This is a genomic window from Acinetobacter sp. YH12027, from assembly GCF_013420085.1.
Taxonomy (GTDB): domain Bacteria; phylum Pseudomonadota; class Gammaproteobacteria; order Pseudomonadales; family Moraxellaceae; genus Acinetobacter; species Acinetobacter amyesii.
The window spans coordinates 1-56,782 of the sequence record NZ_VOYW01000022.1; the positions used below are offsets into that span (position 1 = coordinate 1).

Sequence of the window (56,782 nt, forward strand, 5' to 3'; positions counted from 1 at the left end):
GAATAATTCAAGTGAATTTGTTTGAAAGAAGAACTTTAAAAGCTTTATTTTCACCCGATAAAATACCCATAAAACAAGAGGAAGCTCAAATGAGCTTCCTCTTGTGAAAAATTGTGGGACAGCAGTGTGAAGCGCATCCCTTTTTTTGTGCTTATTTGAGCGAAACTAATGCGAAGAATTGAAAATTAATAATTCTATTGATACGACTCGATTTGCACGTCGGATATTTTCCTGACATGCTGTAGCCATCCAAAATGAGTTAAAACTATATGCGAATCAGTATTGTGGGTGCAGGTCGTGTTGCACACCATTTGCTCAATGTACTTCATCCACAACATCACATTGTGCAAGTTTATGCGCGAAATCTTGATAAGGCAGAAAAACTTGCAGCAACTGTAGGTGCAGAAGCTATTCATAACCCAGCTAAGTTGAATGCTGAGATTGATCTTTTGATCATTGCGGTGAGCGACCAGTCGATTGCAACCGTTATTCAGCAAGTTACAGCCTATCTGCCACAGGTTTTGATCGTGCATACTTCAGGTAGCACCAATATCACGGTACTGACCCAGCAGCATTTGCGAGCAGGGGTGTTTTATCCTTTACAAACCTTTAGTTTAGATCGAGATGTGGACTGGACGTCTACACCGATCTTTGTAGAAGCCGCGGATTCTACAGATTTGAGGACACTAACAGATTTAGCAAACAGCATGAGTCAAAGGGTTTATCAATATGATTCGGCACAACGTTTAAGTCTGCATCTTGCTGCGGTGTTCGCATGTAATTTTAGTAATTATTGTTATGACATGGCAAAGCAGGTTGTCGATGCAAAATACGTCGATTTTAGCTTGCTTTATCCATTGATTTTAGAGACAGCCAATAAAGCGACTCAGGCTGAACCGCGTAACATGCAAACAGGCCCTGCAATGCGTGGGGATCAAAATATCATGCAGATACACGCCAATATGCTTGGGCAAGCGGATCAAGTCGATCTGAAAGCGGTCTATGAAATGCTGAGTCAGCAGATTTTTGAGCATCATCAGAAATAAACAATCTATAAAGAACAATGAATATTTATTAGCATAGAAATACATGTCAATCAGGATGTTACATGGCAAAAGATTTTAATAACCCGCAAGTGGTCGAAAGTTATGATGCGCATATTCGAAAATTAATTCCCGGCTATGAACTTGTCCATCAACAGATTCAGGCGGTGTTGAATTGCTATGTCACTGAAGATGCCCATGTACTGATCATTGGATGTGGGACGGGCTATGAACTGGGGTATCTCATGGCCTTGAATCCAACATGGTCATTTACCGTTACAGAATTGTCTGAAAATATGCTGAATCAAACACGGCAACGAGTTGAAGCCGCTGGACAGTTGCATCGCGTCAATTTTGTTTTGGGCAGTCATACCACTTTTGAGCAGATGAGTTGTTTTGATGCAGTTCTGAGTATTTTGGTGACGCATTTCATTCCGTTGTCAGAGAAAACGAATTTTTTAACAAAAGCTTTTGAATTGCTTAAACCGCAGGGCATTTTTTTAAGTTTTGACTTGATGCAAACTCATTCGAATTTTGAGCAGCGTGTCCTGCCTGAATTTTGCCAAATGCAAGGTTTATCTGCTGCGCAAGCGACAAAAATGATGCAGCGTTTAGAGGATGACTTTGAACTGATTAGTCAGCAGCACTATCAAAGCTTACTGAGGGAAATAGGTTTTGATCAAATCTATTGTTTCAGTCAAATCTTTAGCTATGCGGCTTACTGTGCTTTTAAAACATCGATTAATTAAAAAATAATAGAGTCCAAGATTGGGCGTATCAAGTTCATCGATCATTTGGACAGATATTGTTGCTACCTTGCATGAGTGAAGCATGAAACAAAATTTCGATCATCAGTTTCATCCTTCTTGCACGGTATCGCGCTCACTATTTTAAAAAAGAAACTTTTCAGTCAGGGTTAAATCCCTTATTGTGCATTTATAAAAAGAATCAATTGGATGAAAATAATGTCAAAAAATGGAATTTGATTACATTGTGATTGGTGGCGGAAGTGCGGGGTGCGTACTGGCTGCACGCCTCAGTGAAGATCCGAATATATCTGTGTGCTTGCTAGAAGCAGGTGGGCAAGGTGATCAGTGGACGGTCAATATTCCAGCTGCATGCGTGGTGAGCTTGCCGACCAAGATCAATAATTGGGGCTTTGAAACTGTGCCTCAAGCGGGCTTGAATGGTCGTAAAGGCTATCAACCACGTGGAAAATGCCTTGGTGGTTCATCCAGTATTAATGCCATGATTTATATTCGTGGACATAAAAATGACTATGATCAATGGGCGGCACAGGGCAATACTGGCTGGTCATACGACGAGGTCTTGCCATATTTTATTCGCTCGGAAAATAACAACCGAATACACAATGAATTTCACGGTAATGACGGCCCTCTTTCCGTCACAGATGTACAAAGCGATAATATTTTCCATCAACGCTATACCGAAGCGGCTCGTGCACAAGGTCATAAAGTCCTTGATGATTTTAATGGCGCAGAACAAGAAGGCTTAGGGGTTTATCAAGTTACGCATATCAATGGAGAGCGTTGTAGTGTAGCGCGTGCTTATTTGTTTCCGCATTTAAACCGACCAAATTTAACTGTATTGACCAAAGCCACAACACATAAAATCATTATAGAAGATAAAGTGGCCACAGGTGTTGAAGTCCAACATGCAGGGTAAATGAAACACTTAAAAGCCAGACGAGAGGTCTTGCTCAGTGCCGGAGCGATGCAATCACCGCAGATTTTAATGTTGTCTGGAGTAGGCGATCAGGCCGAGCTCCAAGCGCATGGCATTGAAGTGAAACACCATTTACCGGGTGTAGGAAAGAACTTCCACGACCATCCCGATTTCATTTTTGGTTATAAAGTCAAAGAATACCAAGGCACATTTGGCATGTCTTTACCCGGCTCAATTGATATGTTCAAGCAGTCGCTATCGTAAGGAACGAAGGGGTATGATTGCTTCAAATTTTGCAGAATGTGGCGGTTTTCTAAAGTCTTCACCCGATTTAGCTATACCAAATTTGCAATTACACTTTGTCGTGGCGTTAGTAGATGACCATGCACGAAAATTTCATGCAAGTCATGGTTTGTCGTGTCATGTATGTCTGCTCAATCCAAGAAGTCGCGGCACGATCAAACTAAGTGGTTCCAGTGTCAATGATCCATTATTGATTGATCCAAACTTTTTAGGGGATGAACAGGATTTAGAAGATTTGGTACAAGGTTTTAAGTTGACGCAGCAATTGATGATGTCGCCGTCTTTATCGAGTCATTATCAGCAAGATTTATTTACCTCACTGGTCAAAACAGATGATGATATACGTGCAATCTTACGTCAGCGTGTGGATACGGTTTATCACCCTGTCGGTAGTTGTAAGATGGGTGTGGATGAGATGTCTGTGGTTGACCCCGAATTGAAAGTCTACGGGATTCAATACCTTCGTGTCGTCGATGCATCTATCATGCCTTCTGTGGTGAATGGAAATACCAACGCGCCGACAGTGATGATTGCTGAAAAAGCCGTGGATATGATTCGACAAAGTCAGCTCCAAGCGCAAGTAGCTTAATGGTTATTCGTTTTATATGATTTGATACAACACAGAAAAATCTTAGATCAAAAACAGCAATAAAAAACCACCGCTAACGGTGGTTTTTTGCTTTATTCCAAAGTTAGTTTACTTTTTTGAAGATGAAGTCATTAATTTTATGGCCTGCTTCAATTCCGCGACGTTCAAACTTAGTTTGCGGACGCCAGTCTGGACGAGGGTAGCTATTGCCTTTACCTGCAAGGTTTTCAAGACGTGGACGTTCTTCAAGTACTTCGATCATCCATTCAGCATACGGTTCCCAGTCAGTCGCTGAGTGGAATGTACCGCCGATTTCTAATTTTTCTTCAACCAATGGCATACGGTCATGAGATACAAAACGACGTTTGAAATGACGTTTCTTCTGCCATGGATCTGGGAAGTATAATTGCACAGTGTTAATACTGTTATCTGGCATTTCACGTAGCACTTGGATGGCATCAGCATCCAATACTCGAAGGTTAGTTAACCCTGCAAGACCTGCTTCATAAACACATTGAGCGATACCCGGAACATGCACTTCAATGCCGACAAAGTTTCGCTCTGGATTTGCTTTTGCCATTAGCACCAAAGAGCGACCCATACCAAAACCGATCTCTACAGTTAATGGGCGTTCAGGGTGTTCAAAATGCTGACGCAAATCACCAACGGGGTATTCCAAAATTAGATGACCATATTGTTCCAGCGCAGTACGTTGCGAAGTATTAAGTGGCGCAGAGCGGCGCATAAACGTCACGATTTCACGGTGTTCGTTTAGGTTATCCAGATCTACAGCGTGCTGGTCTAATTGATCGTTCGACATAACTTTGGCAAATGTAAAAAATTCGAATGCGGTATTTTAAGTCCTGAGATGCACAAGTCAAATTTTTTACCGTGAATATATCCTCTTTTTGCTCAATCTCACCGACGGAAGCCGTGCCGAGGATTTGCCATGTACAGTGAATTACTCAGCTCAAAAGCGATGAAATAACATTAAGCTAGGCGATTTTATCGCCAATATCTTCACGATCAGCACCATCAAGCTTAAACGGCAAAATGGCCTCAAGCACGGTACAACCCGGCTGTGACTGTATTTTAAATTCGCCACCGATACGATGGATTCGCGTTTGCATACTGTGTAGGCCGACATGTAGTCCTTGTTCAACTTCGTCAGGGTTGAAGCCGATACCGTTATCTTCAATACGTAAGATCAGTTGAGTCTCTGTTTCGCACAAACTGAGTTGAACTTTGCTTGCCTGACTGTGCTTTAAAATATTGGTTAGGGTTTCTTCAGCGACACGAGTCAAATTGAGACATTGGGTCGCAGTGGGTGAGTGAATCCATTCTGCAGCAAATTTCCAGCTTGAGCTCATGTCTAATTCTTCAAAGAGCTGTACAAAGCGATGGCGAATCGGCGCCGCCCATTCGATCGGGGTGTCTGGAACTTTCGTCCCTATACTTGAACCTGAATCGATGACTTGTCTTAAATCATTACGGAATAGTTTAAGCATCGACATGATTTGTGGTTTTTCAATTTTGTCATTTTGTTCTAACAATAAAATTGAACGGACAATTGATCCGCCTAAACCATCATGTAAGTCATGAGATAAATGAATTCGTTCTTGAAGTCGTGCATTTTCAAGCGCGAGTTGATGTTGTTGACCAAGTGAGGTAGCGAGTTTCAGTTCAGCTCGTTGTACATTTTCAGTTAAGGTCTTATTAAAACGCTCAATTTGACGGGTGTGTCGAGCTAAACGCAAAGCCAGTACGCCGCCCAAAACGAGGGTGGTTAGTGGGCCAGTATATGGTGAGAGCGCATGGCCTTCCATGGTCATCATAAAGTGCGCATCATGTACCGCAATTGGTAAATAAATCAGATACAGCGTTGCAAGCAAATAGGTTTCAGCCATTTTGGCTTTATACGCCAAGTACGGATAGCTAATACATTTGGCCACAAAGACCAAAACAAAGAAGCTAAAACAAATTTGGATGACGGTCTTTAAATAAGCCTCTGGTGCAAAACCGATACAGAGTGCTGCGATAGTGGCAAGGCTTAATAACAGCTTTTGAATTTTCGGGAAAGGATGGTTTGCAAAATACCACGCACCAATACAGCCAAAAACCGTATAAAAACAGAAAATGATATTTTGTAGGCGGTCGACCTGTACGGTGGTTAGAAATGAAATTGGCCCATTAAAAATAATACACAGGCTATAAAATACCCAAGCCATGCCTGTGATGGTTAACCATAAGTAAGCTCTTTCATTACGATTGGCGAGCCATGCTAAAAAAAAGAACACAGCCACGACGAAATTAATCATCGTATTGAGTTCGACTAATTGTCGTTGTTCGAGTAACCAAATTTTAAAGGTGTCATAGACTTGCTGGTATTCCCCAATTTGAACTGAACTGAGTCCTGATTTTTGGGTCACCGAACCATACACTTGCACCCAAATGGTATTTACACCTTGCTTTAAACTCGAGCTAGGCAAGTTCAATAGTCTAGGTTGATGTTGGCTTCGTGAAAAATGTTCTGCTGAAATATAGTCTTGCCAAAGTAGGGCATCGTTGATGTAAACCCGCCCACTTTGGGTAATGCCTTGTATGGCGATAGCAATGGGTTGATTTAACTGATGGAGGTCACAGTTCAACTTAAATTGGATTTTGTACCAAGCGATACCATGATAATCCGGCCAACGTTTATTCCATGTGTCTGGAAGTTTTTGCAGATTTTGCCAACCTGTATGTGGTCGCTCTTGCTCGACAGCACTTTTAGCTGTGGCAATATGGGTGATTTCAACTGGACAACGACTGCTTGAGATCTGAGGGGTGGAATTGGCAAAAGTGGGTATAGCGATACAACATAGCAGGCAAAATAGACTCGCTAAGGCCAGCAGCCGATTTGCTTGAATGCAGTGTCGTGACCAAAACCATACCATCAAAATTCCCCCAATTTTGTGTATCCATAATTTAAAAAAATAAATAGAAAGTCACATCAAATCTTTGTTTTATTGTTGATAGTTATAATTTTATGAGATGAATTATACAGTTAAATCGAATGAATGGTGAATTTTTCTCTTTTCTATAGGCTTAGTATTTTATGTAATGTCATTACACATCAGAGCTTTGATCATTGAGACCCTTTGCTATATACATCCTGTGCAGGGTCTCAATAGGTCACACTTTATTGAAAATTGATTTGATTCAAAGTGAATATTTCAAAAATCCATTAGTCACTGACACGGTCAAGTAAAGTGCTACTTGCTTCATTTAAGCCAAAAACCTCTACTTGAATCTGTTGTGATTCAAATTTTTGTACGACATTCTTCAAAATATTAACGGAAGTAATATCCCAAATATGGGCATGACTCAGATCAATTCGCACTTGACTAACCCTCTCCTGAAAATTAAAAAATTGATAAAAACTCTCAGAGCTACTAAAGAAAATTTGCCCATAGACCGTGTAACTACGAATATTGTCTTTAAGTTCAGATGTGACTTTTACCGAGCTTTCCAGTTGATTGATAATAAACAACGCAGAGAGGAGCACGCCAACCAATACGCCAAGGGCTAAATTATGTGTTGCAAGCACCACGATCACCACAGCAATCATCACGACATTAAAAGAGATCGGATGCTTTGAAAATTGCTTGACTGAATTCCATTGGAAAGTGGTGAACGATACCATGACCATAATCGCGACTAAGGCCGCCATTGGGACATAGGCCAACCAGTCTTTTAAGAACACCACTAAGCACAACAAAAATACACCTGCAACTAAAGTGGAGAGGCGAGTTCGCGCACCAGAGCTGACATTAATAATCGACTGCCCAATCATGGCGCAACCTGCCATGCCGCCCATAAAACCACTGACTATATTGGCAATCCCTTGACCACGACATTCCTGATGACGATCTCCTTCAGTTCCAGTGACTTCATTGATCACTGTCGTGGTCATCATGGTTTCTAATAGGCCAACTGTTGCTAGGGTGATGGAATAGGGAAAAATAATTGTGAGGGTTTCAAGATTAAAAGGAATTGCAGGAATCAAGAAAATAGGTAAAGTCTCTGGAAATTTGCCCAAATCACTTACAGTACGCAGGTCAGCACCCAAAAATAATGCCAAGCTACTGAGGACAATAATGCAAATCAGCGGTGATGGAATGGCTTTGCCAATTTTCGGTAGATATGGAAACAGATAAATAATCGCAAGCCCTAAAAGCATAAAGATATAGCCCAAACTATCCATCTTTGATATTTCAGGAAGCTGCGCGACAAAAATCAAAATCGCGAGTGCATTTAAAAAACCATACACCACTGACTGCGAGACGAAGCGCATAAGTTTTGCTACTTTAAAATAGCCAGCAATGATCTGAATCACACCAGTTAAAACCGTGGCAGCCAAAAGGTATTGCAAACCATGATCTTTGACCAACGTGATCATAAGTAAGGCCATTGCACCCGTAGCAGCTGAAATCATTGCTGTACGACCACCAAAAAAGGCAATGGTGACGGCGATACAAAACGAAGCGTACAAACCAACCTGCGGATCAACCCCAGCAATGGCTGAAAAGGCGATCGATTCTGGAATTAGCGCCAGTCCAACCACCAAGCCTGCAAGCACATCGGTACGAATATTGGAAAACCATTGTTCTTTTTTAAGTTGTAACACGGTAACTTTTCATCAAATCTTAAACGCGGCTATGTTAAAACAACTGAGTATAAAAATGCATAACAGATTGACTTGAAATCTTCTTGATTATGGACAATAGTCAATGAGTATATGTGTTTCAGCATTTACGCTTTTTTGCAATTTACAGGTTTGATCACTTGAAAGTTTGACAGAAGAGATTTAAAACATTGAATAGTACATAACAAGGATCAGATATGAAGCTTTATTATTCTCCAGGTGCATGTTCATTAGCATCACATATAATTTTAAATGAAATTAATGTCGATTTTGATTTGGTCCGTGTTGACCTAAAAAACCATAAAACAGAAAAAGGGGTGGATTATTACGAGATCAACCCAAAAGGTTATGTACCTGCATTAGAAATCAACCCAGGTTTGATCCTGACCGAGAACGTGGCCATTTTACCGTTCCTTGCACAACATGATCCTAAACAAGACTTAATTCCTCCATCAGGTTTAGGTCGTGCCAAAGTTTTAGAATGGCTTGGCTATTTGAACTCAGAATTACATGATGCTTATGCCGTATTCTTTGGTGCTCCACTAGATGCAGACGCTAAAGAAAAAGCTTATGCAGAAATTGATCGTTTATTGACATATATCGATAAAGCGATTGGTGAATCGGATAACGACTACTTGGTCGATGATAACTTCGGCCCAGCGGATGCCTATCTCTTTGTACTGACAAATTGGTCAAATGGCATCGGACATGATTTAACGCCATATAAAAATATCATTGCATTACGAAACAAAGTTGCAGAGCGCCAATCAGTTCAAATTGCGATGCGTGATGAAGGATTGATTCCTTAAGTTGTGTATTCAAATTGAATTAAAAAAACCGCCGAAATTGGCGGTTTTTTATTGCTCAGGTTTAGCTTAATACTCGAACTGTGTATAGAAATCATCAAAGTTAATATTTTTAAGCGTCAGTTGCTGTGGTGCTTTGAAGGTTGACCATTTGGTCTGAGTTTTGGCATCTTCAAACATATTGCCGCCTACAATTTCCTTACGTTTTAAGGTCGAAAAATTATAGCTTTTCGATGTTTCTTCACCAGAAGCTCGGTGAAAGCTATTGTAGTCAAAACCAATCAGGTCAAAGCGTTGATTTTGCCAACGGAAGGTATAACTATGTCGGGGCCATTCCCAGCCACCACAAGCCATAAAATAACTAAAATGAACGAGTAAATTGCCTTTACTGATTTGGATGTCTTCTGCTTCAGCAAGTGGATCAAGTAAGCATGAATTCGGTTGCTGAGCGACAGGGATGCTGTTGTTTTCAACGATACGTTGATATCCCTTTGCGGTTTTAAAAAACACGATGAGTTGTCGTGGATGGTTGTGAACGACTTTGCCATCGTCATCATAGGTCGCCACATCGACTTTTTGTTTTTCCACGATCATCGCAATATCTGGCTTTTGATCTTTGTTTAGGTCGCCAGTCGTAGCCATCAAAATGTTCCAACCTTGCGGTGCAAGTGATTTGGCTGTGCTGGGCACTTGGGCAGACAGCCAACTAGATGCGACACAAAGACTCAAAGTACAAAATATATGGGATATTTTCATTGTTATCAGGTTTTCAAAATCAAAAAAAGGACTCAATAGAGTCCTCTTTTATACCGTGAATGAATTCTTATTTAAAGAAGTATCCAGTTTCAGGTGAACTGGCATTTGCCATGCGTTTACGCGGCATACGTCCTGCTAGGAATGCTTCACGGCCTGCTTCAACTGCTTTTTTCATCGCTGAAGCCATCAGAACAGGGTTTTGTGCAGCTGCAATTGCTGTATTCATTAATACGCCATCACAGCCCAATTCCATCGCTATCGCTGCATCACTTGCTGTACCTACACCGGCATCGACCAAAACAGGTACTTTGGCGTTGTCTTTAATGATCGAAATGGTGTGTGGGTTGAGAATACCTAAACCTGAACCAATAAGACTACCTAAAGGCATAATGGCTACACAGCCCATGCTTTCGAGTTCTTGTGCCACAATTGGGTCATCTGAGGTATAAACCATGATTTCAAAGCCATCGTCAATCAATGTACGTGCAGCTTTTAAAGTCTCGGTAATATTTGGATATAAGGTTTTCTCATCGCCTAAAACCTCAAGTTTAACCAGATTGTGACCATCTAATAGTTCACGCGCCAACATGCAAGTACGGACCGCACTGTTCGCATCGAAACAACCTGCTGTATTTGGCAAAATCGTATATTTCTCAGGTGGAACCACTGAAAGCAAGTTTGGTTGGTCTGGATGTTGACCAATATTCACACGGCGAATGGCAACGGTCACAATTTCAGCACTACTGGCTTGAATGGCCTGGTCAGTTTCCGTTAAGTCCTTGTACTTACCTGTACCAACTAAAAGTCGTGAATTAAATGTACGTGAACCAATGATTAGGGGTGTATCTTCCATGGGAGCTCCATTTTAGCCGCCACCTACGGCATGAATAATTTCAATATGATCTTGCTCAGTAATTGGGGTTTGTTCCAATTTACTTTTCGAGATGATCATTTCATTTTTTTCAACAGCGAAGCGTTTGCCTTCCAGTTGTAATTGTTGAACCAATTGCAAGAGGTTGACACATTCGGTTTGTGTAGCTTCGCCGTTTAAATAGATTTGCATTTGCGGATTCCGTTCTTGCTGCCTTACCTATTGAATAAGGCCAAAATCTGTTGTTAATTATTTTGCGTATTTAAATGCATTCCAGGCCAATATGAGCCATCCAGCAATCATTAACGCTCCACCAATTGGAGTAATGGCACCGAGACCACGTGGTAAGCCAAGAGCCATTACATATAAAGAACCACAGAAGAAGAAAATACCAATTTGTATAAGCAGGAAACTGGCTTTTATTGGAAGTTGGGGAATGACTTTAGATAAGATCGCGAGGGCAAGTAAGCCTAGTGCATGATAAAAGAAATAGTCCGTTGCAGTTTGCCACCAAGCCAATTGGGCTTCAGTCGCGCGCGCTTTTAATCCGTGTGCACCAAAGGCACCAAGCATCACAGCAAAAGCTAAGTTAAGTGCGGAAATGGCAATCCACATGTGCATTCACCTTAACAAAATTTGCGCATAACCATAGCATATTTAGTACCTTGGGTTAAAGCAAAAATGCCCAAAGTTTTTGTGTTGCAGTTTGTCATTCGACAATATTCAGGCATAAAAAAAAGAGCATCGAAATGCTCTTTTTTAGTATGACTGGGAAAAGCCTTCAACTTAGTTTGAAGACATTGCGACTTTAATTTTTTCCATCGCATTTTTTTCCAACTGACGAATACGTTCAGCAGATACATTATATTCTGCCGCCAATTCATGCAGCGTCGACTTTTCGTCATCTAACCAGCGACGTTGTAAGATGTTACGCGAACGGTCATCCAACTGATCCATGGCTTCATGTAAAGCTGAAGTGCTTTGTTCTTCGTAATCTTCATCTTCCGCTAAACGCGCAGGGTCGTAACGGTTATCTTCGAGATAAAGGGCAGGAGCGACATGGGTCGAACCTTCATCGTCGTCATCACCTTGAGCTTCAAACGCAGCATCATAAGCGGTTAAACGGCCTTCCATTTCCAAGACTTGTTCGGGTGTTACATTCAAGTCATTGGCAATCGACTGTGCTTCAGCCAAAGTTAATTTTTTAGATGACTTTTTTAAGCTACGTAAATTAAAGAATAATTTACGCTGCGCTTTAGTGGTCGCAATTTTGACAATACGCCAGTTACGAATCACATATTCATGAATTTCTGCTTTAATCCAATGCACAGCAAAAGATACAAGACGTACGCCCATGTTTGGGTCAAAACGTTTTACCGCTTTCATTAAGCCCAAGTTGCCTTCTTGAATCAGGTCACCTTGTGGCAAGCCGTAGCCTGCATAGCTACGTGCGATATGCACAACAAAACGAAGATGCGACATCACCAGCATTTTAGCTGCGTCTAAATCTTGGTCGTAATAATAACGCTCGGCCAGCTCTTTTTCTTGTTCGGCCGATAAAATTGGAATCTGATTAACAGTACTAATATAAGCACCAAGATTCACCCCAGGTGCCGATAATGACAGGGGCATCAATTGATTGCTGCTGTCACTCATGTTTTCTCCTTGAGAACTAAAAATGGGTAAGCCCAATAACTAAGATTCATCTTAATCCAATATTTCCGTAAATTATGGAAAATTGGGTATAGAAATGTAAACTTTTATTCAATTATGAAGCAATTTAGTTTAACTGAATCTTTTTAAGATTCAATTAAGTAATGAAACTCAGAATCTGAAATTTTGCGCATTTCACAGTTTAACTGATGTATTTGACAGTATCGTGATACATCTTGTTGGCTGTGCGGATCCGATGACATTAACAATAAAGATTGGTCTGGACTTTTCTTTAAAGCTTTTTTCAGCATCAATAGTGGCATCGGGCAGGGTTTACCCATTGCATCTACAGTTAAAAGCGAATTTTGGCTGTCACTCACGAAGCAGATCCAACATGTTTACATTTCAATGGAAATATTAGCAAATACAGTGCCAAATCCCAACCTAAAATAGGCAAAAATCCTCTGTGATTTATAACTCAAACGATGTGAAAAAATAAGAATATTCAAAAGGAAAATAGATCAAAAAAATCTATTATTTGCGGTAAACCCGTGTTAAGCTCGTTGCGTTATTAAGATTTTTGTTGTCTGTGAAGCCTCTTAACTCTTGATATATTTGGATGTAACCGGGATTTTGTTGATAGTTTTACAGAATGATTACAAGCTTAGAAATAAAAATATTTTTTAACCTTGTTTGGTCTGCTGTTTGCAACACCGGGTGGTCCTTCTTTTTTAAATACGATAAGGATTAACTTATGACAGCTCGTGAACAAGGCGTTGTTAAATGGTTCAACGACACTAAAGGCTTTGGCTTTATTCAACGTAACGGCGGCGACGACGTATTCGTTCATTTCCGCGCAATTATGGGCGAAGGCCACCGTTCACTTCGTGACGGCCAACGCGTAGAATTCAGCGTTGTTAAAGGTCAAAAAGGCTTCCAAGCTGAAGAAGTACAACCTTTAGACTAATCGTCTAAATGTACTCAGAAACGCTCCAATGTAAATTGGGGCGTTTTTTGTTTATAATGCTTCAGCAATTTTGTGATTATTCATTTAGGGCACATCTATATGTCATCAGGTTTTGAAACCTTAAATTTACATCCGAACCTTAAAAAAGCCATTGATGCTTTGGGTTTTAAGGATATGACGCCTATTCAGCAAAAGGTTTTAAAATTTACATTGGCTGGACATGACGCTATTGGCCGTGCTCAAACTGGTACTGGGAAGACTGCGGCTTTCTTGGTCAGTGTGATCAATGACTTGTTGAATAATCCAATTAAAGAACAACGCTTCCGCGGTGAACCGCGTGCATTGATTCTTGCACCAACGCGCGAACTTGCTTTGCAAATTGAAAGTGATGCAAAAGAATTAGTGAAATACACTGATCTCAATGTCATGACTTTGCTTGGTGGGGTAGATTTTGATAAGCAAAAAAATCTATTAAATCGTAATTTTGTCGACATTATGGTGGCGACACCGGGTCGCTTGATTGACTTTGTGGAACAAAAAGAAGTTTGGCTCGATCAAATTGAATTCTTAGTGATTGATGAAGCTGACCGTCTTTTAGATATGGGCTTTATTCCTTCAGTGAAACGTATTGTGCGTTTTTCACCACGGAAAGAACAACGCCAAACGCTAATGTTCTCTGCGACGTTTAGTTATGACGTGCTCAATCTTGCGCAGCAATGGTTATTTGAGCCCGTTACAGTCGAAATTGAGCCTGAAAAGAAAACCAATGCCGATGTTGAGCAACGTGTCTACATGGTGGCGAAGTCTGATAAATATAAATTATTGGAAGACATCTTACGTGATGAACCAATTGAAAAGGTCATGATCTTTGCCAACCGTCGTGATCAAGTGCGTAAACTTTATGATCATCTCAAAAAAGACGGTTATAAAGTGGTGATGTTGTCAGGTGAAATCGCTCAAGATAAGCGTTTGAAAATGCTTGATCAGTTTAAAAATGGTCAACATAACATCATGATTGCAACAGACGTTGCAGGTCGTGGTATCCATGTCGATGGCGTTTCTCATGTCGTGAACTTTACACTTCCTGAACAGTCTGATGATTATGTACACCGTATCGGTCGTACAGGTCGTGCAGGAACACGTGGTGTCAGTATTAGTTTCTTGTCTGAAGATGATGCTTTTTCACTACCTGAAATTGAAAAAGCTATTGGTCAAAAATTACCTTTAACCCGTTTAGACGGTTATTGCTAATTTTTGCTTCTAAAAAAGCCTGCAGATTTGCAGGCTTTTTTATTTCATGTCGACTATTTCATAACGACAATTTCATTTTGAGTTAATGACAAAACTAAATCACAAACTAACGTTTTAGTTTGCACGGCAACTAAAGGTTAGTACAGTTTGGTAATCATCATCTTTGCTGATGCTGCCGCTATTTCCTGTAATGGTGCCAAGTACGCCAGCCGCCGCCTGAATCATTTGACCTGTCTTTTCATCGACCACGCCTTTTAATACACCGTTGTATTCTTGCTTTTCATCTACCACGACAGGGGTCGCATTTTTACCACAGGTACTATTTGCAGCTGCAATTGCATTATTTTTTGCCGCTAAACTGGTTTTACCTACGGCGGTCACTTCATATTGATTATTTGGTTTTTGAATCGCTAAAGATTTTGTTGGCGTAGATGTACATGCAGCTAAAAGCACAGTTGCGCTTAGCGTGCTAACAATGGCAACAGTTTTGTTGAATTTTTTCATGCGGTGCCCCGAGTTAGAAATAATTTGATTTATTTGAACATAAAATTTCTTATAGAACAGGGAACTGCTGTACAAGTTATGCGGTTTTTTTATAGTAAATCTGTGAATAAAGCTGACTTAACAAATAAGCACCGAGTCTGACGTAAACATTCTAGAGTAAGTTATTGAGAATATGCTAATCTTGAGCAAACGTTTTAAAGTACAGTGTATAGATGTCAATTCTAAAATCAGCAGTTGATACAGTTCATCAAAATATTCATCAGCGTCAGTCGATTGGTCATTTAATTGAACCTGCGCCGAATGCTGAGCAATTGGAAAATGCGTTTCAAGCCGCTTTAACGGCGCCAGATCATCATCGTCTTAAGCCTACGCGTTTCGTGATTATTCCTGAAACTGAACGTGAAGCATTTGGTGAGTTGCTTTCACATGCTTTAGCCGATACTGGACAAACAGAAGAAGCGCAGTTGGAACGTGTGAAACACCATCCATTTCGTGCGCCACTCTTGGTTTTGGCTTTAACTCAATTACAAGATCATCCCAAAGTTCCGCATTTCGAACAAATTTTAAGTTCAGGCGCAGCAGTACAAAACTTTTTGCTCTCTTTACAAGCACAGGGCTTTTCAACCATGTGGCGTAGTGGGGCGGTGGTTGAATCTAAATTGTTTAAACAAGCCTTAGGCTTAACGGAAAACGATTTGATTTCAGGCATTATTTATATCGGTACAGCAGTGAAAGCAATTCCACCGCGTGCTGAAATACAGTCTGCTGACTTTGTAAGCCATTGGCATAAAGCAAACCAATAAAAGTGAAAAATAGGTCGATTGAACAAGATCGATCAGTAAAGAAATTAGGATAAAAGAACAATGTCAGAACTTGATTTTGCAAGTCTTGTTAGCCCTGTGTCAGTTGATCAAAAAACTGCACTGCGTGTTACGGTGCTGGGTGGTGGGAGTTTTGGTACTGCGATGGCTAATACTGCAGTACGTAATGGCTGTGACACCATGATATGGATTCGTGATGAGGCGGTGGCTGCGGATATCAATGCAACACATATTAATAAACGTTACTTGCCAGATTTTCAATTAGAAGCAGGTTTGCTCGCTGTTTCAGATTTAGAAAAAGCAGTATGTAATCGTGACATTATTTTGGTGGCCATTCCGAGCCATTCTTTCCGTAGTGTTTTACAGCAGATCAAACCTTTTATCACGTCACAAGCAGTGGTGTCTTTAACCAAAGGTATTGAAGCCAATACCTTTAGCTTTATGAGCGATATTATTCGTGAAGAACTTCCTGAAGTCCCTTATGGTGTGCTTTCAGGGCCAAACTTGGCGAAGGAAATTGTTGCAGGACAACCAGCAGGAACAGTGATCGCAAGCCAATCTGAGCTGGTTCGTTATGCAGTTCAACAAGCGCTACACAGTGCGTTGTTCCGTGTATTTGCCAGTGATGATGTGCATGGCGTGGAATTGGGCGGTGCTCTGAAAAATATCTATGCAGTCGCGATGGGTCTAGCTGCGGCTTATGGTGTCGGTGAAAATACCAAGAGTATGATTTTGACACGTGCTTTGGCAGAAATGAGCCGTTTTGCAGTGAAATTAGGCGCAAACCCATTAACATTCCTAGGTTTATCTGGTGTCGGTGATTTATTTGCAACTTGTAGTAGTCCGCTCAGCCGTAATTACCAAGTCGGCTTTGCACTCGGTAGTGGTAAAAGCTTAGAGCAAGCCACCAAAGAACTGGGACAAACTGCGGAAGGGATTAATACCATTGTGCAAGTACGCGCACGCTCTGAAGAGCTCGGTGTATATATGCCAATTACCAGTGCCTTGTACGAAGTGATTTTTGAAGGTGCACCGGCACTGAATATTGCATTGTCACTGATGAAAAATGGCCATCGTAGTGATGTTGAATTTGTCTTGCCACATCAGCAAGTTTAAGTTTGCTGATTAATATGCAATACACATAGCTTTGTCATACTGGCTGTATATAATGTGCGGAATAGAATAAGGAAATTTTATGCAACTGACATTGGTTAGGCATGGCGAAGCTGCTCCACCTGTAATGGGGAATGATGAAAAGCGTCCTTTAACAGCGCGTGGACAAACTCAAGCGGAAGAAACTGCAGCATATTTGAAAGATTTAATTCAACCAGACGTTTTTGTGGTGAGTCCGTTACTGCGTGCGCAGCAAACACTTTCATTTTTGCAAAAACATTTTCCACATGTACCTGTGGTTATTTGTAATGCCATCAAACCGGAAGATGATGCCAAAGTTGCAGTGGAATGGTTGTCACATTTACCGTATGAGTCTATTGTGGTGGTGTGCCATATGAACGTTGTGGCACATATGGCCAGTGTTTTGGTCTCAGAATATTTTAATCCCTATGCTTTGGCAGAAGCGCGCATTTATGAACAAGCGGTCATTGCTCCAGGGTTATCAACTCAAATTAAAACGTTTATACCATCAACATAAAAACCAATTAAAACGGCAGAAAAATTAATGTTGTATTTATGGATGCCCGAAGCCAATGGGGTTTGGCAATGGTCAGAAGGGGATTTCTGGAAGCAGTCATCGACACTTGAACAGTTGATTCAGGAAATTCAGCCACATGCGGGAAAGGAAGCGGTTGTTTTCTTTCCGAGTCGTGATGTACAAATCATTCAGCAAAATTTTCCAAAAAACCAATATAAAAAACTTGGCCCAGACGGCGTAAAATATTTACTTGAGGAATATGTCATTTTGCCTTTGGATGCAATGAAAGTATTGCATCATTTTCAAAGTCCAGATGAATTAACGGTCATGGGGATTGCACATAGTGCAGTCGAAACGATGCAGCATGCTTTGACGCTAATTCCTGTAAAAGTTATTTCATTATTACCAGACTTTTTGGTCTTACCAAGTCCAGAATCAGGGCAACATGTTTTGGCAAATGTCAGCGGTCATTTATTGGTCCGAAATAATGAATATGTCGGTCAGTCTGTTGATGATTTGGCATTGTATTTAGATTATCAAATTGGTCAGCCGAACTATAAGATTTCAAATCTAAGTTCAGATCAGACGCATAGTCTTGAAGCCACTGTAACGCATGATCACATTGAATCGTTTCATTATGAATTACCCAATATAAAAAAACCGAAACAACATCCACTGAATGTTTTGCCGAAAGCCAAAGCCAATACGGGTGTGAGTGGCTATTGGAAAGCATGTGCAGCTGTTTTGGTTGCGGCTCTAATTACTCAGTTTAGTTATGATGCAGTTCGCTGGTATCAATACAAAAAAGTGGCCAATATCACTGCGGCACAAGCGATTGATCAGTTTAAATATTGGTTTGGTCAAAGCTATCCTGTGACTGAACAAACGCTGAAAAGCCAGTTCGAATCACAATTGCGTCAGAGTCAAACAGGCAATGCGCAGGCTTTGTCTTTACTGAGCCGTGTTGGTCCTGTTCTAATGCAAAACCAAATTTCTGCAAATCGTGTGAGTTATGAAGCCTCGATGTTAAATATGGAGCTAAAAGCCAATTCGGCAGAAGTACTACAAACCCTAACCAATCAATTAAAACAACAAGGTTTTAAAGTTGAATTAGGGAATATTCAACCAGGTGCCAACGGCGCGATTGGATTGGTGAAAATACAATAATGACAAAAATGGAAAACCTACAGCAACGTATAGATGGGCAAATTGAGCGCATCACTGATTATTTAGACCAACTGTCAACACGTGAACGAGTCATGGTGATCTTTACCACGATTTTTGTTGTAGTGGCAGCGATTGGTTCGGCACTGTTTTATATGAACAAAGCTGCAAATTTTCAACAAAAGCGCGTGAATGAACTCAAAGATACTGTTGTTTGGATGCAAAGTAATGCCGTCACGATGAAACCAGCAGGTGATACACAACTGAGCGCGTTGGAAAAAGTTCAGCGTGTATCGCAACAACAGGGTTTATCCGTGGCATCTCAACAAGTCGGTGAGCAAATACAGATTGCAGTGATGCATGAAAATTATGCAATTCTGGCCAATTTTTTGACTCAATTGGTTCAAATGGGCTTAAGTATTGAAAAGATGGAATTAAGTTCTGAAGCGGGACAGGTCAAATTAACAGCGAGTGTACAATAATCGGTAAAAATAAAGATCTGCTAAGCATGGTGTTTTATTTGTGCTATGCCTATAATATGCCGACTTAAAAAGCAGTAGACTTTTATAGATATGTTGTATTCTCTAGCCCGCCCTTTGTTGTTTACTTTAGCACCAGAGCGTGCACATGAGCTGACATTATTGCTGTTGAAATCTTCTCACAAGATGGGAATGATGCGTCAAAACGTGGCGTCTAAACCAGTGACATGTATGGGAATCGAATTTCCGAATCCAGTTGGTTTAGCAGCCGGTCTTGATAAAAACGGTGCTTATATCGATGCGCTGGCGAGCCAGGGCTTCGGCTTTATTGAAATTGGTACAATTACACCACTTCCACAATCAGGTAACCCTGAACCGCGTTTATTTCGTTTACCGAAAGCAAAAGCCATTATTAACCGTATGGGCTTTAATAATGATGGCGTGGATCAGCTGATCGAAAATGTCAAAGCTGCAAAATTTAAGGGCGTACTTGGGATCAATATCGGTAAAAATGCAGTCACACCTGTTGAAAAAGCAGTTGACGATTATCTGATTTGTCTAGAAAAAGTTTATAACTACGCTTCTTATATTACGGTTAATATTTCATCTCCTAACACAAAAAATCTTCGCAGCTTACAAAGCGGTGATGCTTTGACTGAACTGTTAGAGACACTCAAGAAACGTCAACTCGAGTTGGCGGATGAAAATCAACATTATGTACCCTTAGTACTTAAAGTTGCACCAGATCTAGAACCTGAAGACATTAATTTTATTGCACAACAATTGTTAAAATTTAAAATTGATGGTCTGATTGTTACCAATACGACTTTGTCACGTGAAGGTGTTGAAGGCCTTCCATATGGTGATGAAGCTGGTGGTCTATCTGGCGCGCCAGTCTTTGAGAAAAGTACGGCATGTTTGGCGGCTTTTGCTAAAGTATTAAACGGTCAAATTCCATTGATCGGTGTGGGTGGTATTTTGTCGGGCGCGGATGCTGTTGCGAAACAAAAAGCAGGAGCAAGCCTTGTACAAGTGTATAGTGGTCTCATATATACAGGTCCGACACTTGTAAAAGACTGCGTAGACGCATTGTAAATATCATGAATACCATTGATATCTTTATACTGATTATTTTGCTCATTGGAGGGCTTAACGGTTTGCGTCAAGGATTTGTAAAAGCCTTTGCGAACTTCATTGGATGGATTCTTGCACTTGTCATTGCGGCAAAGTATGCAACCGTCCTTGCACCTTCGATGACATCTTTAAGTACAGATCCAGTGGTACAGAAGATTGCCGCGTTCGCATTTATTGTATTGTTGATTGTAGTCATGACTTGGGTCGCGACATGGTTATTGAACAGTATTTTGAAAACATTAAAGCTTGGTCCTCTAAATCGACTGGCAGGTGGTGTTTTCGGAAGCTTAAAAGGATTGTTGGTGGTGTTGATCACTATGCAGGGACTAGGTCCTTGGGTGGAAAGTTCACCACATTGGAAACAATCTAAAATGGTTCAGTCATTATTGCCATATGCGCCTTGGGCAACCGAATTGTCCAAAGATGCTGCAAATCAAGCACTTCATCATATTCAGTCTGAAGATGCTCAGAAATCTTCAGACCTACCATCTGAGTCGCAGAACAAGCACGGACGTTCTGGATCGGGTGAGTCAACAAATAATCCTTTTTATTAACCCTAGCTTGTCTGCGAGGTTGCTATGTGTGGAGTAGTTGGTATAGCTGGTAAATCACCTGTTAACCAAATGTTGTTTGATGCGTTAACGATGTTACAACATCGTGGACAGGATGCAGCCGGGATCGTAACTTGTCAGGATGGTCGTTTATTCCTGCGTAAAGATACGGGTATGGTGCGTGATGTGTTCCACACACGTCATATGCGTGCATTACAGGGTAATTATGGTATTGGCCATGTTCGTTACCCAACTGCTGGTTCTTCAAGCAGTGCTGAAGCTCAGCCATTCTATGTAAACTCACCTTATGGCATCACGCTTGCACATAACGGTAACTTAACCAATGCTGCTGAAATTCATGATGACTTGTTCACGACTGACTTACGTCACATGAACACCGATTCAGACTCAGAAGTATTGTTAAACGTATTTGCTCACGAATTGCAAAAACGCGCAAAACTTACACCAAGCGCTGAAGATGTATTCCACGTGGTTTCACGTGTGCATGAACGTTGCAAAGGTGGTTATGCGGTTGTTGCTATGATCACAGGTCAGGGCCTTGTGGGTTTCCGTGATCCAAATGGTATTCGTCCATTGATCTACGGTTCGCGTGAAACTGAAAATGGTATGGAATATATCATTGCGTCTGAATCTGTCGCAATTACAGCGCTCGGCTTTAAAGTTGAGCGCGATATTGCACCGGGTGAAGCAATTTATATTACTGCTGATGGCGTGATGTCGACCAAGCAGTGTGCAGTAGCCCCTGAATATCGTCCTTGTATCTTTGAATACGTATATTTTGCGCGTCCGGATGCAACCATTGATGGTATTTCAGTTTACAAAGCACGTTTGAAAATGGGCGAAAAACTTGCTCAGAAAATTCTGCGTGAATGGGGTGATGAGCACGATATCGATGTCGTGATCCCAATTCCTGATACTTCACGTACTTCAGCGCTAGAGCTTGCAAATACTTTAGGTGTGAAATTCCGTGAAGGCTTCATGAAGAACCGTTATATCGGTCGTACCTTCATTATGCCGGGTCAGCAACTTCGTAAGAAATCTGTGCGTCAAAAGCTTAACCCTGTAGAGCTAGAGTTCCAAGGCAAAAACGTACTATTGGTTGATGACTCGATTGTTCGTGGTACAACTTGTAACGAAATCATTCAAATGGCGCGTGATGCGGGTGCGAAAAAAGTATTCTTTGCGTCTGCTGCACCGATGGTGAAATATCCAAACGTGTACGGGATTGATATGCCAGCCAAATCTGAACTGATTGCGTCAGAACGAAGTGTAGAAGAAATTCGTGAAATCATTGGTGCTGATCGCCTAATTTTCCAAGACTTGGAAGATTTGAAATCTGCAGTACGTACCAAGAAAGTCCCTGAGTTACAGGACTTTGATTGCTCGGTATTTGATGGTAAATATGTGGCAGGCGGTATTGATGCTGAATATTTAGCAGCATTAGAGCGTAAGCGTAATGACTCTGCAAAAAATGAAAAGCCAGCTTATATCGATGTCAACATTGATGCGGCTTCTGTGGATTTAACAGGTGTTCGCGAAGAATAATCTGCTGAAAACATACTGAAAAAGCGGGAATTTCCCGCTTTTTTCATTTATGATGAGCAAACAAAAGACAATGTAGCTTAAGGGTATTACATTGAGACGTGTGGGTTATGATTTTATAAAAAACAAAAATATGTTTTGGCCTGTCACCATGTGTATGGCGGCAGTGTTTTTGACCGTCGCAATTATTAATGTAATTGTCGGTTTAATTGTGGATTATTATGATTCCACTCAGTCTATTTATTGGCATGTACTTAGCCCATTTTTAGTGGCTGCTGTGCTGCTGATTATGTTGGTTTCAGTTCTCTATGATTTTTACACCTTTCGCTTAGGCGGCTATTCACTTGCAAAACAGTTAGGTGCGCGACGTCTGAGTCTGATAGAAAGTATTCCTGAAGAAAGTGTTGCACTGCGTATGACGGAGCAACTGGCAGATACCTTTCTAATCGATACTCCTGCACTTTATGTCTTACCTGATGAAGTGGGTGTGAATGCGCTCACCGCTGGTTTTAGCCCTCGAGATACATCGATCATTTTAACCTGGGGTGCCTTACAAACCCTAGATGAGATGGAAATGTATGGTTTGCTGAGCCATGAATTTAATAAGATCTTGTCGGGGGAAGCTGCTGAAAATACCCGTTTGAAAATCTTATATAGCGGTTTGACGACCTTTAGTCAGTGGGGCAGTAAAATTGCAAAACGTGGTTTCTATAAAAATGGACAAGCACGGGACAATAAGTTTGAAACGCTCTTTGTAGCGATTGGCGCAGTTATTTGGTTGATCGGTAGTTTAGGTGTTTTGATTTCCCGCTTTATTAAATATATCTCTTTGGGTTCTCGAACCTATCGTAATGACCAGAAAACTAAACGTCTGATTCAAAATGATGCCAATATTCAAACCTTATTAAGGATTTATGTGCATCATTCAGGTTCGCAAATTCATAGTGAATATGCGGAATCGATTTCTCATATGTGTTTTGCAAACTCACTCAGTCCGCAAAACTGGATGAATATTCACCCAAGTATTGAACAGCGCATTTTTGAATTAAATCCGGCGCTCATTCATGACCTGCAACTAGAAAATTTAAAAAAACTGCGAAACCAACCGCTATTTTATTTGTTCCGTTCACTAGAAGAAGCCAGTCCAGATGTTGCAACTCCATGGAACTCGCCACAACCATTACCTTTACTGCGCTTGTCACCGATCAGTTTTGCGATACGAGATGCAATTAAACCGTTGAACCCCGAGATTCGTGAAAATTGGCAGCGGCCTGAATTGATCCAACGTGCCTTGCAAACAGCAACGGGTTCGCGTGAGGTGATGGTTGCTATTTTAATGATTCGTCAGTATCGAGAGTTTATTCCGACTGAAGCTGAAGTGAGTCGTGCGATTGTGGATGCCTTATTGAATCTTGATGGTCGTGTGCATATCTCCATTTTTCATGAGGCATGTAAAAATATTGGTACCATGCCAGCAACAATTTCACGGCAGTTCTTAACCAAGCTGGCCAAAATTATTCAGGAAGATGGTGAAATTGGTTTGCTCGATGCATTACTACTTGAAACAGTCAAATATGAGTTAAATCTGTTGCCTGCACATACACCTACATCTTTAGAAGATGTAAAACCGAGTATTGTGCGTTTGATTGATGCCTTGTTGCATGTGCAACAAATTAACAGTGATAACCAACTCGAAGTGCGTGAAAAAATCCTCAATCGAATCTTAACGAAAGAAGAACTAGAGTTCTATCGCGATATATCTGATGAGCCAATTGATTTGGCTGAAATCCTAAATGATATTTCTGGGCTGCTGCTGCGTGAGCGGTTAAGCATTCTTGGGGTTGCTGAAATATGTTTATGGAATGATCGAATTATCACGCAAGATGAGTTGGATGTTTTGCAGCTACTATATTGGCGTATTGGATTTGAATCAGCTGAGATAGTTGAACTAATGCAAAAGAAAAATAGTTTAATGATCGTATAATTATTTATAGCGGCTTGATTTATGAATAAATTGTTTAATTTTAAGTCAAAAGTAGTCTGAGCAAGTCTACATAATCATTAGAGAAATAGAGTGGTCTAATTGATTTATAAAAGTTCAGCAAAACAGAGTGAATCCCGTTAGAATAACAAGCCTTGAATAGGTGAAAATGAAAGCATGATTGGGCATCAGCGAAGCATAATGGCGGCAATGGGAATTGATATATGGATTCCTCAGGCGGCTCCGTGTCAGCAATTTAGCTCAAATATTTGGCGAGATCAGGCGGCTCCTGAAATAGTCTCTGAAATTCTACTCAAAAATGAGCCTCAGCCAACGCCTGTTTCATCACAGACTGAGCTTAAAAACAACGTTGATGTTGTTGTAAATCAACCTGTAGAAGCACCTAAAGATGAACTAAAGGTTGTTGAGCCTGTTGAAGTTCGTCCAATTGTTCAAATACCTTCGTTTAACTTAGAAGCCATCTGTTTAATGCACTGTGTTATTGTCATTGATGCCACAGAATTAACGGCAGAGCAGCAAGTTTTGTGGAGCAATATTCAGCGCGCAGTCAGTGCCGATTTCTTTGCTTTACAGTGGCCTTTTGGCTGGGTGAATTTGCAAGATGGTCGTGGTGCAGCATCTTATGTACAGGGTTTTATCGATGCGATGAGCTTGGATAAAAATGTCATTTGTCTAGGCGATATTCCGCATTTAGAGCATGCGAAGGTGTATCCATTGGCATCTTTACAGCAAATGATTGAACAGCCTTTATTGAAAAAACGCCTATGGCAATTTATGCAAAATAAGGCAGGACAAAATACTTAAATTACGTAAATGGAAAATTTATGCAAAAAAAAGTAGTGGTTTTTAGTCAAATAGAGCAAGAAATAATTCAACGTTTAGAACAGCAATTTAAAGTTTTCCAAATTAGCCCTAAATTGGGCGATGTGAATCAGCAAATTCTTGAGCATTCAAAAGATGCTGACGCCATGATCGGTGCGGGACGTTTGTTGAATGCCTCAAATTTAGCCCATGCATCACAATTAAAAGTCATCTCAAGTGTAAGTGTCGGTTATGACAACTATGATCTAGCATTTTTAAACCAAAAAAATATCTGGTTGAGCCACACTCCACATGTATTGACGGAAACTACAGCAGATTTAGCATTTACTTTGTTGATGAGTGCAGCACGTAAAGTGCCTGTATTGGATCAATGGACCAAACAAGGGCAGTGGAAGCGTACAGTGGGTCCTGAGCAATTTGGTATGGATGTCTTTGCTAAAACTATTGGTATTATTGGCTTAGGACATATTGGCGCAGCCATTGGGCGTCGTGCTCGCTACGGCTTTAATATGAATGTACTCTATCATAATCGCCGAGAAAAAATTGAATTGGCTGAATCGTTATCAGCGCAATATTGTGATTTGGATGATTTGTTGCAACGTGCTGACTTTGTGGTCGTTGCAGTGGATTTAAATGCAGAATCGAAAGCTTTAATTGGTGAACGTGAGTTGGCCTTGATGCAATCGCATGCGGTATTGGTCAATATTTCACGCGGTTCAGTGATTGATGAAGCCGCTTTAATCGATGCATTAAGTCGTGGTCAAATTTTTGCAGCAGGCTTAGATGTTTATGAGCAAGAGCCACTTCAAGAATCGCCATTATTTACATTAGCCAATGTCGTGACATTACCCCATGTAGGTTCAGCTACAGCGGCAACTCGTAAACGTATGGCGGAATTGGCTTATCAAAATCTAGTGGATGTTTTGGTACATGAGCGCGCGCCACGCTATGTGGTCAATCCAAAATTTGAATAAACAATCACAACAGTTTTCTCCATAATTCACCAAAATTCAATGCTATATTCGATGAAGTACGAATATGAAATTTAGAGAATAGACTTTGAAAAAGATTTTACTGGCATGTGGTCTCGGGCTTTGTTCGACATTGGCGCAGGCGCAGTCCGTAGATTTTAGTTCATCCCCACAATTTTCTGTGCCTGAAATAGGTAGTGGCGTCGGCTTGTTGGATCAACAAAAAGAGCGTGCCATTGGCGAGAAGGTGTATCGTGAGGTGCATCGTCAACTTCCTGTGACTGAAAATCCGTGGATGGAAGATCGTCTTTTATCTGTCTTTACGCATATTTTGAGCCAAACCCAACTCAACCAACCGGTCGGTTTGTTATTAATTAATGATCCACAAATTAACGCTTTTGCTGTGCCGGGAGGTTTATTTGCATTAAATGCTGGATTAATTAATTCAGCTCGCAACATGGATGAAGTGGCAGGGGTGATGGCGCATGAAATTGCACATGTCTCACAACGTCATTACAGTCGTTCACAAGAAGCTTTTAAAGGGCAAGGTTTATTGTCACTAGCCGGTATTTTGGTCGGAGCCTTGGTGGCCTCACAGGCAGATGGTGATGTCGGTGCGGCTGTAATGATGGGTTCACAAGCCGCTTTGATGGATAAACAGCTAACCTATAGCCGCAATCAAGAACGTGAAGCAGACCGCATCGGGATGCAGTATATGTACCGTGCAGGATACAATCCGCAAAGCATGGCTGACTTTTTTGAAGTGATGCATCGCTCTACGAGTCGAGTGAGCTTTCTGCCTGATTTTTGGTTGACACATCCTTTAACCACGGAACGTATGAGCGAGGCGCGCTTACGTGCCAATCAGTTGCCTCAAGTTAAAACTAGTTTGGTTGATCAAGATTTTGAAATTCTGCGCTGGTATAGTCGAGTATTGTCAGGTCAGGCGACTGAATTGCAATTAAATGCGATGGTGGCGCAAAAGAATTATGCAGCTGAGTTGGCTTTGGTGAGCTTGCATATTAAACAAGGCGACTTTAGTGCTGCTCAAAAGTTATTAAATGAAGCGGCAAAACAAAATTCATCGCATGCACTTTTTATTATTTTACAGACCGATGTGCTGTTGGGTCAAAACAAAGCGGCCGCTGCCGTGAACGCTGTGAAAAGTTCGGCAATCATCATGCCTGAAAATCGGGCATTAAATTATAAATATGCAGAGGCTTTGATTCGAAACAAAGAATATACGCAAGCACAACTGATTCTACAGCGATTTTTACAAGCAAATCCGCGTGACTTGAGTGGTTGGCGACTGATGTTGCAAATGGCTGATGCAGACAAAGATGCAAGCTTCCGTTCGGTCAATGTGCTGCGATATCGAGCTGAAGTAGAGTATTGGGGTGGGGATGAAGAGCGCGCGATTAAATCTTTGCTACAGGCGCAGCGCATCGCCAAAGACTCGAAAAGTCTTGCTGCGAAAATCAAGCAACGCGTAGACGAAATGCAAAATGAACGGAAATTAAAAATATAAAGATTTCAAATGTGATGCACTTATCTATGTCGATTATAAAGTGCAAATTGTAGTTTTAGTGGTTTAGATTAATCAGTGTAAACTAGCTGGATGTAAAATGTTTATGATTAAGAACTTACAAATGAAAAATATGATTTTGGCGGCCTGTCTGTTGGGCTTAGCAACGAATATTGCAGCAGCTAGTGCAGAGCAATATGTGATCGCTGTGAATGATATTAACGAAAAATATAAAACAGATGTACGCCAATTTTTTAGTCAGTTAGACCCGCAGCAACAGGGATTTAAAGCAGACCAGCAAGTGAAATACTGCGGTATTGTTCAGACTTATGTAAATGATCTATATCGTGCTGCAGACGAAAATCGTGCATTTTTAGATCGTGAGTACCGTAATATGAATAAGCAGGATGTGATTCAGCAGGTGATCGCATCAAAAGAGATGCAATTATTAAAAAAATATAATGTGCAATGTGCCCTAAATTAAAAATAAATTTATAAGCATTTTAAATCATCACGAGAAACTGAATAAAAATGAAACTCGATGATTTTGAGATGAGTCATGGCAGAATCACGCTTCAGTTGATTCAGCGCCACGATGCAAAAGCACTTTATGAGGCTATTTGTCAAAGTATAGAAACCTTACGAATGTTTCCTGCAAGTTTGGTTTGGTCCTTACAAGAACCTAATTTAGATGCTTCATTGGCATTTTGTGATTCGAGAGTGTTGGCAGCGTTAAATCAGGAAAATTTTGTTTACGTGATTCGTGAGCAACAGTCGCATAACTTTTTAGGTGTCATGGATATTCATCAAATCAATTGGATGGAAAACCAAGCTGCTGTTGGGTTTTGGGGAAATGTTGAATTTAAAGGGCAGGGTTTGATGACTGAAGCCTTGCAGTTATTTGTGGATCAATTATTAAATGGTCTAGGATTTCAGCAATTAAACGCTTTTGTAGATGTGGAAAACAAGCGAGCGCGACGTCTATGTGAACGAGCAAATTTTAAATTGATTGAAATCGATGAAGCGGCAATTCAAAATCCAGTAGATGGAAGTTGGCGAGATATTTGTAAGTATGAAATCGTTAGATAAGAAAGAAAATTATAAATGATGAATAAATTTGAATTTGGATAATTTGGCTATTTAAGTCATCAGCGTACTTAAATAGACCAAATCAAACAATATAGATGAAAGATTAAGAGAGTTTCGCTTTAATTTTAGCTGAAACTTGTGCAGGATCGGCACGTCCGGCTATGAGCGGACGTAGAGAGTTCATCACCTTACCCATATCTTTCATGCTAGTAGCTTCTTGCGCAGTAATTGTTTGCGCAATGATGGAATCAAGTTCTTCCTCAGTCATAGCTTCTGGTAGAAATTGAGATAACACCTCAATCTCGGCTTGTTCCTTACTAGCTAAATCATCTCGATTTGCACCTAAAAAGGCTTTAACCGATTCTTTGCGTTGTTTGATTTGCTTTTCAATGACCGCAAGAACTTGCTTATCGTCAAGCTCTATGCGCTCATCGACTTCGATTTGCTTGATTGCTGCCTGTAGACTACGTATTACCGTTAACTTGTCCATTTCTTTAGCACGCATAGCGGCTTTTAAAACTTCAGTTATTTGGTTTTTTAAAGTAGTCATTTATCTTGTCCAGGTTAGTCAATCAATCACAAATTAATCTTAGTAAAGGCGAGTAGTACGTACTGATTCGCGAGCCAATTTCTTTTGGTAGCGTTTAACAGCAGCAGCTTTTTTACGTTTACGTTCTTGAGTTGGTTTTTCGTAGAATTCACGTTTACGAACGTCAGCAAGAACACCCGCTTTTTCGCATGAACGTTTGAAACGACGGATAGCTACGTCTACTGGTTCGCCTTCTTTCAATTTAACTTGTGGCATGAAGAATCCTCATTAAGTTATGGATAAGATCTCGGGTCGAATTACCCTTGATCACAAGTGAAGGTCAGTATTTTACTCATTTACATCTCATATCACAAGTCTATAATAGGTTTCGCAATATTTTGAAATGGGCAAAAGGCAGTTTAATGATCGTTTTAGGCTTGGAAACTTCGTGTGATGAAACAGGACTCGCACTCTACGATAGTGAGCAAGGATTACGCGGACAAGTATTGTATAGCCAAATCAAACTGCATGCAGAATATGGTGGTGTGGTACCTGAATTAGCTTCACGTGACCATGTGCGTAAGTTAATTCCGTTATTAAAACAATTGCTTGAAGAAAGTAAAGTTGATAAATCAGAAATTGATGCAATTGCATATACTCGCGGGCCGGGCTTGATGGGTGCATTAATGACAGGCGCATTGTTTGGTCGTACGTTGGCATTTGCACTGAATAAACCTGCAATTGGTGTACATCATATGGAAGGTCATATGTTGGCGCCTTTGTTGTCTAAAACTCCACCAGAATTTCCATTTGTGGCACTTTTAGTCTCTGGCGGACATACTCAATTGATGGCTGCTTATGGAATTGGTCAATATGAATTATTGGGTGAGTCGATTGATGATGCAGCAGGTGAGGCATTCGATAAAGTCGCTAAAATGATGGGGCTACCATACCCAGGTGGTCCAAATATTTCGAAATTGGCGATCAATGGCGACATCAATGCCTTTGAATTTCCACGTCCAATGCTACACCAAGGTTTAGATTTTTCATTTAGTGGTTTAAAAACTGCCGTTTCAGTTCAATTGAAAAAAGTTGAAGGCGAAGGTCGTGAGGCGGATATCGCTGCATCATTCCAAGAAGCGTTGGTTGATACATTGGTGAAAAAATCAGTGAAGGCCTTAAAACAAACTGGTTTAAAACGTTTAGTTATTGCCGGTGGTGTAAGTGCAAACAAGCGTTTACGTGAGCGCTTAGAAGCTGACTTGGCAAAAATCCGTGCAAATGTGTTTTATGCAGAACCTGCGCTGTGTACAGATAATGGTGCAATGATTGCGTTTGCAGGTTATCAGCGTCTTAAAGCGGGTCAGCATGATGGTTTGTCTGTTACAACTACACCGCGTTGGCCGATGACGGAATTAAGTAATCCAAACGAAGCGTAAAAATCGTTTAAAAAGGAGGCTAAATTAGCCTCTTTTTTTTGGGGAAATGAAAAAAAATTATAGTGAATGTTATGTTCATCTATCTGAGTCTTTTGTTATGCTAAGTTTTCAACTTAACTAAAAAAATTAAAGATGAATAAATTATTAGCACTAGGATTTATGGTTATTTCTTTGTCTGCTTGTAGTACGAAACAAGAAACAGCAACTGAGCTAAAGAGTACTTTTAAGAACTCTTTTGAATGTCAGACATTGTTAAAGGAAATTGTAAATCAGCATTTTAATTTACGTGGTATTCCAACAAGTGCATTGAAATTTACTGTATCAGCAAAATCTGAAAATGAAGAACAAATTCAAATAGATGCCTTGAAAAATGACGTATCAGAAGCAACCTCAATAGGGAAATTCAAAGTCTTAAAAAATGAAAAGCAAATTTTTGATTCAACTTTTGAAGATACAAATATGATTAAAGTTAATTTAAAGGAAAATATAAGTGTAATTGATATATGTTTTTCACAAGCATAGCGCAATTATAAACTCAAAATATTAGGCATCAGAACCTTATATGTGAATCGCTCAACTCAATTTAGCGAAATAATGAATGTTCAGAATTGTGGTCACGCGATTTATTCACTAAAAAAGTTAAAATATAGTTCGATAAACTTAAAAGCAGCCAATGATGACATAGCTGCTTTTAGCTGAAATTGTCTGACTGACTTTGTAGAATTTCTATTTTCAGATCATAAAAATTTTGTAAACGTTATTTTGCCAAAGCCTTTAGATTTTCAGACCCAATCCAATGCTTTGAAAACTGATAAGCAGCACGCCCTGAACGTTGCCCACGACCTTGACACCAACGCAGTGCTTCAGCACGCGCTTCATCTGTCCAAGGCATTGCAGCTTTTGCCAAATAGTGTTCAACGATTTCTAAATATAAATTTTGATCCATTGGGTAAAACGACAGCCACATCCCAAAGCGGTCAGAAAGAGATATTTTTTCTTCAATCGCTTCTTGTGGATGGAGTTCAGTATATTGAGGAACATCTACCTTGGTTACAGGTGTATTTTCATGCATGAATTCAGGTAATAAATGGCGACGGTTGCTGGTAGCATAAATAATAAAATTACTTGAACCTGATTGTAATGAACCGTCCAAAACACTTTTTAAACTGCGATAGTTTTCATCTTCAGCATTAAATGCCAAATCATCACAATACACGATAAATTTTTCAGGCCGATTTTCAATTAACTTTTGAATTTCTGGCAAATCAGATAAATCATCACGCTCAATTTCAATTAAACGTAAACCTTGGTCTGCATAATGGGTGAGCAGAGCACGGACGATGGATGATTTACCTGTACCACGAGAGCCAGTGAGTAAAACATCATTGGCAGGTAAGCCTTTTAAAAACTGTAAAGTGTTTTGAATCACTTTTTCTTTTTGACGTTCAATCCCTTTTAAGTCTTCTAAATACATGACTTTGGGCTGTTGAATGGCTTTAAGCTGTTTATCTTGCCATTTAAACGCGATACTCGAAAAATCGGGTGCTTGTTTAAGCTCAGGCAAACTGTGCTGTAGTTGTAAGAGTACAGTAGATAGCGATTGAAGGATGTTGTCAGGTAAATCAATTGTAGCCATGATAAGTCAGCTTGTCGTGTCTTGTTGTTGGTTAGTATATGACAGCAGTGTACATCAATAATGCAGTTATAATCGCTGAAATATGTCAAAGTTAAATGATTGTTCTGGCAGATCTACGCTATTCGAACAACCCAAAAGTTGTTATAAATCTAGCCGAGTGAACAGTTTAAAATGTGCTGAGGGATAGTCATGTTGTTTACAGAGTTTTCAAAAAGTATTAATCCACATCAGGCATATCGGATCAAAAAATTAAAGCGTCAGCTCGACCGTGCTGAATGTTATGAAGAATGGAAGGATATCGCACTAAAAATAGATGAAGAATCGGGTGCGCAAGAATGGAAACTCGATAATAGTTCACCGTATTTTGATGCAGAAATTATTACTCATCGTTTAGGGTTACTGAGACGATATCGAGCTCAGGAACGTACTCGAGATTTGATGTACATTTTAAGTGAAGGTTTAACTTATGATGTGGGCAATATTGCCCATCCCTTGCTGTTTACAGAAGCCTACGTCGGCACCAAAAAAATTATTGAAGACTATGTTGATGAGGTGAGTCAAAGTTTGGCCTTTATTGCATCCGAAGAATGCGTTTGTCTCAATGCTGCACAAAAAATTGAATTCTTTGAACAAAGCCAAAAAGCCTATGGACAACCTGTATTGATGTTTTCCGGCGGTTCAACTTTAGGCTTGTTTCATACCGGTGTGTGTAAAGCGCTGATGGAACAAGACCTCATGCCAAAAGTTTTGTCAGGTTCCAGTGCTGGCGCCATTATGACAGGGATGTTGGGTGTATCTAAACCGTCAGAATTTACCAATTTATTAAACGGACAAAACTTCTTTAGTGAGGCATTTCACTTTCGGAAATTGACTGAGTTAGTGCAGGGTAATGGCGGCTTGGCGGATGTAAAATATCTGAAAAAGTTTTTGGTTGAAAACTTAGGTGACTTAACTTTTTCCGAAGCCTATAAGCAATCTGGTCTGCATATCAATGTGGCAGTTGCGCCTTATGATGCATCACAAGATGCAAGAATTATGAATGCCTATACCTCACCCGATTTGTTGGTATGGAGTGCAGTGCTGGCATCATGTGCAGTGCCCATTCTATTTCCACCGGTACGACTGACCAGTAAGCGTTATGACGGGCAATTTACGCCATATATGTCGGCAACACGTTGGGTAGATGGTAGTGTGCGCAGTGATTTCCCACAGGAGAAAATGGCACGTCTATATAATATTAATTATAGTATCGCCAGTCAGGTCAATCCGCATATTGTGCCGTTTATGCAGGATGATGCTGCACGCTTTCGTAAAAGCATGTTGAGTTGGCCTGAGCGGATCGTTCGTCGTCAAGGTAAGGTGATTAGTAAAGGGGTTATGGATTTTGCCCGTGAGCGCGCAGGAAGTATTCCACCGGTTAGACGTTTGCTTGATCATGGTTATGGCGTGATGGATCAGCGTTACTATGGTGATGTCAATATTGTGGGAAAATATGGCTTAAGACACTATAGTTATATGTTGCAAAATCCTCGACCTTATCTGTTTAAGGTATTGCAACGTGAAGGTGAAAGAGCCACATGGCCGAAGATTTCATTAATCGAAACGCAAGCCCGTATCGGTAAGACCATTCAGCATTGTTTGGAATTATTAAATTATCAAAATGAACCCAGCCAACGACATGCAGAGTTTATTGCGGTTTAAATCCACAGATTTAACGCAAATCATTTATGAGCCAAAAACCAAATCTAAAAGTTTGGTTTTTGGGCGTCGTCTATATCAATTTCAATTCAATCAACAACGTTATTGGCTCAAGGCGCAAGTCAGTGACAGCAGTCCTGAACATGTAGCTAGTTTTGGTCGTGAAATTGAGCTGTACCAACTATTTAGTCAAGCGTCTACACAAAACAGCATCACGCTACCTTTTCAAGTGATAAAACAGTCGCATCTCAGTATTCAGCAAGAGTCTATTGATCGCCTATTAATACTCCCGAATGCCGAGCCTTGGTTCGTACAGCCTGCATCGAATTTGAGCCTTGCGCAGGTGAGGCAAGTGCTATGGCAAGCACTCGATGTGGTTGAACGATTAAGCTTGCACGGTTGGATACATGCAGATTTAAAACAAGAGCATTTTGTGAATTGGCAAGGGCAGTGCAGACTCATCGATTTTGAGCAAGCGTTACCTTTAGAATTTGATCAGTTAGATGCCTTAACTGCGACACCACGTTATATGGCTCCAGAACTTTTCCATGGACAAGCGAAATCTTTGCACAGTGATATCTATGCGCTGGGGATTATTTTTTTGGAATGGCTGACATCACAGCGTTTAGAGGCGAAAAACTATGAAGATTGGGCCTATTTACATTGCCAACGCTTAAAGCTTGATCTGCCACTGCAATATCAAGGGTTTACTCAGCTATTGCAACACATGTTGATGAAGCAAAAAAATGACAGATTGGTGGATTTTTATCGCTTAAAAAGCGACTTAGTTGCTGAATTTGCTTAAGAAAAATACAAAAAAAGCACTATTGTTTTTTATTTAAACAAACAAGATGCTTTTTTATAAAAAAGGCTTGTCATGTAGGGGTGATCTCTATAATATACACAGCCATCGGGGACGTGGCGAAATTGGTAGACGCACTGGATTTAGGTTCCAGCGCCGCGAGGTGTGAGAGTTCGAGTCTCTCCGTCCCCACCACTGAATTACTAAACATGAGTTTGGTAATGAAGGTTACAGAGGATTGGTGTAATGGTAGCATGACGGTCTCCAAAACCGTTCGTCAAGGTTCGAATCCTTGATCCTCTGCCAAGTTTTAAAAAGTCTGACATTGTCAGCAACCCTGTTGGGGACGTGGCGAAATTGGTAGACGCACTGGATTTAGGTTCCAGCGCCGCGAGGTGTGAGAGTTCGAGTCTCTCCGTCCCCACCACTTAATTTATTAAGTTGCCAAATAAACAGGTTTTTAAAACAAATTAAAGTCTGACATTGTCAGCACCCGAGTTGGGGACGTGGCGAAATTGGTAGACGCACTGGATTTAGGTTCCAGCGCCGCGAGGTGTGAGAGTTCGAGTCTCTCCGTCCCCACCATTAGATTAAGCAAGGTTTTATACCTTGCTTTTTTGTTTTTGAAATTCGAAAAAATCAGTGTCTCAAACGTGGTTTTTTTGAAAACATAATCTAATGAAATAAATCTAATGAAAGATGATGAACCAAGAGATACAGCAAGATGTCTAATCTTGCTTTTTTATTGTCTGAAATTTATCTCGTTAAAAATGAGTCAGTAAAACAAAGGTGAAAAAAAGCCCGCATATACGGGCAAATTTAGAAATGCGGATTCGAATTAAATCATTTATTTCAAATCGTTCGAATAAATTATAGAGAAGATTACGCCTTTAGATGATCTTCAAACTCTTCACCGAGCTGCATGGCCAAAGCATTACCAGACAAATCTACAGTCACTAGACCATATTCTTTTTTAAAACTGAATGTAAATCCACGATTATCTGCCAGTGTACGAACAGAATATCCTAACTTTTCTAACCAAAGACGGAAGGCAACTAAATTTTTTGCTTTAACCACTTTTTTCACGAGCGAACTCCTTATCAATCATTAAAATATTAAATAGGGGTGTCAAAATATTTTTTAAAGGGGAAATGGAAAACTTTTATTTAAAATATGAAATTTTGATGGATAAATAAACAGATTATCGGCTTATAAATTGTATAAATTCATTTAACTCGCTGTTTTATAACAATCTAAACTTAATGTAAGTAAATATAACGTATTTTGAAAATTTGGGTTTTAACTGCTGGCTTAAAATCTATCCTATGCCTATAGAGAAGCTGTGTGCAAAATAAGCGATGACTTAACTTAGAAAGTATAGTGGATTAGGTGTGCAGTATTGATTGCAAATAAAGACTTGTTCACAGCCAAATTAACTGGATAGGTGAGCATGCAAAGCTATTTCACATCAAGATTTGTCGAAATGCTTTTATACTATATCCCATCGATATAAATAGATTGAACGCATGCAAAACATTGAGCACGATGTAAAAGCAAAAATTGAACAGATGCAACAAGTGGGACAGACGCCTGTTGCGGTGATGCTTGGACATGAAGATTGGTTGGTCTTTTCGGAGCAATCTAAAGTGGCATATACACCATTTGGTAGTGCAAGACGTTATCAGCCGGCATTAGGTGGTTTATTGATGGTACGTATCGATGAAATGCAAGCCGTTCGAGTTGTGACTCAAGCTGAATTGGATGAGTTTGCTGCAACCAATCAAATTTTATAAACATAAAATGAAAAATCGGCCCGAAACATTCATCACAAATAAAACAGTTTATTTGTGATGAAATCTAAAATGCTTATACCTCGCAATCCAATTAAAAATTGTCTTTAAGTTCTCTTAAGCGTTGAAATGCTTCAACACTTTCTGCGCGTAAAAATGGATTGGTTTCTAGTTCTAATTCAATGCTGCTTGGCAAAGTACATTGTCCGAGCATGCGCAGGGATTCAACCTCATCAAAACGCTGTTGTATGGCAAGGTTGTCGGGTTCAACATGCCGCGCAAACTGCGCATTCGATAGGGTGTATTCGTGAGTACAATACACTTGAGTTTCTGCAGGGAATGCGGCTATACGGTTCAAGGAATCGTACATTTGTTGAAAGGTGCCTTCAAAAACACGTCCACAGCCCATAGCAAATAATACATCGCCGCAGAAAAGCGTATGAATGTCATCGATAAAATATACGATATGACCGAGGGTGTGGCCGGGCGTTGCTGTTATTTCAACTTCAAGACCATGAAATTCAAAACGGTCATTATGATCGAGAGGATAATTCACCCATGGAATACGGCTTAATTCTGCACGGGGACCATAAACGGCAATGTTTTTATCCTGAATAAGTTCCGCTACGCCACCGACGTGATCTTTATGCCAATGCGTTAGCCAAATTTGCGTAAGATTGAGTTGATGTTCCTGACAATAGCGCTCGACTAAGGCAGCTTCAGTAGGATCTACTGCAATGACATCATGGCTTTCGGTGTGTTCAAGCAGCCAAATATAATTTTGCAGTGAATTTTTGACATCCAATGTATGTATTTTAAACGCCATATCCATTCATTCAATATTTAAAATTAAGTTAAAGTTAGCATGAAAATGCTCAAAACGGATGATTATCCATTTTTAGCCCTAGATAAACGACATATCTCACAGCGCTATTTTAGTCTGATGCCTCGTCTACAGATACAGGATTACCAATGGTATAAAAGTGCCCGCCAGCAACATGGTGTAGGCTTTTCCATTCATCTTCTACTTCATGATAATACCAATGTCCGTTACGGAAGACGCGGTCATCAGCATAGGCAGCAATGACTTCGCCAATAAACAGATCGTGCGCTTGTTGATTGTGCGGCTCAGGAATAAGTTTGCACAGTAGCCAAGCAGCACAACCTTCAACTACAGGAATATCTGAGGCATTAAATTGAAATAATTCCACGCCACATTGGCGTAATTTTTCTGGCGCATCACGTTGGCTCATCATGCCAAGTGCATAGACCAGTTTGAGTTGTTTCAGTGTCGGTACTTGTAAGGCGAAATAGCCTGAATTCTCAATAATCTCACGTGTTTTAGTTGATTTATCCAGTACTACTGTCACTTTTGCAGGGTTGAACTCTAAGGCGCATGCCCATGCTGCAGTCATCACACCAGTATGGGTTTGATCCTGAGCAGAGACGAGCACAGTCGGGCCATGATTTAAAAGTCGGTATGATTTTTCTAAAGGAACGGGGTGAATATGCGTTTTCAAAATTGTGCCTATATTTAAGTTCATCTAAAACTTAGATGTTTTATTCAAAAGTGTTGTTACATAGCATATAACGCATGAAATATTTTCAAAAGCCTTTAATATAAATCACTAAATCAGGAGTTCTATCAATGAAAATGTATCAAGTGGACGCATTTACCCAAGTGTTATTTAAAGGCAACCCAGCGGCGGTTTTGGTGTTGGATGAATGGTTAGATGAACACTTGATGCAACAGATTGCTTTGGAAAATAATCTGTCTGAAACTGCATTTGTGAAAAAAATCGACAGCAGCAATTATGAAATTCGTTGGTTTACACCGACCACTGAAGTGGACTTTTGTGGACATGCGACATTGGCCAGTAGTTATGTGCTTTTTGAGTTTTATACGGCTGAAAAAAATATCCAATTTCATGTCAAAAATCTCGGTATTTTTAGCGTAAATAAAGCTGAAGATGGAAAAATTCTGATGAATTTCCCTGTGCGTCGGGCACAGGTCGTGAGCGAATATCCTGAAGAGCTACGTCTAGGGTTGAGTCAACCTTTTAAGCAGGTTTATCTGAATGCGCAGGCGTATATCGTAGAATACGAAACGGCTCAACAAGTCTTGGACGAACAACCGAATTTTGAAATCTTAAAACGTCTTGGCAAAATTCGCACCGCAATTACAGCGCCGGGTACGATTACTGATGTTGCAATCACTGCGGCAGCCCAGAAATATGACTGCATTTCACGCTATTTTGCACCGGGCAATGGCATCAATGAAGATCCTGTTACGGGTTCTATTCATACTGGAATCGTGCCTATTTGGGCAGAACGTCTAGAAAAACGTCAAATCTTGGCGTATCAAGCATCGAGTCGTGGTGGTGAGTTACACTGTCAAATGCTTGAAAATGACCGTATAGAAATCTCAGGCTATGCGTGTTTGTATATGCAGTCTGACATTTATATCTGAACATAAATCAAATACATGCTGTCTCATTCTGCAGCATGTATTTAATAAAAAGTAACTATTAATCCAGAAAAGCTCAGCATAAAATCAAAACCAATCTGATCGACAGCACTGCGCTGATCGATGCTAAATATAGAGGACACTTGAATTACATGCGTATTAAACATTTAACGCTTTCACTTTTTTTTGCAGGTTTAAGTACAAGCCTCTTTGCTCAACCTGTATTGGTTAAAACTGAACAAGCCATTGAAGAATATAAATTAGACAACGGTTTTCGTGTGGTTTTGGCGCAAAACGATAAAGAAAGCAAAGTGTTTATGAATACGGTGTATTTCACGGGTTCATTAAATGACCCTGAGGGCAAAGGTGGTTTAGCGCATTTGCTTGAACATTTGGCCTTTAAAGGCACTGAAAATGTCAAAGGTGATGAATTTCAGCGTCGCCTAGACCAATTCACGCTGATGACCAATGCCAGTACGGATTATTATTCAACGAAATACACCAATGTGATTCGTCCTGAACAAAGTTCAATCGATCAAGTTTTGCATTTAGAAGCAGAACGGATGGATAAATTGGTACTTCAGGAAAAATTTGTACCGACAGAAATTGATATCGTTAAGCGTGAACGTGAAATTCGTTTAGATCAGCCATTTTCAGTGTTAATCGACCAAGTTTTAAAAGAAGCCTATGGCAATCAATCTTTAGGCCGCTTACCGATAGGTGATTTGAAAGAACTTCAATCCATCAATATGAACGAATTAAACCAGTTCTATCGCCGTTGGTATGCGCCAAATAATGCAGTGATGGTGATTTCTGGTAAGTTTGATAAAGCGGCTGTATTAAAACAAATTGATCAACAATTTAGCCCAATTGCCGCACGTCAAATTCCTGAACAGGCCAAAGTCCCTAAATTAGATGGAACGAAATTAAAGCAACGCGAATTTACTGTTCATAAGGGTAGTGACTTTGGCAAATTTAATATTTATATAAATGGTGCAGTTGAACCGATTAAAACTGCTTTGGCGGTATCTCCAACGTTGTATACCTTACAGCCAAGTGGGCATTTGTATCAAAGCATGGTGGAAACAGGGACAGCAACCGCAGTTCAATCCACCACATGGTTAGATAAAGATTTTAATTTGGTGTTTATGGGGGCGATATATGGCCCAAGTCATGATGCAAACAAAGTGGCAACCAGTCTGGCACAAGGTGTAGAGCAGAATAAAGCCTTTAATGACGTCGAGCTAAACCGTGTTAAAAGCTTGACTCGAAATATGGCTGACAATGTCAAAAATAGCGCAACAGCACTTGGCGAGCGTCTTAGTTCTTATACTGTGGCTTATAACGGGGACTGGTCTCAATATTTCAGAGACTTAGATAAAGTACAAAAGCTGAGTGTAAGCGACGTGAATCAAGTGTATAAGGATTTTCTAAAGCCTGAATACCGTGTCACAGGAAATATTCTACCAACACCTGAAGACCAGAAGAAAGCACAGCAACAAGCAGCGTCGAAACCTGCTGAAACTTTAGATCAGCAAGCACCTGCAGAAGAGCCATTGAAAGATGCGAGTGTTTATCGTGCTGAAGTGAAGCAATATGTTGCAGAGTCTAAGCAATATTTAAATCAGAAAGAAAAACAGATTCAGCGAGCTAAATTTAAAAACGGCATTCAGTATGCATTGTTTCCAACTAAAACACGTGACGACAAGACCTATGCTACGATTGCATTGGATTTTGGTACAGCGCAAAGCTTAATGAATAAAGGTGAGTTGCTAGATTTGACAGCTTATCTCATGTTCCGTGCATCTAAAGATCAAAGTTTGCAGCAAATTGCCGATAAAATTATTGATGTCGGTGGTGGTGCAACGGTTAGTGCAAATGATAATGGTCTCATGATTCAGGTGGTTGCACGTAAAGAAAAATTTGCTGATTTTTTGCAATATGTTATTGATGTTATTAAAGCTCCGGCCTTTGAGCAGTCACAATTTGATTTAATCAAAGCGCAAAGTTTGTCGAGTTTGGATCGACCTTATACAGAGCCAGATACCGTTGCAGCAATCACTTTGTCGCGTATTGTCGAGATCTATCAGCCGGGGGATATTCGTTATCACTTCGAACCTGAACTTGCGAAAAAACAAATTGAGTCGGCTACACGTGATCAAGTGCAGCAGTTACATCAAAAATTCTTTAAAACACAGCATGCACAAATTGCGGTAACAGGTGATTTTGATACCAAGCAAATAGAAAAAATTCTGAAAAAAGAATTTGCAGATTGGAAAACCAGCGAACCTTATCAACGCTTAGAGTCTACGTTTACGGCATATCCTGCACAGAAAGTGCATGCATTGTCTGAACAGCGTGAGTTTGGTAGTTACCAAGCCATTATGACTCTACCTGTAGGTGTAGAGCATACCGATTCTCCTGCGTTACAAGTATTACGCCACATACTCGGTGATTCACAGTTGTCTTCACGTCTAGCTCAAGAGTTACGTGAAAAGAATGCACTGGTTTATGGTTTTAGTGCAGACATTAATTTTGATGAATGGGTGAATTCAGGTGTACTGAGTATTGATGCAAACTACACTGCGGGTAAATCAGCACAAGTTTCTCAGTCTGTTCATAAAGTGTTGCAAAACTTATTGAAAAATGGCGTGACGGAACAGGAAGTAGAAGCAGCCAAAGCCAGTATTTTGAAAAAGCGTTTAACTGCACTTGAAGATGACCGTCGTATTCATAGCATGTTGATTCCACAGTTAGAAAAAGGCCGTGACCTAAACTATCGTGAAAAACGTGATCAACGCATTGCTAGTTTGACTAAAGCGGATGTTGATGCTGTCATCAAAAAATATATTCAACCTGAACATTTGGTAGAAGTGATGTCTGACCAATATGGTCAAGCCGTAAAATCTACTCAAAAATAAACCGAATAAAAAATCCTCCAGATGGAGGATTTTTTTTGAGCTGCATTGGATAACTTGATTGCAAGATTATCTAAACGAACTTATAGGCGGTAGAACTGACGCGCATTTTGTTGGAAGACTAAAGTCAGCGCATCAGGATCATAACTCGCGACCGCATCTGAAAAGGCGTCAATAATATTCACCAAGGATGCACTCACACTATCCATCGGGAAGTTAGAGCCAAACATCACACGGTATTTCCCAAAGCATTGTAGAGCATGCGAAATAAGCGGGAAGGCACAATCGAAAATCTCTTGTTTGGATGCAAGGCGTTGTTCTTTATGAAACTGATGACCCAAAACAGGCATGAATAAACCCGACATTTTGGTATAAACGTTTGGACAACTTGCCAGTTCAGCTAAATCATCTTTCCAACGAAACAAGATATTGTCACGTGAAGTTTGGGTTAAGCCTGTATGTGAGCCGACGGGTCCAAAGGCACCGACAGGTGTCCCAAAATGATCCAGCACGATAGATGTTTCGGGGAAAGCACGTGCTATAGCGGTTAAATCACGAATCTGGTCTGAATAAACCCATGCATCAAAACTTAAGTTCATTTGAGCGAGGGCTTCAAAACCTTTCATAAATTTTTTATTGGTATAGAGATGCGGCTCATTGGTCCATGCATGAACTTTTGGGTCTTCATGTACAGCTGCCATTTTCCGTATGCCACGAAAATGCGGCGAGGCTTGTTTATGCATTTTAAGAATTTTCTTAAAACTACTGTCACATGGGTCTGCAGTGCCAACTATGGCACCAAGTTTAATTTTTTGAGCATTAAAATCTAAGGATTCAATAAACTTGGTTTCACCAACCACCCCTTTGCCTTTATGGTCATGCCAGCTCGCTTCTACATGTACGATTTGATCGACCTGATAATGTCCTGCATCTTGCTTATAATTTTCAGGCAAATACGGTGTCGTCACATGTTTGGTCAAGCCAACCGTGTCAATTAACTCTTGCGGCTTAACTAAGCGCATCATTTTGTCGAGCAAGTAGGGGTGTTTACCCAATAATTTCACGGCAAGTGAAGCGGCATGTGGGGTATTGTATGGATCCCATTGATGTATATGTGAATCCACGATGGCAAAATCGAGCGTCTGCATTGCTATCCTTGTCCTTAAAACCATGTCCATTTCTTGCGTATTTCATTGTATTTTCGAATACACAAGGCACTAAAAATAGTTTGAATGATGAAAATACAACGTTATGACTGAATATTAAATCAAAGCTTTGTGAAAGAGAAGTTGTATAAAAAAAGCCCCGAAGGGCTTTTGATTAATGCTGATGATCGTGGTCGTGATCATGCTTATTTGCATGGAATTCTTCGTTATGACGGAAGCGAAGATAGTTTTCAAACTGTTCGCAATATTCATCATAATTATCTTCAAGCATCATTTGAAATTGTTGAAGAATATAAGACATCACTTGATCTTTGGCATCACGCATTTCTTTGCCATCTTTGAAGCCATTGGCAGCAACCCAAGTATTAAAGCGAGCAGTACCAAATAACATGGCAGCACTCACTTGGCCGCGCATTTCTGCAGGTTTGACTTGAGAACCTTTTTCAACACGACAAAATTCATTGGCTTGTTTAATAAATTCATCCGCACGTTCAAAGAAAGCTGCATTCAACGCTTCTTCTTCGGTTACATCAGTAGCTTCAATCTTTTGAACCATGAATGTGTCCTAGCATAAAAATCTAATGCAGTATTATAGGCAAAGCCTTGCAGAAACTAAACCTTTGACTTAATCTAAAAAATAGCCTAAGTAAAGTGGAATACCCCATGCAAGACGCAATCGCAGTGCAAAGTCTGAAAAGTGATATTGCATTACTTCGACAAAATATTTGGCCGCCCTCAACCTTAGCCAATGTAGAAGGGCTGCCCATTTATTATGGTACACAGTCTGAAGTAGCCGAATATTATGCGCAGTGGACAGGTTTAATTGAACGTGCTCAAGACTTATTTCAGCCCTTTATGGAAGATGAAGTCCTTGATGCAATACATTTGCCGAGTCATTTGAATCTGCCGCTTTTTTATTTTCATGTGGATCGTATTCGAATCAACAAAACACGTGCGAAAGAATCTAAAACCTTTCGTGGTATTGCTAGCTTAGTTGAAAAATGTGGGCAGTTTGAAGCAGATCAAATTCAAGCGATGCGACATTGGCTAGACAGCGATGACACTGCAGCTTTAGTCGCACACCGTGAATTTATTGACCTCAGAACCTATGTATTTCAACATGGGCAAAGTGATTATACCCGTACCCGTTTTTATGTGAATGGCATTGTACTCAGTGTCGAAAACGAGTTTAAATTGGTGGATGCCCGTGACAAACCACGTAAAGCCCGTAGCGATAGCTATAGTGACCCTTTAGCAGATAACAATACGTGGAAAATCTTTGGGAAATATCGTTAATTAATAAATATCGTTAATTACTGATGTTACGCAGTAACATCAGAAGCGCCATTTGATTCAAATAAAAGAGCGATACGCGGCAACGTCATCCGCAAGTGTTTGAGACAGAACTACATCTATTTAAAAATGTTTTTGCGATACTTTGAATAAGTAGACGCTAGTGAACGAGTTTTGCGGTGAGGAGCATTGCTCCGCAAGATGGTTTCCTTGCGAAGCTTCGCTTCTCATTTTGCCGAAACAAAAGTACCTCCAGCCGAAGGCTAATCCCTTTATTTAAACCCTAGATGTAAGACTCCGTCGAATAGACTTAAAAATCATTTTAAAAATGCGTAATTACTTTTACGTGCGTAACATCAGTTAATTAAATATGTTGACGATATTACTTAGAACGTGAATTTAGTTCGCTGCACAAGGATGCTTTGGATTATGTAATCCACGCCCTAATGTGAAAATAGCCACTATGGCAAATGCCGAAATTGAAAGTTTGGCTCATGCAGAGCAATTGACTGATTTTTATATGACCTTATTGCAAGGGATGACGATACAAGCACGTGATGGTATGGCCTTGACACAATTACAACGCATGGTGAGTAATGCCATGAAATCATGGGGGTTATTAGCACAAGGTTAAATCAGTATGGATTATGAATTAAACCCCCAATAGCAGTGTAGCCTTAAGGCAATTTTCTTAGTTTTTTTGAATGACTGATATGCAAATACTATATTGAAGTTTATTTGCAGGGATGAATTTTAATGTCACCCAATTCCATCACACTGATATAACCATCAACCGCAATCAAATTGTCGCTTTGACTCGATAGGGTGAGACATTCTCCAGACTTGACGCTAGATAGTAGCTGACCTTGTTGCGGATTCAAGTTCATGCTGTAAATACTCAGTGTGCCAGCATCGGTTTTGATTTGGTAAGACTCATCACCATAGTCCTCATTATTATTGCGCAGGACTTTAAAGGTTCGTCGTGTCTGATCAAAGTTTTGAGTTGGAGAAAGCGGCTTTTCGACTTGTAAGGATGCCGTGCGCCTTAATTCGGTACTTTGCACAGGCTTATGTTGTTCACTACAAGCACTCAGTAATGGGAAAATGATAAAAATAAGTGAAAATGAAAATAGGGGATGAATTACAGGTATGTGACTTTTCAACATAAAACCACCCTGAATCTAAATTTTCAGATAGCTTATTTTAAAAGTTTTTATCCAGAAAACAAAAATAATAGCTTCTCAAAATATTTCAATGTAACTGAGTCAAACTAAGGAAATGATGAATTGTAAATAGCCGACTTTGAATCTGAATGATCAACAAATGAATATCTATATGACAATGTAGGATACAAATAAACAGGGAGAATCATTGAATCTCCCTTAGGTTTTATTTAATAAGTTTTCGACTGACAAGGAATTGTTCTGTCGCGTCTAATAGCTTATCTGCATAAACCTCTTGTTTTGCCGTCAACCAACCGAGAACAAACCAATCGCTAGCTTCCAGCTCTGTTTGCTGAATATATTGTGCAGAAGAAGATAGGACTTGGTATTCCTGAGCCGCGACTTGTGCATCATTAAGCGCTTTACTGTATTTCTGCAAGTTTTTTACATCATAAATCGATGTCAAAATAGGGAAGCTAAATTTAAGCTCTTGTATGCGCTGAGAAAGCACATCTAAGCTTTCAAAATTGTTAATGTCGGCATCATTTAAAGCCTCTTGCAGGGCTTTATATTGGTTTTGCAGGGTGTTTTGAGCATGCCATTTAAAATCATGTTGCTGCGGTGCATCATCGATTTTCAAACTAAACATTAAAAGCTCAAGATAATGATGTACATTTTGAGTCGATTTAACCAAATTGCCTAACTTCTCTTTGGCATACAAAATATCTTTGGTTAAATTTTCAGAAGTCGTTGGGTTTTGTAAAAAGCCACCCAAGGTATTTTGCATGTGCTCAAAATGGTGTAATTGTTCAAACTGCTGTTTAAATGCGCCTAATTGCAATGCCCATTTTTCAATGATATCGCTGTTCCAATCTTTAAACAGCGAAATGGTTAATTGTAAATGATGGAGTGCTTTTTGAGCTTGTGTAATGTGCTCGGCCTGAGCCACACCTGCAGAAATTGCGGCAATATTAGGCAGAAGGTGCTGCATTTCCTGTGCAATTAAAAGTCGTAAGTTTTTTGCGGCAGTGTCTTTTTTACTGAGTTGAAATTCTTTAGCCTCAACTGCTGGACTCACCGTTTGATTCAATGCCAGCAAGTTACCAATTTCCGCTTTACTGCGAACGTCTAACCACAAATGGTACTTTTTAACCCATTCAAAACTAAAGGCTAGAAGCGATTGAATAGAGCCACTTTTAAGTTCAAATTCAACTTCGTGAACCTCTGTTTCTGTGCTGTTACTGCGGATACAGCCGACATCTAAGCTAACTTCGATCTTGGCGTCTTCAAACTCTATGACGCGATAAGTTCTCAGAATGTCAGTTTCAAATTGAAGTTGTAGCGTATCTTGCTGATCGCCTAAAGTGGTTTTTAAAACCGATTGAACTTCAGCTTTATTGGCATAGACCGATAAATCTAAAGCAGGAGCTTGTTCAACTTCACCCAAATCTAAGTTATGTTCAAAGCGTTCAATGTGGCTTTTACCTGCAGCTTTCAGGGTTTGAATCCAGCGGGTTCCTTCTAAACGCTGACGCAAGGCTGCATGCTGCTGTGCCATTTTTCGATCTGGGGTATCAAAATATTTAGCTTTAAGTTGAATTTGTTCCGATTTTTTTGGATCGAGTGCTTTTAATAATGCAGTTCGACGTGCTTCTGGAATCTGGAACTTTAATTCAACTTCAACCATGGTTTTCTGTCCTGATGTCACAACTTCATGATCTGGCATGAAGCGATCTTTAAATTTTTATAAAAATGAAAAACTAAAATGTGCGTACATTTTCTATCAACTAAACGCGTATCGATTGTAGCGAAAAACAGTTGAGAAGTAAGACTTGACGGATTTGAAAACTCTGATTTTGGACGAAGAAAAGTTTTAAAAGATGGATATTCCATCAATTGTATAATTCACAATGGTTCGACTTTCATTGGAACAAAATAAAATTTTACGTCTTTAACGCGGACGAATTTTAAGCTATGTTGATTAAAATAAGTTCAGGATGAGCACAACATGAATTCACAAGTACAACCCGAGTTTAATCGAAACTTAAAGCCCGAATTTCAGTTACCGATTCGTGACTATTCGCAATTTTATCGATTTTATTTGACTGAACATCGAAATATTATGAGTCGTCGTTTACATGCCACCGGCAGCAGTATTGGACTCTATTTCTTTGCAAAAGCAATTTTAAAAAGACAACCAAAGTATTTTGCTTATGGCCTGGTTTCAGGCTATGCTTGTGCATGGGTCGGACATTTTTTCTTTGAAAAAAATAAGCCGGCAAGTTTCAAGCAGCCTTTATACAGCTTTATTTCCGATTGGCGCATGCTGTCTGATATTGTGAAGGGGAACTTAAGCTTAAAAGACCGTAATTTAGATAAGATTGATAGTTAATTATTTATTAATCAAACGTTTAATTTTTATTGATTTTGGTGTAGTTTTTTGAGTAAATGACTTGTAAGTTTAGAGTGATTAGTCTAATAATGTTCATATTGTTTATTCACTGTTTATCTGAAAGATAAATAGACGATAAACCCCAGTTTTCCAAGCCTAGAGTGACCTTCTCTAGGCTTTTTTTATGGCCTTAGAAATGGTCTATTGTTTGAAAGATTTAACCACAAAAATGTTCACAAAAAAAAATAGGCTAGACTTTTTGATGCTCTGAACGCTCCCCAAAACGTTTCTTACCAAGCACCAAAAAGTCTAATAGGTTGCATATTTTATTCTTATCAAGTGTTTTGTTTTTATGCGCTGTTTTTTGTATTCTTCTGTTTCGCTATTAGATAATTTGTATCAGTTTTGTTCTATACCTAAAAATAGGTATTTTTTGCCATTTTCTACAGAAAATTCAATTAAACATTTATATAAGCAGTCCTGTGAAAAGGAATATAACTTTCTCAGCGGCAAAGCATTAAAATTTTATGCCCCAAGCAACATTTCATAGACCTAATCGTTATAATATTCAAAAGTTTTAAGTTGTGATTGAACTATGCGTGGTTTATACCTCATTACCAATGATGATCCTATCGAATTGCTTTTAGCCAAACTCGAAGGCGCGATGGCAACTTATGAAGTTGCTGTTTTGCAATATCGCCGTAAAAAAGTGGCAAAGGAAGATCAGGCTTATGAAATTGAATACATGAAAAATATGTGTAATCAGTACAAAGTGCCTTTTGTTATTAATGACGATCTAGAAACTGCAGTTCAATATGGTGTGGGGGTCCATTTAGGGCAAGATGACGGTTCAATTGCTGAAGCTGTAGCACGCTTACCTAAAAATGTTTTGATCGGTCGAAGCTGTAATAACTCTTTAGAGCTGGCTGAGCAGGCGATTGCAGACGGTGCAAACTATGTGGCTTTTGGCGCCATTTTTGCAACTGAAACCAAGCCTGAAGCAGGCAATATTGGCTTAGAAACGCTAAAACAAGCCAAAGCGAAACTAAATGTACCTATTTGTGCAATTGGTGGTTTAACTGTAGAGAACTCCGCTGAAGTGATTGAAGCGGGTGCTGATCTTTGTGCTGTGATTAGTGATGTATTAGGTCGTTCAATGTCTGCTGTAAGCAGTCGTGTTTATGAATGGTCTGAGCTTTTTGCTGAACAAGCTTAATTTTATTTTTTAGATTGAATAAGTAGAGAATTTTTATGAGCTTATCTGCTAAGCAAGAACAATTATTTAAACAAGCCAGCAAGCATATTCCTGGCGGCGTAAACTCTCCTGTACGCGCATTTAATGGTGTAGGCGGTACACCGGTATTTATCGAAAAAGCGCAAGGCGCATATCTCTATGACGTAGACGGAAAACGCTATGTCGACTATGTCGGCTCTTGGGGCCCAATGATTTTAGGTCATGCGCAGCCCGACATTATTAAAGCGGTTCAAGAAGCGGCTGTTGATGGTTTAAGTTTTGGTGCGCCAACTGTGCATGAAACGACATTGGCGGATATTATTTGCGAAATTATGCCGTCTATTGAATTGGTTCGTATGACCAACTCAGGGACTGAAGCGACTATGACCGCCATCCGTCTTGCTCGTGGCTACACCGGCCGTGACAAGATTGTAAAATTCGAAGGCTGCTACCATGGCCATTCAGATTCGCTTTTAGTGAAAGCGGGTTCTGGCCTACTTACTAAAGGTGAGGGTGAAGCGACTTCTGCAGGTGTTCCAGCTGATTTCGCTAAACATACCTTAACACTGCCGTATAACGATATTGCGATGCTTAAAGAATGCTTTGCAAAATTCGGTTCAGAAATTGCAGGTGTAATTGTCGAGCCAGTTGCAGGCAACATGAACTTGGTGAAACCGATTGAGGGTTTCTTGCAAGCAATTCGCGATGTGTGTGATGAGCATGGTTCGGTCTTTATCATTGATGAAGTAATGACAGGTTTCCGTGTCGGTCTTGGCGGTGCGCAAGCACATTATGGCGTAACACCTGATTTAACCACGTTGGGTAAAATTATTGGTGCTGGCCTGCCAGTTGGCGCATTTGGGGGTAAACGCGAAGTGATGGAATGCATTGCACCACTGGGCAAGGTCTATCAAGCAGGTACATTGTCTGGTAACCCATTGGCTATGCGTGCCGGTATTGAGATGTTTAAACATTTGCGTCAGCCGGGCTTCTATGAAACTTTGACTGAAAAATTGGCAGGTTTGCTTGCTGGTTTACAGGCAGCTGCAGACGAAGCGGGCATTCCGTTCTTTACGCAGCAAGTGGGCGGCATGTTCGGTATTTATTTCACTGATCAAACTGAAATCACCGGTTTTGATTCAATTCTGAAATGTGATGTAGATGCTTTCCGTACTTTCTTCCACGGTATGTTACAGCGCGGTGTAAACTTAGCACCTTCAGCATTTGAAGCAGGTTTCTTCTCAAGCGCGCATAGCGATGAAGATATTGCATTTACCATTGAAATGGCGAAAGAAGTTTTTGCCAAAATGAAGTAATTTTCATTTAAATTGGTAAATTCTGCTTTAGAATAAAGCCCGCAGCCTGCTGTGGGCTTTTTTTGTTGTTTTAAGTTCAGTTTTTTAAGAGAAGGATTTTTAAATGAAAACCAAGCATTATTTAACTTTGGCAGATGCAGAATTTTTACTAAACACAGCACATGCTTATGCAGTCGAAAATGGTTTTAATGTCAGCATTGCGGTTACGGATGAGACAGGCAATTTGTTAGCGATGAAACGCATGGATGGTGCATCGCCAATGACAGCAAACCTATGCTTAGAAAAAGCCAAATGTTCTGCGATTAGCCGCCGTCCTTCAAAACTTTTTGAAGACATTATTAAAGGCGGTCAAATGGGCTTTCTGACCATGGATACCTTTTCAGGCATGCTGGAAGGCGGTGAGCCGATTATGTATGAAGGGCAGTTGGTTGGTGCAATGGGCGTGTCTGGCGTAAAGTCTTTTCAGGATGCTGAAATTGCACAGCAGGCGATTCAAGCTTTTTTAGCGCAGCAAAACTAAATATTGTGAGCGTAATAGATACTTCAGTCTTGTCGAAATCATTGGCCTTAATATATTTTGGTTTAGATGTCGATAAATCTCGGTCATAGCATTAAGTCGAAAAAAATCTAAGATTGAGCTGAAATATTAAGCATGTTAGTAACTTATGTATAACTTTGTTGAAGTAAGATTATATCTTACTCAATTAATAGACCTCTTTTATAAGTCATTTTTACGCAGTTCCAAATTATAGATTCCAGCAATTAAATAGAATCTCTATCCTAGTTTGTTACCTCGACAACGTTCAGCAATGGTTTTTAACGGGTTTCATAACCCAATACAGCTTAATCCTTTATTCTTCTTTCATGGATTTCCTAATTATTGAACAATGGATGTGTTGTTGCCCAATTTGGATATCACACCCAATCACAGAAAAAGAGTGCTTGCTAAAAATTGCAATAAACAACTCGTTTATTTGCCATAAACTTGATAAGTTAAATTTTTATATTCAGAAATAGACATGATGAAAAATATATGGATTTTAGTTGCACTGACAGCACTTATGGCGGGTTGTAGCACAACACAGCAAACTGAAAATACACCAGAAAAAATTGGTATGGCAAATCCAGCCAGCCAATATTGTGTAGAGCAAAAAGGTAAACTTGAAATTCGTGATGAAGCAAATGGTCAGGTAGGGTATTGCCATCTGCCAAACGGGCAAGTGGTTGAAGAGTGGGTATTATTCCGTAGTAGCCAGACCCAATGTGTTGCTGATAAGGCAAAGACGTTGATTGGCCAAGCAAAATTGACAGAAAATCAGATCAAGGCGATTAGCCAAGCTCAAATTGTCCGTCTAGTCAAACCTGGGCAGCCAGTGACAATGGATTATCGTGTAGAGCGTGTCACCGTCACTGTAAATCCAATCAATCAAAAGATTATTCAAGCAACTTGCGGTTAATTCAAACGCATAAAAAAGGTCCGAAAGGGCTTTTTTTGTTTGTTCGGCTGCGACTAATTTAAATGACAAATCCATTACGATCTTTTATATTGCCCCTCGTAAGGAGAAGTTCATGAAAAAGTTATTTGCTTTATCCGTTATGGTGGCTTTGGTCGGCTGTGCTGAGAAAAAACCATTAACCCCTGAAGAGCAGTGGCAGGGTTACTGCCGCAGTGTAGGTAATGCTGCACGTACGATTATGTTAGATCGTCAAAATGCAATTGAAAAAGACAAAGCAGTTGAGCATGCCAGCAAGATTGAGGATGAAACCACCAAAGGCTTTATCCTGAACATCATTGATGAAGTTTATGCCTTGCCGCAAGCTGAGATTAATGCTGATGTTGAAAAAGCACGTGAAAAAATTCGTGCTGAGTTTACTGAAAAATGTATCGCAACACCGCATACCGAAATGCCAGATTACAAACCGTTCTAAGGAACGGTTTTTTTATGCGAGAAAAAGCGTAAAGCGAAATCTAAAGGCTGTATTCATCAGCGAGTAGTTACAGCGGGGCAACTATCCGTCGTTTAGCCATATGATTGAGTTCATACTTATTTCGCGTATGCATATTTCTCTTAGGGTCATCTTGAGCATGAGATGCTTAAAGATTTAAAAATAGCCTAAGCAAGGCAAAATACTAATTGTGACAACTTGCTAAATCATAAATATAGAAAAGCAAGTCTTTTTAATGAATAATGAAATGGAGAATAAAAAAACAGTAGAGGAGTAGAATATGGACGTTATCGGTTATATGCATCACTCAGATCTACTCCTAGAAGATGAACAAGGCGTAGCAATTATCGGTGGTGGGAACTACGTGCTCAGCATTGGAGATAAAGTCACTTTACGCCAAAAAGTAGATGCATTTTCTCAACGCTATTTGGTCGATATCAGCTTTGCAAGTAATCAACATCAAACCACATGCCAGGACGAATGGTGCCTCAGATTTACAGGCGATCTAGCAGAACTTCAGCAATATATCACTGCAACCACTGTCCACTAAGGTGGAATATCTAATACAGATAAAAACAGGCAACATTTAGTTGCCTGTTTTTTGATGGTTAATTTTAGTCAAAAGTTAATATGCGCAAGAAAAGCGTGTTCTAAGTATTGATTTTGCTTAATGTATAAACGATATGAGGATCATTTATTTATAAAATAACGGGCATCACGAAGAAACACTTGTAGTGCATTAACTTTTAACTGGAATTTTAGTAAAATTTAGCAGTCCATATTATTTGCGTAGCTTTATTTAAAGCAGGAATGCGTAAATAATTTTTTAAAAAAGAGGAATAACACCGTGCTAGAAGCTTACCGCCAACACGTTGAAGAACGTGCCGCACTCGGAGTCCCACCGAAGCCACTTGACGATGCTCAAACAGCTGCATTAGTTGAATTATTAAAAAACCCACCAGCTGGCGAAGAAGCATTTTTAGTTGATTTACTAGAAAACCGTGTTCCAGCGGGTGTTGACCAAGCTGCATACGTTAAAGCTGCTTTCTTAGCTGCTTTGGCAAAAGGTGAAGCGACTTCTCCACTAGTAACTAAAGAACGTGCGGTTTACCTACTAGGTACTATGCTTGGTGGTTATAACGTTGCTCCTTTAGTTGCACTTCTTGATGATGCAGAGCTTGGTGAATTAGCTGCTGACGCACTTAAGAAAACTCTTCTTGTATTTGATGCCTTCCACGACGTTGCTGATAAAGCAAAAGCGGGTAATGCGAATGCACAAGCAGTTATGCAATCTTGGGCAGATGCTGAATGGTTCACTAGCCGTAAAGACGTTCCTGAAGAAATCAAACTTACAGTTTTCAAAGTAACTGGTGAAACGAACACAGACGACTTGTCACCTGCACAAGACGCGTGGAGCCGTCCAGACATTCCGTTACATGCTAACGCAATGCTTAAAAACGTACGTGACGGTATCAACCCAGAAGTTCCTGGTGAAGTTGGTCCACTTAACCAAATTAAAGACCTTATCGCGAAAGGCAACCAAGTTGCTTACGTAGGTGACGTTGTTGGTACTGGTTCAAGCCGTAAGTCAGCAACTAACTCTGTACTTTGGTTCTTCGGTGACGAAATTGCTCACATCCCGAACAAAAAAGACGGTGGTTACTGCTTAGGTTCTAAAATCGCTCCGATTTTCTTCAACACAATGGAAGATGCTGGTGCATTGCCAGTAGAAATCGATGTTCAAAACATGAACATGGGCGACGAAATCACGCTTAAAATCGACCACGCTGCTGCTAAAGTTACTGCGTTCAAAGACGGCGCTCAAATCGCTGAATCTGAACTTAAAACTCCAGTTCTTCTAGACGAAGTACGTGCTGGTGGCCGTATCAACCTTATCGTTGGACGTGGTTTAACAACTAAAGCTCGTGAAGCTCTTGGTCTTGCACCTTCAACTTTATTCCGTACTCCAGTTCAACCTGCAGCTACTGGTAAAGGCTTCACTCAAGCTCAAAAAATGGTTGGTCGCGCTTGTGGTCTTCCTGAAGGTCAAGGTGTACTTCCAGGTACTTACTGCGAACCTAAGATGACGACTGTTGGTTCTCAAGATACAACAGGTCCAATGACTCGTGACGAACTTAAAGATCTTGCTTGCCTAGGCTTCTCTGCTGACCTAGTTATGCAATCTTTCTGTCACACAGCTGCGTATCCAAAACCAGTTGACGTTCAAATGCAACACTCGCTTCCTGATTTCATCATGAACCGTGGTGGTGTATCACTACGTCCAGGTGACGGTATTATTCACTCTTGGTTAAACCGTATGCTTCTTCCAGATACAGTAGGTACTGGCGGTGACTCACATACTCGTTTCCCAATCGGTATTTCTTTCCCAGCGGGTTCTGGTCTTGTAGCGTTTGCTGCTGCAACTGGCGTTATGCCACTAGACATGCCTGAGTCTGTTCTTGTTAAGTTCAAAGGTAAAATGCAACCTGGTATCACTCTACGTGACCTAGTACATGCGATTCCTTACGTTGCGATTCAACAAGGCGACTTAACTGTAGAGAAAAAAGGTAAGAAGAACATCTTCTCTGGTCGTATCCTTGAGATCGACCTTACAGAAATGGAAACGGACCTTACTGTTGAGCAAGCGTTCGAACTTTCTGACGCATCTGCTGAACGTTCAGCTGCTGGTTGTTCTATCACGCTTTCTGAAGAGAAAGTTGCTGAATACCTTAAATCAAACATTACTATGTTGAAATGGATGATTTCTGAAGGTTATGGCGATGCTCGTACTATGGCGCGCCGTGTAGAGAACATGGAAAAATGGTTGGCTAACCCATCACTTCTTAAAGCTGATGCTGACGCTGAATACACTAAAGTGTACGAAATCGACCTTTCTACAATCACTGAACCAGTTCTTTGCTGCCCGAATGACCCAGATGACGCTAAATTGCTTTCTGACGTTCAAGGCGTGAAAATTGACGAAGTATTCGTTGGTTCATGTATGACTAACATCGGTCATTTCCGTGCAGCTGGTAAACTTCTAGACAAAGTTCCTGGTGGTTCTTTATCTACTCGTCTATGGTTGGCTCCTCCAACTCGTATGGACGAACGTCAATTGATGGAAGAAGGTTTCTATAACATCTATGGTAAAGCTGGCGCTCGTACAGAAATGCCAGGTTGTTCATTATGTATGGGTAACCAAGCACGTGTAGCTCCGAACACTACTTGTGTATCGACTTCTACTCGTAACTTCCCGAACCGTCTAGGTCAAGGTGCGAACGTTTACTTAGCTTCTGCTGAGCTTGCTTCTGTTGCTGCTGTACTTGGTAAATTACCAACTCCAGCTGAGTACCAAGAATACGCAGCTCAAATTGATAGCATGTCTGCTGACATCTACCAATACTTAAGCTTCGACAAAATGAGCGACTATACTGACGCTTCTAAAGATGTTGATACTAAGAAAATTGCTGCTGCTCAATTGTCTTAATTGATTAAGTAGTTGAAAATAAGGGCTGATTTATCAGCCCTTATTTTATTATTAAAAGAGTATATTGCGAATTTTATACGTGTTTAAATTTGATTAATTAGAATATTGTAAGTTTAATCTGTTATTAGGTTTAAACGACTTTTATAAAATATTAAGAAATAAGTGATATTGAATTCACGGATTAGTTATGAACTTTAGATTATATTTTTTACCTTTAGTTATAGTATTTTTTTTAAGCTCTTGTTCATCAAGCTCATCTGAACCATTAATTTTATCCGAACAGCAAGAAAAAAATATTTTGAATGAGTATAAAGGTCTGCTTGAAAAGAAAAAGTATGAAAAAGCATATAAAAAATTATTAACTTTAGAAAACGTAAATAATATTAGTAGTTATGCTAAAAATGAGCTTGGGAATTTTTATGAGAATGGAATTTATGTCGATAAAAATTTAGATTCTGCATTAAAATATTATGCTGAAGCTGGAAATGAAAATTAGATCTCTTGCGAAAGTCATTATTGAAAATTTATCCGGTTTACCAGTGCAGCGATTAAGTTAATGCGTAAACCGAATCTTTTCCGTCTATTTCGATAGCGTTCACTTAATATTCTAAATGTCT

At 40.0% G+C, this 56,782-nt stretch carries 57 protein-coding genes, 4 tRNA genes and 2 pseudogenes; 42 read left to right on the top strand and 21 right to left on the bottom strand.

Annotated elements, in window-relative coordinates:
- The first annotated feature begins 269 nt into the window (after positions 1-269).
- From FTT94_RS09500 to FTT94_RS09510, 3 genes and pseudogenes are all read left to right on the top strand, one after another.
- Entirely contained in the window at positions 270-1,046 is a 777-nt protein-coding gene (locus tag FTT94_RS09500; protein ID WP_180170677.1) for a Rossmann-like and DUF2520 domain-containing protein, read from the top strand.
- 62 nt (positions 1,047-1,108) lie between these two features.
- Positions 1,109-1,792: a class I SAM-dependent methyltransferase gene (locus tag FTT94_RS09505; RefSeq protein ID WP_180108735.1), complete on the top strand. Its 684-nt coding sequence runs from the start codon at positions 1,109-1,111 to the stop codon at positions 1,790-1,792.
- A gap of 226 nt (positions 1,793-2,018) precedes the next feature.
- Positions 2,019-3,621: pseudogene (locus FTT94_RS09510) on the top strand (GMC family oxidoreductase).
- 103 nt (positions 3,622-3,724) lie between these two features.
- Here FTT94_RS09510 and trmB read toward each other — a convergent pair.
- The 3 genes from trmB to FTT94_RS09525 all read right to left on the bottom strand — a co-directional run bounded on the left by trmB (position 3,725) and on the right by FTT94_RS09525 (position 8,290).
- Positions 3,725-4,441, bottom strand: coding sequence for a tRNA (guanosine(46)-N7)-methyltransferase TrmB (trmB, locus tag FTT94_RS09515; protein WP_078188891.1), 717 nt, complete (start codon positions 4,439-4,441; stop codon positions 3,725-3,727).
- Positions 4,442-4,616: 175 nt separating this feature from the next.
- A complete protein-coding gene (locus FTT94_RS09520) occupies positions 4,617-6,557 on the bottom strand; it encodes a sensor histidine kinase (protein WP_180170678.1) in 1,941 nt (646 codons plus the stop codon).
- 290 nt (positions 6,558-6,847) lie between these two features.
- The gene (locus FTT94_RS09525) at positions 6,848-8,290 is read right to left on the bottom strand and encodes a SulP family inorganic anion transporter (protein WP_180170679.1); all 1,443 of its coding nucleotides are present in this window, start codon (positions 8,288-8,290) and stop codon (positions 6,848-6,850) included.
- Positions 8,291-8,505: 215 nt separating this feature from the next.
- On the opposite strand from FTT94_RS09525, the gene FTT94_RS09530 reads away from it, so the two are divergent.
- Entirely contained in the window at positions 8,506-9,117 is a 612-nt protein-coding gene (locus tag FTT94_RS09530; RefSeq protein ID WP_078188886.1) for a glutathione binding-like protein, read from the top strand.
- 66 nt (positions 9,118-9,183) lie between these two features.
- Here FTT94_RS09530 and FTT94_RS09535 read toward each other — a convergent pair whose 3' ends face one another.
- From FTT94_RS09535 to FTT94_RS09560, 6 genes are all read right to left on the bottom strand, one after another.
- Positions 9,184-9,756: a hypothetical protein gene (locus tag FTT94_RS09535; RefSeq protein WP_180170680.1), complete on the bottom strand. Its 573-nt coding sequence runs from the start codon at positions 9,754-9,756 to the stop codon at positions 9,184-9,186.
- Positions 9,757-9,937: 181 nt separating this feature from the next.
- Complete coding sequence (locus FTT94_RS09540) at positions 9,938-10,723, bottom strand: thiazole synthase (protein ID WP_180170681.1); 786 nt, start codon at positions 10,721-10,723, stop codon at positions 9,938-9,940.
- 12 nt (positions 10,724-10,735) lie between these two features.
- Positions 10,736-10,933: a sulfur carrier protein ThiS gene (gene thiS / locus FTT94_RS09545; RefSeq protein ID WP_180007313.1), complete on the bottom strand. Its 198-nt coding sequence runs from the start codon at positions 10,931-10,933 to the stop codon at positions 10,736-10,738.
- A 57-nt stretch (positions 10,934-10,990) separates the two neighbouring features.
- Positions 10,991-11,356, bottom strand: a complete 366-nt coding sequence (locus FTT94_RS09550; RefSeq protein WP_078188880.1) for a DUF423 domain-containing protein — start codon at positions 11,354-11,356, stop codon at positions 10,991-10,993.
- A 171-nt stretch (positions 11,357-11,527) separates the two neighbouring features.
- Positions 11,528-12,397, bottom strand: a complete 870-nt coding sequence (gene rpoH / locus FTT94_RS09555) for an RNA polymerase sigma factor RpoH (RefSeq protein ID WP_078188879.1) — start codon at positions 12,395-12,397, stop codon at positions 11,528-11,530.
- A gap of 143 nt (positions 12,398-12,540) precedes the next feature.
- Positions 12,541-12,735 (bottom strand): sulfurtransferase TusA family protein, encoded by a 195-nt coding sequence (locus FTT94_RS09560; RefSeq protein ID WP_168378952.1) that lies wholly within the window; start codon positions 12,733-12,735, stop codon positions 12,541-12,543.
- Positions 12,736-13,148: 413 nt separating this feature from the next.
- Here FTT94_RS09560 and FTT94_RS09565 point away from each other — a divergent pair, with 413 nt between their 5' ends.
- Both FTT94_RS09565 and rhlB read left to right on the top strand, forming a co-directional pair.
- A complete protein-coding gene (locus FTT94_RS09565) occupies positions 13,149-13,361 on the top strand; it encodes a cold-shock protein (RefSeq protein WP_005014923.1) in 213 nt (70 codons plus the stop codon).
- A gap of 99 nt (positions 13,362-13,460) precedes the next feature.
- Positions 13,461-14,612: an ATP-dependent RNA helicase RhlB gene (rhlB, locus tag FTT94_RS09570; protein WP_078188878.1), complete on the top strand. Its 1,152-nt coding sequence runs from the start codon at positions 13,461-13,463 to the stop codon at positions 14,610-14,612.
- Between the two features lie 114 nt (positions 14,613-14,726).
- Here rhlB and FTT94_RS09575 read toward each other — a convergent pair whose 3' ends face one another.
- A complete protein-coding gene (locus tag FTT94_RS09575; RefSeq protein ID WP_078188876.1) occupies positions 14,727-15,116 on the bottom strand; it encodes a hypothetical protein in 390 nt (129 codons plus the stop codon).
- 212 nt (positions 15,117-15,328) lie between these two features.
- On the opposite strand from FTT94_RS09575, the gene FTT94_RS09580 reads away from it, so the two are divergent.
- The 14 genes from FTT94_RS09580 (at position 15,329) to FTT94_RS09645 (ending at position 28,888) form a co-directional block, all read left to right on the top strand.
- A complete protein-coding gene (locus FTT94_RS09580) occupies positions 15,329-15,919 on the top strand; it encodes a nitroreductase family protein (RefSeq protein WP_171525909.1) in 591 nt (196 codons plus the stop codon).
- Positions 15,920-15,979: 60 nt separating this feature from the next.
- Positions 15,980-17,053 (top strand): NAD(P)H-dependent glycerol-3-phosphate dehydrogenase, encoded by a 1,074-nt coding sequence (locus FTT94_RS09585; protein WP_078188874.1) that lies wholly within the window; start codon positions 15,980-15,982, stop codon positions 17,051-17,053.
- Between the two features lie 79 nt (positions 17,054-17,132).
- The gene (locus FTT94_RS09590; RefSeq protein WP_180059042.1) at positions 17,133-17,588 is read left to right on the top strand and encodes a histidine phosphatase family protein; all 456 of its coding nucleotides are present in this window, start codon (positions 17,133-17,135) and stop codon (positions 17,586-17,588) included.
- Between the two features lie 27 nt (positions 17,589-17,615).
- Positions 17,616-18,755, top strand: a complete 1,140-nt coding sequence (gene gspL, locus FTT94_RS09595; protein ID WP_180170682.1) for a type II secretion system protein GspL — start codon at positions 17,616-17,618, stop codon at positions 18,753-18,755.
- On the top strand, positions 18,755-19,234 hold the full coding sequence (gene gspM / locus FTT94_RS09600; RefSeq protein WP_078188869.1) for a type II secretion system protein GspM: 480 nt from the start codon (positions 18,755-18,757) through the stop codon (positions 19,232-19,234). Before gspL ends, gspM begins: the two co-directional genes overlap by 1 nt.
- Before the next feature lie 90 nt (positions 19,235-19,324).
- The gene (locus tag FTT94_RS09605) at positions 19,325-20,326 is read left to right on the top strand and encodes a quinone-dependent dihydroorotate dehydrogenase (RefSeq protein ID WP_180170683.1); all 1,002 of its coding nucleotides are present in this window, start codon (positions 19,325-19,327) and stop codon (positions 20,324-20,326) included.
- Between the two features lie 5 nt (positions 20,327-20,331).
- A complete protein-coding gene (locus FTT94_RS09610; protein WP_078188866.1) occupies positions 20,332-20,919 on the top strand; it encodes a CvpA family protein in 588 nt (195 codons plus the stop codon).
- Between the two features lie 24 nt (positions 20,920-20,943).
- On the top strand, positions 20,944-22,482 hold the full coding sequence (gene purF / locus FTT94_RS09615; RefSeq protein ID WP_078188865.1) for an amidophosphoribosyltransferase: 1,539 nt from the start codon (positions 20,944-20,946) through the stop codon (positions 22,480-22,482).
- 91 nt (positions 22,483-22,573) lie between these two features.
- Entirely contained in the window at positions 22,574-24,463 is a 1,890-nt protein-coding gene (locus tag FTT94_RS09620; protein WP_180007308.1) for a M48 family metalloprotease, read from the top strand.
- Between the two features lie 174 nt (positions 24,464-24,637).
- Positions 24,638-25,285, top strand: coding sequence for a hypothetical protein (locus tag FTT94_RS09625; RefSeq protein WP_180022456.1), 648 nt, complete (start codon positions 24,638-24,640; stop codon positions 25,283-25,285).
- A 20-nt stretch (positions 25,286-25,305) separates the two neighbouring features.
- Positions 25,306-26,277, top strand: a complete 972-nt coding sequence (locus FTT94_RS09630; protein WP_180170684.1) for a D-glycerate dehydrogenase — start codon at positions 25,306-25,308, stop codon at positions 26,275-26,277.
- Positions 26,278-26,362: 85 nt separating this feature from the next.
- The gene (locus FTT94_RS09635) at positions 26,363-27,802 is read left to right on the top strand and encodes a M48 family metalloprotease (protein ID WP_180170685.1); all 1,440 of its coding nucleotides are present in this window, start codon (positions 26,363-26,365) and stop codon (positions 27,800-27,802) included.
- A gap of 121 nt (positions 27,803-27,923) precedes the next feature.
- A complete protein-coding gene (locus tag FTT94_RS09640; RefSeq protein ID WP_111885700.1) occupies positions 27,924-28,283 on the top strand; it encodes a hypothetical protein in 360 nt (119 codons plus the stop codon).
- A 47-nt stretch (positions 28,284-28,330) separates the two neighbouring features.
- Positions 28,331-28,888 carry a GNAT family N-acetyltransferase gene (locus FTT94_RS09645; RefSeq protein ID WP_180170686.1) on the top strand — a complete coding sequence of 186 codons (558 nt, stop codon included), beginning with the start codon at positions 28,331-28,333 and terminating at the stop codon, positions 28,886-28,888.
- Between the two features lie 103 nt (positions 28,889-28,991).
- On the opposite strand, the gene FTT94_RS09650 is transcribed toward FTT94_RS09645, so the two are convergent.
- Together FTT94_RS09650 and rpsU are read right to left on the bottom strand one after the other, a co-directional pair.
- Positions 28,992-29,438 (bottom strand): GatB/YqeY domain-containing protein, encoded by a 447-nt coding sequence (locus FTT94_RS09650; protein WP_078193617.1) that lies wholly within the window; start codon positions 29,436-29,438, stop codon positions 28,992-28,994.
- Positions 29,439-29,477: 39 nt separating this feature from the next.
- Complete coding sequence (gene rpsU / locus FTT94_RS09655; protein WP_001136722.1) at positions 29,478-29,693, bottom strand: 30S ribosomal protein S21; 216 nt, start codon at positions 29,691-29,693, stop codon at positions 29,478-29,480.
- A gap of 146 nt (positions 29,694-29,839) precedes the next feature.
- On the opposite strand from rpsU, the gene tsaD reads away from it, so the two are divergent.
- On the top strand, positions 29,840-30,856 hold the full coding sequence (tsaD, locus tag FTT94_RS09660) for a tRNA (adenosine(37)-N6)-threonylcarbamoyltransferase complex transferase subunit TsaD (RefSeq protein WP_078193616.1): 1,017 nt from the start codon (positions 29,840-29,842) through the stop codon (positions 30,854-30,856).
- Between the two features lie 132 nt (positions 30,857-30,988).
- Entirely contained in the window at positions 30,989-31,378 is a 390-nt protein-coding gene (locus FTT94_RS09665; protein WP_180110621.1) for a hypothetical protein, read from the top strand.
- A 235-nt stretch (positions 31,379-31,613) separates the two neighbouring features.
- Here the strand turns inward: FTT94_RS09665 and FTT94_RS09670 are convergent, their stop codons facing one another.
- Positions 31,614-32,492 (bottom strand): ATP-binding protein, encoded by an 879-nt coding sequence (locus FTT94_RS09670; RefSeq protein ID WP_180170687.1) that lies wholly within the window; start codon positions 32,490-32,492, stop codon positions 31,614-31,616.
- A gap of 189 nt (positions 32,493-32,681) precedes the next feature.
- Here FTT94_RS09670 and FTT94_RS09675 point away from each other — a divergent pair, with 189 nt between their 5' ends.
- From FTT94_RS09675 to FTT94_RS09700, 6 genes are all read left to right on the top strand, one after another.
- Positions 32,682-34,193 carry a DUF3336 domain-containing protein gene (locus tag FTT94_RS09675; protein WP_180170688.1) on the top strand — a complete coding sequence of 504 codons (1,512 nt, stop codon included), beginning with the start codon at positions 32,682-32,684 and terminating at the stop codon, positions 34,191-34,193.
- Positions 34,171-34,995, top strand: coding sequence for a protein kinase (locus FTT94_RS09680; RefSeq protein ID WP_180026843.1), 825 nt, complete (start codon positions 34,171-34,173; stop codon positions 34,993-34,995). The genes FTT94_RS09675 and FTT94_RS09680 overlap by 23 nt, the downstream gene beginning before the upstream one ends.
- Before the next feature lie 107 nt (positions 34,996-35,102).
- Positions 35,103-35,187: transfer RNA gene (locus FTT94_RS09685), tRNA-Leu, on the top strand.
- Between the two features lie 37 nt (positions 35,188-35,224).
- Positions 35,225-35,298: transfer RNA gene (locus tag FTT94_RS09690), tRNA-Trp, on the top strand.
- Positions 35,299-35,334: 36 nt separating this feature from the next.
- A tRNA-Leu gene (locus tag FTT94_RS09695) sits at positions 35,335-35,419 on the top strand.
- A gap of 73 nt (positions 35,420-35,492) precedes the next feature.
- A tRNA-Leu gene (locus FTT94_RS09700) sits at positions 35,493-35,577 on the top strand.
- Positions 35,578-35,874: 297 nt separating this feature from the next.
- Here the strand turns inward: FTT94_RS09700 and FTT94_RS09705 are convergent.
- Positions 35,875-36,078 carry a hypothetical protein gene (locus FTT94_RS09705; protein ID WP_078188846.1) on the bottom strand — a complete coding sequence of 68 codons (204 nt, stop codon included), beginning with the start codon at positions 36,076-36,078 and terminating at the stop codon, positions 35,875-35,877.
- Positions 36,079-36,518: 440 nt separating this feature from the next.
- Here FTT94_RS09705 and FTT94_RS09710 point away from each other — a divergent pair, with 440 nt between their 5' ends.
- Positions 36,519-36,785, top strand: a complete 267-nt coding sequence (locus tag FTT94_RS09710; protein ID WP_257231364.1) for a hypothetical protein — start codon at positions 36,519-36,521, stop codon at positions 36,783-36,785.
- A 91-nt stretch (positions 36,786-36,876) separates the two neighbouring features.
- On the opposite strand, the gene gloB is transcribed toward FTT94_RS09710, so the two are convergent.
- Both gloB and FTT94_RS09720 read right to left on the bottom strand, forming a co-directional pair.
- A complete protein-coding gene (gene gloB / locus FTT94_RS09715; protein ID WP_180170689.1) occupies positions 36,877-37,608 on the bottom strand; it encodes a hydroxyacylglutathione hydrolase in 732 nt (243 codons plus the stop codon).
- 109 nt (positions 37,609-37,717) lie between these two features.
- A complete protein-coding gene (locus FTT94_RS09720; RefSeq protein WP_180034732.1) occupies positions 37,718-38,326 on the bottom strand; it encodes a flavin reductase family protein in 609 nt (202 codons plus the stop codon).
- Positions 38,327-38,430: 104 nt separating this feature from the next.
- On the opposite strand from FTT94_RS09720, the gene FTT94_RS09725 reads away from it, so the two are divergent.
- Both FTT94_RS09725 and FTT94_RS09730 read left to right on the top strand, forming a co-directional pair.
- Positions 38,431-39,252, top strand: a complete 822-nt coding sequence (locus FTT94_RS09725) for a PhzF family phenazine biosynthesis protein (RefSeq protein WP_180170690.1) — start codon at positions 38,431-38,433, stop codon at positions 39,250-39,252.
- Between the two features lie 149 nt (positions 39,253-39,401).
- Positions 39,402-42,170, top strand: a complete 2,769-nt coding sequence (locus tag FTT94_RS09730; protein ID WP_180170691.1) for a pitrilysin family protein — start codon at positions 39,402-39,404, stop codon at positions 42,168-42,170.
- A gap of 80 nt (positions 42,171-42,250) precedes the next feature.
- On the opposite strand, the gene FTT94_RS09735 is transcribed toward FTT94_RS09730, so the two are convergent.
- Both FTT94_RS09735 and FTT94_RS09740 read right to left on the bottom strand, forming a co-directional pair.
- Positions 42,251-43,315: an amidohydrolase gene (locus tag FTT94_RS09735; protein WP_180170692.1), complete on the bottom strand. Its 1,065-nt coding sequence runs from the start codon at positions 43,313-43,315 to the stop codon at positions 42,251-42,253.
- Between the two features lie 172 nt (positions 43,316-43,487).
- Entirely contained in the window at positions 43,488-43,889 is a 402-nt protein-coding gene (locus FTT94_RS09740; RefSeq protein WP_078188837.1) for a DUF3144 domain-containing protein, read from the bottom strand.
- A gap of 107 nt (positions 43,890-43,996) precedes the next feature.
- Here FTT94_RS09740 and FTT94_RS09745 point away from each other — a divergent pair, with 107 nt between their 5' ends.
- Positions 43,997-44,629, top strand: coding sequence for a hypothetical protein (locus FTT94_RS09745; protein ID WP_180160064.1), 633 nt, complete (start codon positions 43,997-43,999; stop codon positions 44,627-44,629).
- Positions 44,630-45,089: 460 nt separating this feature from the next.
- A complete protein-coding gene (locus tag FTT94_RS09750) occupies positions 45,090-45,260 on the top strand; it encodes a hypothetical protein (RefSeq protein WP_180002979.1) in 171 nt (56 codons plus the stop codon).
- A gap of 100 nt (positions 45,261-45,360) precedes the next feature.
- Here the strand turns inward: FTT94_RS09750 and FTT94_RS09755 are convergent, their stop codons facing one another.
- Entirely contained in the window at positions 45,361-45,792 is a 432-nt protein-coding gene (locus tag FTT94_RS09755; protein WP_180012250.1) for a hypothetical protein, read from the bottom strand.
- 223 nt (positions 45,793-46,015) lie between these two features.
- The gene (locus FTT94_RS09760; RefSeq protein WP_180041340.1) at positions 46,016-47,476 is read right to left on the bottom strand and encodes an inorganic triphosphatase; all 1,461 of its coding nucleotides are present in this window, start codon (positions 47,474-47,476) and stop codon (positions 46,016-46,018) included.
- A gap of 321 nt (positions 47,477-47,797) precedes the next feature.
- On the opposite strand from FTT94_RS09760, the gene FTT94_RS09765 reads away from it, so the two are divergent.
- The 9 genes from FTT94_RS09765 (at position 47,798) to FTT94_RS09805 (ending at position 56,661) form a co-directional block, all read left to right on the top strand.
- Positions 47,798-48,181, top strand: coding sequence for a DUF962 domain-containing protein (locus FTT94_RS09765; RefSeq protein ID WP_168378946.1), 384 nt, complete (start codon positions 47,798-47,800; stop codon positions 48,179-48,181).
- A 595-nt stretch (positions 48,182-48,776) separates the two neighbouring features.
- The gene (thiE, locus tag FTT94_RS09770) at positions 48,777-49,397 is read left to right on the top strand and encodes a thiamine phosphate synthase (RefSeq protein WP_078188828.1); all 621 of its coding nucleotides are present in this window, start codon (positions 48,777-48,779) and stop codon (positions 49,395-49,397) included.
- Between the two features lie 35 nt (positions 49,398-49,432).
- Positions 49,433-50,731: a glutamate-1-semialdehyde 2,1-aminomutase gene (gene hemL / locus FTT94_RS09775; RefSeq protein ID WP_180007291.1), complete on the top strand. Its 1,299-nt coding sequence runs from the start codon at positions 49,433-49,435 to the stop codon at positions 50,729-50,731.
- 103 nt (positions 50,732-50,834) lie between these two features.
- Positions 50,835-51,251 carry a heme-binding protein gene (locus FTT94_RS09780; RefSeq protein WP_180007290.1) on the top strand — a complete coding sequence of 139 codons (417 nt, stop codon included), beginning with the start codon at positions 50,835-50,837 and terminating at the stop codon, positions 51,249-51,251.
- A gap of 499 nt (positions 51,252-51,750) precedes the next feature.
- Positions 51,751-52,188 carry an I78 family peptidase inhibitor gene (locus FTT94_RS09785; protein ID WP_180170693.1) on the top strand — a complete coding sequence of 146 codons (438 nt, stop codon included), beginning with the start codon at positions 51,751-51,753 and terminating at the stop codon, positions 52,186-52,188.
- Positions 52,189-52,300: 112 nt separating this feature from the next.
- Complete coding sequence (locus FTT94_RS09790; RefSeq protein WP_078188547.1) at positions 52,301-52,660, top strand: hypothetical protein; 360 nt, start codon at positions 52,301-52,303, stop codon at positions 52,658-52,660.
- Positions 52,661-52,958: 298 nt separating this feature from the next.
- Complete coding sequence (locus tag FTT94_RS09795) at positions 52,959-53,228, top strand: hypothetical protein (protein ID WP_180170694.1); 270 nt, start codon at positions 52,959-52,961, stop codon at positions 53,226-53,228.
- 297 nt (positions 53,229-53,525) lie between these two features.
- Positions 53,526-56,165 (top strand): bifunctional aconitate hydratase 2/2-methylisocitrate dehydratase, encoded by a 2,640-nt coding sequence (locus tag FTT94_RS09800; RefSeq protein WP_180170695.1) that lies wholly within the window; start codon positions 53,526-53,528, stop codon positions 56,163-56,165.
- Positions 56,166-56,352: 187 nt separating this feature from the next.
- A complete protein-coding gene (locus FTT94_RS09805) occupies positions 56,353-56,661 on the top strand; it encodes an SEL1-like repeat protein (protein ID WP_180170696.1) in 309 nt (102 codons plus the stop codon).
- Positions 56,662-56,678: 17 nt separating this feature from the next.
- On the opposite strand, the pseudogene FTT94_RS09810 reads toward FTT94_RS09805, so the two are convergent.
- Positions 56,679-56,782 (bottom strand): annotated as a pseudogene (locus tag FTT94_RS09810) (IS5/IS1182 family transposase); the annotation flags it as partial.

Excerpts from the sequence above, each read along its gene's own strand:
- FTT94_RS09500 (WP_180170677.1), top strand. The coding sequence starts at position 270 with ATGCGAATCAGTATTGTGGGTGCAGGTCGTGTTGCACACCATTTGCTC.
- FTT94_RS09505 (WP_180108735.1), top strand. The coding sequence starts at position 1,109 with ATGGCAAAAGATTTTAATAACCCGCAAGTGGTCGAAAGTTATGATGCG.
- trmB (WP_078188891.1), bottom strand. The coding sequence starts at position 4,441 with ATGTCGAACGATCAATTAGACCAGCACGCTGTAGATCTGGATAACCTA.
- FTT94_RS09520 (WP_180170678.1), bottom strand. The coding sequence starts at position 6,557 with ATGGTATGGTTTTGGTCACGACACTGCATTCAAGCAAATCGGCTGCTG.
- FTT94_RS09530 (WP_078188886.1), top strand. The coding sequence starts at position 8,506 with ATGAAGCTTTATTATTCTCCAGGTGCATGTTCATTAGCATCACATATA.
- FTT94_RS09535 (WP_180170680.1), bottom strand. The coding sequence starts at position 9,756 with ATGGCTACGACTGGCGACCTAAACAAAGATCAAAAGCCAGATATTGCG.
- FTT94_RS09540 (WP_180170681.1), bottom strand. The coding sequence starts at position 10,723 with ATGGAAGATACACCCCTAATCATTGGTTCACGTACATTTAATTCACGA.
- thiS (WP_180007313.1), bottom strand. The coding sequence starts at position 10,933 with ATGCAAATCTATTTAAACGGCGAAGCTACACAAACCGAATGTGTCAAC.
- FTT94_RS09550 (WP_078188880.1), bottom strand. The coding sequence starts at position 11,356 with ATGTGGATTGCCATTTCCGCACTTAACTTAGCTTTTGCTGTGATGCTT.
- rpoH (WP_078188879.1), bottom strand. The coding sequence starts at position 12,397 with ATGAGTGACAGCAGCAATCAATTGATGCCCCTGTCATTATCGGCACCT.
- FTT94_RS09560 (WP_168378952.1), bottom strand. The coding sequence starts at position 12,735 with ATGGGTAAACCCTGCCCGATGCCACTATTGATGCTGAAAAAAGCTTTA.
- FTT94_RS09565 (WP_005014923.1), top strand. The coding sequence starts at position 13,149 with ATGACAGCTCGTGAACAAGGCGTTGTTAAATGGTTCAACGACACTAAA.
- rhlB (WP_078188878.1), top strand. The coding sequence starts at position 13,461 with ATGTCATCAGGTTTTGAAACCTTAAATTTACATCCGAACCTTAAAAAA.
- FTT94_RS09575 (WP_078188876.1), bottom strand. The coding sequence starts at position 15,116 with ATGAAAAAATTCAACAAAACTGTTGCCATTGTTAGCACGCTAAGCGCA.
- FTT94_RS09580 (WP_171525909.1), top strand. The coding sequence starts at position 15,329 with ATGTCAATTCTAAAATCAGCAGTTGATACAGTTCATCAAAATATTCAT.
- FTT94_RS09585 (WP_078188874.1), top strand. The coding sequence starts at position 15,980 with ATGTCAGAACTTGATTTTGCAAGTCTTGTTAGCCCTGTGTCAGTTGAT.
- FTT94_RS09590 (WP_180059042.1), top strand. The coding sequence starts at position 17,133 with ATGCAACTGACATTGGTTAGGCATGGCGAAGCTGCTCCACCTGTAATG.
- gspL (WP_180170682.1), top strand. The coding sequence starts at position 17,616 with ATGTTGTATTTATGGATGCCCGAAGCCAATGGGGTTTGGCAATGGTCA.
- gspM (WP_078188869.1), top strand. The coding sequence starts at position 18,755 with ATGACAAAAATGGAAAACCTACAGCAACGTATAGATGGGCAAATTGAG.
- FTT94_RS09605 (WP_180170683.1), top strand. The coding sequence starts at position 19,325 with ATGTTGTATTCTCTAGCCCGCCCTTTGTTGTTTACTTTAGCACCAGAG.
- FTT94_RS09610 (WP_078188866.1), top strand. The coding sequence starts at position 20,332 with ATGAATACCATTGATATCTTTATACTGATTATTTTGCTCATTGGAGGG.
- purF (WP_078188865.1), top strand. The coding sequence starts at position 20,944 with ATGTGTGGAGTAGTTGGTATAGCTGGTAAATCACCTGTTAACCAAATG.
- FTT94_RS09625 (WP_180022456.1), top strand. The coding sequence starts at position 24,638 with ATGATTGGGCATCAGCGAAGCATAATGGCGGCAATGGGAATTGATATA.
- FTT94_RS09630 (WP_180170684.1), top strand. The coding sequence starts at position 25,306 with ATGCAAAAAAAAGTAGTGGTTTTTAGTCAAATAGAGCAAGAAATAATT.
- FTT94_RS09640 (WP_111885700.1), top strand. The coding sequence starts at position 27,924 with ATGAAAAATATGATTTTGGCGGCCTGTCTGTTGGGCTTAGCAACGAAT.
- FTT94_RS09645 (WP_180170686.1), top strand. The coding sequence starts at position 28,331 with ATGAAACTCGATGATTTTGAGATGAGTCATGGCAGAATCACGCTTCAG.
- FTT94_RS09650 (WP_078193617.1), bottom strand. The coding sequence starts at position 29,438 with ATGACTACTTTAAAAAACCAAATAACTGAAGTTTTAAAAGCCGCTATG.
- rpsU (WP_001136722.1), bottom strand. The coding sequence starts at position 29,693 with ATGCCACAAGTTAAATTGAAAGAAGGCGAACCAGTAGACGTAGCTATC.
- tsaD (WP_078193616.1), top strand. The coding sequence starts at position 29,840 with ATGATCGTTTTAGGCTTGGAAACTTCGTGTGATGAAACAGGACTCGCA.
- FTT94_RS09665 (WP_180110621.1), top strand. The coding sequence starts at position 30,989 with ATGAATAAATTATTAGCACTAGGATTTATGGTTATTTCTTTGTCTGCT.
- FTT94_RS09670 (WP_180170687.1), bottom strand. The coding sequence starts at position 32,492 with ATGGCTACAATTGATTTACCTGACAACATCCTTCAATCGCTATCTACT.
- FTT94_RS09675 (WP_180170688.1), top strand. The coding sequence starts at position 32,682 with ATGTTGTTTACAGAGTTTTCAAAAAGTATTAATCCACATCAGGCATAT.
- FTT94_RS09680 (WP_180026843.1), top strand. The coding sequence starts at position 34,171 with ATGCAGAGTTTATTGCGGTTTAAATCCACAGATTTAACGCAAATCATT.
- FTT94_RS09710 (WP_257231364.1), top strand. The coding sequence starts at position 36,519 with ATGCAAAACATTGAGCACGATGTAAAAGCAAAAATTGAACAGATGCAA.
- gloB (WP_180170689.1), bottom strand. The coding sequence starts at position 37,608 with ATGGCGTTTAAAATACATACATTGGATGTCAAAAATTCACTGCAAAAT.
- FTT94_RS09720 (WP_180034732.1), bottom strand. The coding sequence starts at position 38,326 with ATGAACTTAAATATAGGCACAATTTTGAAAACGCATATTCACCCCGTT.
- FTT94_RS09725 (WP_180170690.1), top strand. The coding sequence starts at position 38,431 with ATGAAAATGTATCAAGTGGACGCATTTACCCAAGTGTTATTTAAAGGC.
- FTT94_RS09730 (WP_180170691.1), top strand. The coding sequence starts at position 39,402 with ATGCGTATTAAACATTTAACGCTTTCACTTTTTTTTGCAGGTTTAAGT.
- FTT94_RS09735 (WP_180170692.1), bottom strand. The coding sequence starts at position 43,315 with ATGCAGACGCTCGATTTTGCCATCGTGGATTCACATATACATCAATGG.
- FTT94_RS09740 (WP_078188837.1), bottom strand. The coding sequence starts at position 43,889 with ATGGTTCAAAAGATTGAAGCTACTGATGTAACCGAAGAAGAAGCGTTG.
- FTT94_RS09745 (WP_180160064.1), top strand. The coding sequence starts at position 43,997 with ATGCAAGACGCAATCGCAGTGCAAAGTCTGAAAAGTGATATTGCATTA.
- FTT94_RS09750 (WP_180002979.1), top strand. The coding sequence starts at position 45,090 with ATGGCAAATGCCGAAATTGAAAGTTTGGCTCATGCAGAGCAATTGACT.
- FTT94_RS09755 (WP_180012250.1), bottom strand. The coding sequence starts at position 45,792 with ATGTTGAAAAGTCACATACCTGTAATTCATCCCCTATTTTCATTTTCA.
- FTT94_RS09760 (WP_180041340.1), bottom strand. The coding sequence starts at position 47,476 with ATGGTTGAAGTTGAATTAAAGTTCCAGATTCCAGAAGCACGTCGAACT.
- FTT94_RS09765 (WP_168378946.1), top strand. The coding sequence starts at position 47,798 with ATGAATTCACAAGTACAACCCGAGTTTAATCGAAACTTAAAGCCCGAA.
- thiE (WP_078188828.1), top strand. The coding sequence starts at position 48,777 with ATGCGTGGTTTATACCTCATTACCAATGATGATCCTATCGAATTGCTT.
- hemL (WP_180007291.1), top strand. The coding sequence starts at position 49,433 with ATGAGCTTATCTGCTAAGCAAGAACAATTATTTAAACAAGCCAGCAAG.
- FTT94_RS09780 (WP_180007290.1), top strand. The coding sequence starts at position 50,835 with ATGAAAACCAAGCATTATTTAACTTTGGCAGATGCAGAATTTTTACTA.
- FTT94_RS09785 (WP_180170693.1), top strand. The coding sequence starts at position 51,751 with ATGATGAAAAATATATGGATTTTAGTTGCACTGACAGCACTTATGGCG.
- FTT94_RS09790 (WP_078188547.1), top strand. The coding sequence starts at position 52,301 with ATGAAAAAGTTATTTGCTTTATCCGTTATGGTGGCTTTGGTCGGCTGT.
- FTT94_RS09795 (WP_180170694.1), top strand. The coding sequence starts at position 52,959 with ATGGACGTTATCGGTTATATGCATCACTCAGATCTACTCCTAGAAGAT.
- FTT94_RS09805 (WP_180170696.1), top strand. The coding sequence starts at position 56,353 with ATGAACTTTAGATTATATTTTTTACCTTTAGTTATAGTATTTTTTTTA.